Here is a 56015-nt window from a genome sequence, read left to right on the forward strand (position 1 = left end):
GGCCGGCCCCGCCGACCGCCTCGTCGGCGGCGACGGCGGCCACGGCGAACGGGCGCAGCGCCGCCGGGGCGGTGAGGTCGAGCCCGTCGACCTGGGCGGCACCGGAGCGCGCCAGGTCACGCGCGCGGGCCAGCCCGGGATCGGCCAGGGCGGCGGAGAAGAGTCCGGTGAGCATCAGTGATCACTTCCAGAGGAGTCGACGCGCACGACTGCTGCCCCTCGTCCGGCCGGACGGGGGGTGCACGTCGACCAGCCTATCCCCGCCCGCCCCGACGTGACCGGGCCCCGCTGCAAGATCATCACAATGTCGCGGATGTGGCGGCATCCCCGCTCGCAGACACCACTACATCCATGACATTGCGACGCCCCACCCGGGAGGTGTTCAGGCGGCGCGGGTCAGGCGCGGGTCGAGCTGGTTGATCAGGTGGTGGGACAGGCGGGCCAGGCGGCGGAACTGGGCGAGGCCGATCGGCCAGCGGTCGACCTCCTCGCCGGCCGAGCACTCCAACAGCAGCCCGGACGGCGGGGTCGGGCCGATATCCATGCGCCACAGGCCGAGCCGGACCTGGATCACCTCGTCGCCGTGTACGGCCGCGTCGAGGAGTCGGGACAGGTGCAGATCGTTCGGGCCGGCGCAGTCCGGACCACGCAGGCACCACGGCGGATGGCCAGAGCTCGACGGTCGGACGGGACTCACCAGGTGCGGGGGATTCGGTAGGTTGCCCATGGGCCAGGGTCCTTTCCTGGTCAAGGCCCGGGGAGCGGAGTGCCACCTCCACCCCGGGCCGCCCTGTTGGTGATGCTCAACCGGTTGCGAGCCAGGTCAGCGAGGTCAGCTTATAGCCGGACGTCGACATTGTCGACACTGTCGACGTTATAGACGCTGTCAACTTGTGGTGATCTACTTGGCCCTGCGAGCCAGGGAGACACCATGAACACACCCAAATATGAGCAGGTGGCATCAGCCATCCGCGATCAGATCCGCGCCGGAAAACTGATACCGGGTGATCAGCTACCCACGACCAAGGGCCTCATCGAGACGTACGGCGTCTCCTACGGCTCGGTCCGGACCGCCTTGCTCATCCTCAAGGCCGAAGGGCTGATCGAGGGAAGACAGGGCGAGGGCGTCTACGTCCGGGACCCGGCCGCTCAGTAGCGGACCATGATGCGGCGTTCGACCGCGTCGACCACGATCTCCCCGCCGTACGGGACGATCAACTGCGGGTCGGTGTGGCCGAGGTCGACGTCGAAGACCACCACCGCGTCCGGGTGGTAGTCCGCGAGCGCCCGGGTGATCGCGCCACGCTGGGCGGCGGCCCAGGCCAGCCGTTCCGGCACCGGCAGCTGCCGTTCGAAGTCCCACGCCTTGGGCCGGCCGACGACGATCGCCGGGAAGGCGGCGAGCAGCCCCCGCTCACCCATGTTCCGGACGATCCGGAACACCTCCTGCGCGTCGGGCAGCTCGTTGGAGGTCTCGATGACGAGCACCGACCCGGCCAGCTCGGCGGCCGACGGCACCCGGTCGGCGGCCATCAGCCAGTGCAGGATCTCCAGGCAGCCGCCCCAGGTGCGGCCCTCGACGACCGTCGACGGGCCCCGCCAGCGCCAGCCCTCACCGGGGAGCATCGGCGGTTCGACCGCGAGCGTGGCCGGGTTCCGCCAGTCGCCCGGTTCGTCACCCCACTGCGGCGCGGGGGTCAGCTCGTACCAGTCGGAGGTGAACAGGGCGGCACGCAGCGAGTCGAGGGTCAGCGGGTGCGGCGCGCCGGGCCGGCCGAGGTGCACCAGTACCGAGCCGCCGTGGTAGGCCACCATCCCCAGCCGGTGCAGGTGGTTGAGGACGTTGGTGTTGTCCGAGTAGCCGAAGTAGGGCTTCGGGTTGGCCCGCAGCACCGCGTCGTCCAGGTGCGGGGTGACGGTGATCAGGTCGTCCCCGCCGACGGTGGCGAGCACGGCGGTCACCGTAGGGTCGGCGAAGGCGGCGGTCAGGTCGCGTGCCCGGTCCCGGGGGTCGGCCCGGATCTGCCGGGTGGTCGGGTACTCCACCGGCTCCAGGTGGAGCTCCTCGCGCAGCCGGCGCAGGCCCAGCTCGTACACGTGGGGGAAGAGACCGGGCAGGCCGGCGGAGGGGGAGACCACGGCGACCCGGTCGCCCGGCTTCGGCTTGGCGGGGTACGCGGGAGGGGCCATGATCGGAACCTACCGCCCACTCCCACCGGTTTTCACCCGACAAAACTCCACAGATCATGCATTAACGGCCATAGGCTGAGCCGGTGGACGAGGAGCCGCGGACCCGGGACTGGCTGCCCCGCACGGCGGCGCTGCTGGTCGGCACGCTGGCGCTGGCCACCGCGTTCATCGCGGCCTACGTCGGCGCGCTGCACCAGCCGCACCCCCGGGACGTGCCGGTCGGCGTGGTGACCGGCGACCAACGCGCCGAGTCGCTGCTGACCGCCGTACGGGCCCGCACCGACACCATCGAACCCGTCCGGTACGCCGACCCCGGCGCGGCCGACGACGCCCTCACCGCCCGCCAGGTGTACGCCGTGCTCACCTCCGCCCCCGACGGCACGCTCACCCTCGCCACCGCCAGCGCCTCCGCGCCGGCCGCCACCGAACTGGTCACCGGGGTCCTCACCCCGGCCGCCCAGCAGGCCGGGGTGCCGCTCACCGTCACCGACCAGGTGCCCGTCTCCCCCGACGACCCGCGCGGCCTGGTGCCGTTCTACCTGGCCGTCGGGCTGGTGCTCGGCGGCTACCTCGCCTCGACCGCGCTCGGCGTCTCGCTCGGCACCGCCCCGCGCGGGCTGCGCCGGGCCGGACTGCGGATCGGCTCGCTGGCCGTCCACGCGCTGCTGCTCGGGATCATCGGCGCGGTGCTGGTCGGCCCGGTGCTCGACGTCTGGGACCACGACCTGGTCGCCGTGGCGGCGGTCGGCATGCTCACCGTCTTCACCGCCGCGATGGTCGCCGCCGCCGTACAGGGCTGGCTGGGGCTGCTCGGCACCGGACTGGTGATCCTGCTGCTGGTGGTGCTCGGCAACCCCGGCTCGGGCGGCATCTACGCCCCGGAGTTCCTGCCCGCCGCGCTGCGCGGCATGCATCGCTGGAACGTCCCCGGTCTCGCCACCGACCTACTCAAATCGGCCGTCTACTTCGACTGGCGCTCGGCCCGCTGGCCGCTTGCCGGGCTGCTGACCTGGGTCGCCCTCGGGGTGCTCGGCCTGCTCACCGCCGCCCTGTTCCGGGGACGCCGGGCCGGGGCCGGACGTGGCGCGCGGTGATCGTGGGGAAGGTGACACACCGAACCCCTTCCTCCCGGACCGGGCCACGCAGATACCATCCAGGGAGTCGGACAGCGCTGTCCTTCGTACTCACGTAAGGAGCGCACGGTGACCGACCAGCATGATCACGACGGGCCCGACGCCGCCCTGCGGGCCGACATCCGTCGGCTCGGCACCCTGCTCGGCCAGACCCTGGCCCGGCAGGAGGGTCGGCCCCTGCTCGACCTGGTCGAGGAGATCCGCGCCCAGGTCCGCTCCGACGCGCCGGCCGCCGCGCAGCGCCTCGGCGGGCTGGACGTGACCACCGGCACCAAGCTGGCCCGCGCCTTCTCCACCTACTTCCACCTGGCCAACATCACCGAGCAGGTGCACCGGGCCCGGGACCTGCGCCGCCGCCGGGCGATCCAGGGCGGCTGGCTGGACCAGGCGGCCAAGATGATCGCCGAGCGCGGGGTGCCGGCCGAGGAGATCGCCGCCGCCGCCCGCCGCCTCGCGGTACGCCCCGTCTTCACCGCCCACCCCACCGAGGCGGCCCGCCGGTCGATCCTGTCCAAGCTGCGCGCCATCGCCGACGAACTGGACGCCGAGACGGCCAACGCCATCCTCTACGGCGCCAGCGACGAGGGCCCGGCCAACCGCCGCCTCGCCGAACTGCTCGACCTGATGTGGCAGACCGACGAGCTGCGCCTCGACCGGCCCGACCCGACCGACGAGGCCCGCAACGCCATCTACTACCTGCGCGACCTGTACGCCGAGGCCGCCCCGCAGGTGCTCGACGACCTGGCCGACACGCTGCGCACCCTCGGCGTGGAGACCTCGCCGACGTCGCGCCCGCTGACCTTCGGCACCTGGATCGGCGGCGACCGGGACGGCAACCCGTTCGTCACCCCCGTGGTCACCCGGGAGGTGCTGCGCATCCAGCACGAGCACGGCATCACCGCCACCGAAGCGGCGATGGAACACCTGGTCAACGAGGTCTCCGTCTCCCGCCGGTTGCGCGCCGTGTCGCTGGACCTGTCGGCCAGCCTCGCCGCCGACCTGGACGCGCTGCCCGAGGTGGCCCCCCGGTTCCGCCGGGTCAACGCCGAGGAGCCCTACCGGCTCAAGGCCCGCTGCGTGAAGGCGAAGCTGGCCAACACCCGGGAGCGGCTGCGCGCCGGCACCCCGCACGTGCCGGGCCGGGACTACCAGGGCTCCGGCGAGCTGATCGCCGACCTGGAGCTGCTACGCGCCTCGCTGGCCCGCAACTCCGGGCAGCTCACCGCCGTCGGCCGGCTCGCCTCGACCATCCGTACCGTCTCCGCGTTCGGCCTGCACCTGGCCACCATGGACGTGCGGGAGCACGCCGAGAAGCACCACGAGGTGCTCACCCAGCTCTACGCGGCGGTCGGCGAGGTGTCGGACTACCCGTCGCTGACCCGGTTGGAGCGCACCAAGCTGCTCGCCGACGAGCTGACCGGCCGCCGGCCGCTGTCCGCCCTGGACACCCCGCTGACCGAGGGGGCGCGCAAGACGTTCGACGTGTTCGGGACCATCCGGGAGGCGCAGGACCGGTTCGGCGGCGAGGTCATCGAGTCGTACATCATCTCGATGACCCTCGGCGTGGACGACGTGCTCGCGGCGGTGGTGCTGGCCCGGGAGGCCGGCCTGGTCGACGTGCACACCGGGCGGGCCCGGATCGGCTTCGTCCCGCTGCTGGAGACCCCGGCCGAGCTGAACGCCGGCGGCGAGATGCTCAACGAACTGCTCTCCCTGCCGGCCTACCGGGCGCTGGTCGCGGCCCGGGGCGACGTGCAGGAGGTGATGCTGGGCTACTCCGACTCCAACAAGGAGGCCGGCATCACCACCAGCCAGTGGTCCATCCACCGGGCCCAGCGGGCGCTGCGGGACGTGGCCGCCCAGCACGGCGTACACCTGCGGTTGTTCCACGGCCGGGGCGGCACCGTCGGGCGCGGCGGCGGCCCCACCCACGAGGCGATCCTGGCCCAGCCGTACGGCACCCTGGACGGCGCGATCAAGGTGACCGAGCAGGGTGAGGTCATCTCCGACAAGTACACCCTGCCGGCGCTGGCCCGGGAGAACCTGGAGCTGACCGTGGCCGCGGTGCTCCAGGCGACGCTGCTGCACACCGCCCCCCGGCAGCCCGCCGAGCAGTTGGAACGCTGGGACGCGGCGATGGACGTGGTCTCCGAGTCGGCCTTCCGGTCGTACCGGGGCCTGGTGGAGGACCCGGACCTGCCGGCGTACTTCTGGGCGTCCACGCCCACCGAGCTGCTCGGCGCGCTGAACATCGGCTCCCGGCCGGCGAAGCGGCCGAACACCGGGGCCGGCCTGGGCGGCCTGCGGGCCATCCCGTGGGTGTTCGGCTGGACGCAGACCCGGCAGATCGTGCCCGGCTGGTTCGGGGTCGGCTCCGGCCTCGCCGCCGCCCGCGCGGCCGGCCTGGAGGACGTGCTGGCCGAGATGCACCGCAACTGGCACTTCTTCCGCACGTTCCTGTCGAACGTGGAGATGATGCTGACCAAGACCGACCTCAGCATCGCCCGCCGGTACGTGGAGACGCTGGTCCCCGAGGAACTGCACCCGATCTTCGACAAGATCGAGCAGGAGTACGAGCTGACCAAGCAGGAGGTGCTGGCGGTCACCTCGTCGCCGGCCCTGCTGGAGAACTCGCCGGTGCTCCAGCGCACCCTGGCGGTGCGCGACACCTACCTGGAGCCGCTGCACCACCTCCAGGTGGCGCTGCTGCGGCAGTACCGGGACTCCGGCGCCGCCGGCCGGGCGGTGGTCACCGCGCCGGGCGGCCGACGCGCCCCCAGCGACGGTACGGCGCTGGAACGCGCCCTGCTCACCACGGTCAACGGCATCGCCGCCGGGATGCGCAACACCGGCTGACGGACGCCCGCCCCTGCCGCCGCCACAGGCGGTGGCAGGGGCCGTTGCGGCGGGCCTTCGTGGCAGGGGCCTTCGTGGCGGTACCGGCCGGGACGGCGGCCGCGCCTGCGGGGCGGGCCGCCCACCGACCGACGGCGTCGGCTCAGAAGTCGCCGCCCCCGAAGTCCCCACCACCGAAGTCGCCCCCGCCGAACCCACCGCCACCGAAGTCACCGCCGCCGAAGTCACCGGCGGTGCCGAAGTCGCCGCCGGCATCCCCGGCGGTGCCGAAGTCGCCGCCGAAGTCCGCACCGTCGCCGAAGCCCTCCTGGTAGCCGGCGTCGTACCCCGGGTCGGCGAAGGCCGGCGAGAAGAGCGCGTCGGCGATCAGCATCCCGCCCACCACCCCGACGCCCGCCCCCAACGCGGTCTTCCACCACGGCGTCGAGTACCAGCCGGCCGGCACCGGCCGGCCCTGGTAACGCCCGCCCGGGTAGTAGTACGGGGTGTCCCGGCCGGGCTGCGGGCCGGCCCTGAACGTCTGCCCCTGCACGTCCACCTGGCGCTCCCGGGTGATCTCCCCGGCCCCCTGCGCGGCGGCCAGCGGGGGCAGCTCCGGGCCCGGGTCCAGGCCGAGCGCCACCCGGGCCGCCCGTGCGTAGGCGAGCCCCTCCAACGCGGTCTCCCGGGCCAGCCGGAACTGGTGCACCGTACGGGCCTGCTCCAACTGGCTGCCCGCCGCGTTGTACCGCTCACCCGCGTCGACCAGCGCCTGGCGTACCGCCGGGTCGTCGCCGTGCAGGTTCATCACCTGGCCGCCGAGGCGTTCGTACCAGCGTTGGGCGTCGGCGCGTACGTCGGCGAGGCTGCGCGCCTCCCGGGCCGCCTTCTCCCGCCGCCACCAGACGAAACCACCGGCCAGCATGGCGACCAGGATGAGCACGAGCAGAAATTCCATTCTCCGAACGTACCCGGGGGCGTCGAGTCGTACCTGTTTGGCAAGCTCTGGTGATGGACTTCTCGACGCTGGCCGTGGTGGTGGTCTGCCTCGCCGCCGGCGGGGCGGTCGGCTGGTACGCCGCCCGCTCCCGGTCGGCCACCGAGATCGCCCGGCTGGAGGCCACCCTCGCCGCCACCCGGGAGGGCGAGGGCCGGCTCGAACAGTCGATGCGGGCGCTGAGCTACGAGGCCACCGCCCAGTCCCAGGAGGCGGTGGCCCGCGCGGTGGCCCCGCTGCACGACACCCTGCGCCGCTACGAGCAACGGGTCGGCGAGCTGGAACGCGACCGCGTCGACGCCTACGCCGAGCTGCGCGAACAGGTCCGTTCGATGGGGGCCGTCTCCGGTGAGCTGCGCACCGAGACCAAGCAGCTGGTCGCCGCGCTGCGCGCCCCGCAGGTGCGCGGACGCTGGGGCGAGCACCAGCTCCGCCGGATCGTCGAGGCGGCCGGCATGCTGGAGCACTGCGACTTCAGTGAGCAGGTCACCGCCGCCACCGACCACCAGGGGGTCCGCCCCGACCTGGTGGTCCGGCTGCACGGCGGGCGGACGGTGGTGGTGGACGCCAAGGCGCCGTTCGACGCCTACCTGACGGCGATGGAGGCACGCGACGAACGCGGCCGGGACACCCACCTCGACCGGCACGCGAAGCACCTGCGCGGGCACGTCGACGCGCTGGCCGCGAAGACCTACTGGGCCGCGTTCGACGACAGCCCGGAGTTCGTGGTGCTGTTCGTGCCGGCCGACCCGTTCCTGGACGTGGCGTTGCAGCGTGACCCGACGCTGCTGGAGCACGCGTTCGCCCGCAACGTGGTGCTGGCCACCCCGGCGACCCTGGTCGCGCTGCTGCGGACGGTGGCGTACTCGTGGCGGCAGGAGGCGTTGGCCCGCAACGCGGTGGCGGTGCACGCGCTCGCCCGCGAGCTGTACGGCCGACTGTCCACCCTGGGCGACCACGTCGGCAAGCTCGGCAGCTCGCTCGGCGGCGCGGTGACGGCGTACAACCGGGCGGTCGGGTCGCTGGAGGCCCGGGTCCTGGTCAGCGCGCGCAAGCTGGCCGAGCTGGGCGTCTCCGACCAGGAGCTGACCGTCCCGGCCCAGGTGGAGCTGGCCCCCCGACAACCCCAGGCCCCCGAACTCCTCCCCACCGACGACCGCCCCTGACGCGGGCCGCCCCGGGCGGGCGCACTGTCGCCGGTGTAGCGGTATCGGAGCGACCGGATACCACCCTTCCGGTGACATCGCGGCGTCCGGACGGGCGTGGGCGGGCGGGTCAGGAGCGGCGGGCGGATTCCACCAGGAACGGGACGCCCTGCTGGCAGGTGCTCATCAGGTCGGGTTGGGCCCGGCCGGTGACGGTGACCCGGGCTCCCTTCACGAGCACGTCGGTGGGGCCGCCGACCAACTGGTGACCGTCGAGCAGCAGGCACCCCGGCTCGACCCCCGCCTCGACGGTGCCGGTCAGCTCCGTCGCGCCCGGACCGGGCGGCAGCCGCGGGCCGCCGGGTGGCGGCTTCACCCCGCCGGGCGGCACCGACCCGGCCGGTGGTGCGGACGGGGCCACCGATGCCGGCGGCACGGTGTCCGACGGGGTGACGGTGTCCGACGGGGTGGCCGTGGGGGTCGGGGAACCGGTCGGCGTGGCCGGCGGGCCGGTGACGTCGGCACCGTCACCACAGCCGGCGAGCGCCACACCGGCGGCCAGCAGCACGACGACCGCCATCCGAGGAGTTCTCATACCCACTGGGACGCGCCCCACCCGTGATCCGTTCCGTCCGTCGGGAACCCGCCGCCGACGGACACCGGTGCCGGCAGGCCACCGACGGACACGCCGACGCCGGCCCCGGTCGGCGCACCGCCCCGTGCCGGGTCAGCGCGACGAGGACGATCCCCGCCCGCCCCGGTCCAGGTCAGCCGCGGGCGGCGGCCTTCATGTCGCGCTTGAGTTCCTGCGGCAGCGAGAAGGTCAGCCGCTCGTTGGCGGTGACCACCTCGTCGACGTCGGTGAAGCCCCGCGCGGCCAGGTGGGCCAGCACCTCGTGGACCAGTTCGTCGGGCACGCTCGCGCCGGAGGTCAGCCCCACCGTCCGGGCGTCGGCCAGCCAGGCGTCGTCGATCTCGTGGGCGAAGTCGACCAGGTGCCCGGCGCGGGCCCCGGCGTCCACGGCCACCTCGACCAGGCGTACCGAGTTGGACGAGTTGCGCGAGCCGACCACGATCACCACGTCGCAGTCGGGGGCGATCTCCTTGACCACGTGCTGCCGGTTGGAGGTGGCGTAGCAGATGTCGTCGCTGGGCGGCGACTGGAGCAGCGGCAGCCGGGTCTTGAGCCGGGCCACCGTCTCCAGCGTCTCGTCCACCGACAGCGTGGTCTGGGAGAGCCAGACGACCTTGTTCGGGTCGCGCACGGTGATCCGGTCGACGTCGTCGGGGCCGTCGACGAGCTGGATGTGGGCGGGGGCCTCCCCGGCGGTGCCGATGACCTCCTCGTGCCCCTCGTGACCGATCAGCAGGATGTCGTAGTCCTCGGCGGCGAACCGCTTGGCCTCCTGGTGCACCTTGGTCACCAGCGGGCAGGTCGCGTCGATCGCCCGCAGCGACCGGGCCCTGGCCTGCTCGTACACCTCGGGGGCGACGCCGTGCGCGGAGAAGATGACGGTGGCGCCCTCGGGCACCTCCTCGTTCTCCTCCACGAAGATCGCGCCCCGCGCCTCCAGGGTCTGCACCACGTGCTTGTTGTGCACGATCTGCTTGCGGACGTAGATCGGCGCGCCGTAGAGCTTCAGCGCCTCCTCGACGGTCTGCACCGCCCGGTCCACCCCGGCGCAGTAGCCGCGGGGCTTGGCCAGGAGCACGCGCTTGCCGGTCTTGGGGGTCGCCTCAGCCTCGGTCACCCGCCCATCGTACGTGCCGGCATCTCCACCGGCAGGAGCTGCGACCCGTACCACAGCGGGGGTACGCCGGGACGCGCGGCACGGGCGGTCGGGGCTGCCCCGGGTCGTCGGAGGTGGACCGTAGGGTGGGCGGGTGACCGACGCCCCCCGCAGCACCCCCGAGGAACCCTGGCCGGTCCGGGTGGTCAGCCAGAAGGTCGGCGCCTGGATCGCCAAGCTCGGCTGGGTCTGGGTCGACGGGCAGGTGGCGCAGATCAGCCGCCGCCCCGGGGCGGGCACGGTCTTCCTCACCCTGCGCGACCCGTCGGCCGACCTCAGCCTCACCGTCACCACCAACCGGGACGTCCTCGACTCGGGCGCGCCGGAGCTGCGCGAGGGTGCCCGGGTGGTGCTGCACGCCAAGCCGGAGTTCTATGCCGCGCGGGGCACGCTGAGCCTGCGCGCCGACGAGATCCGCCAGGTGGGGCTGGGTGAGTTGCTGGCCCGGCTGGAGAAGCTCAAGAAGCTGCTCGCCGCCGAGGGGCTGTTCGACCGGGCCCGCAAGCGCCGGCCGCCGTTCCTGCCGCAGCGGATCGGTCTGATCACCGGTCGGGCGTCCGCCGCCGAGCGGGACGTGCTGACCAATGCCCGGCGGCGCTGGCCGGCGGTGGAGTTCCGCACGGTCAACGTGGCCGTGCAGGGGCCGGGCGCGGTGTCGCAGATCGTCGACGCGCTGCGGGTCCTCGACGCCGACGAGAGCATCGACGTGATCATCCTGGCCCGGGGCGGCGGCGGCATCGAGGATCTGCTGCCCTTCTCCGACGAGGCGCTGTGCCGGGCGGTCTTCGCCTGCCGTACCCCGGTGGTGAGCGCGATCGGCCACGAGACGGACGCCCCGCTGGTCGACTACGTGGCCGACGTCCGCGCCTCCACCCCGACGGACGCCGCCAAGCGGGTCGTGCCCGACCTGGCCGACGAGGTGCGGCTGATCGGCCAGGCCCGTTCCCGGCTGGAGCGGGCGGTCCGCAACCTGGTCGACCGGGAGTCGCACCGGCTGACCCTGCTGCGGTCCCGGCCTGTGCTGGCCCGGCCGCAGGTGATGGTCGAGCAGCGGGCGGCCGAGGTGTCCGCGTTGCGGGACCGGGCCGGCCGCAGCCTCGACCACCGGCTCGACGCGGCCACCGCCGACCTGCGGCACACCCTGGCCCGGCTGCGGGCGCTCTCCCCCGCCGCCACCCTCGACCGGGGCTACGCCATCGTGCAGCGGGCCGACGGGCACGTGGTCCGGGCGGCCGGCGAGGTGGCCGGCGGCGACCCGCTGCGGATACGCCTCGCCGAGGGCGAGCTGACCGCGACCGTCGAGCGATGAGGAGGACGAGATGAGCGATCGGAAACCCGACGAGCAGCTCAGCTACGAGCAGGCCCGGGCCGAGCTGGCCCAGGTGGTGGAGCGGTTGGAGGCCGGCGGCACGTCGCTGGAGGAGTCGCTGGCGCTGTGGGAGCGCGGCGAGCGGCTCGCCGCCGCCTGCCAACGCTCCCTCGACGGTGCCCGCGCCCGGATCGACGCCGCCCGACCGGCCGCCGAGGCCTGACCCGGGGTCAGCTGACCAGGCGGATGCGGACCCGGCGGTTCTGCTTGCCCTTGCTCTCCACCTTGACCACCTGGATCCGCCCGACCTGCCCGATGGACGCGACGTGGGTGCCGCCGTCGGCCTGCACGTCGAGACCCTCGATGTCGACGATCCGGACCTCCTGCTCGTCCGGCGGGATGAGGTTGGTCTGGGTGCGGACGATGTCGGGGATGGCCAGCGCCTCGTCGCGGGGCAGCACCCGCACGGAGACCCGCCGGTCGGTGGCGAGTTCCTTGTTGACCGCCTCTTCGAGCAGGCCCTTGAAGCCCTCGGGGGGCTGCGGCAGGTTGAAGTCCATCCGGGCCTCGCCCGGCTCCATGTTGCCGCCCGTCACCAGCGCGCCGAAGTCGCGGAACACCACGCCGCAGAGCACGTGCAGCCCGGAGTGGGTGCGCATCAGGGTGAACCGACGCTCGTCCTCGATCGCGCCCTGGACCTCGGCGCCGACCGGCGGCACCGGGTCGCCCTCGGCGGGGATCAGATAGAGGTCGTCACCCTTGTGGGTGCCGACGATCCGGGTCTGCACCCCCTGCCACAGCAGCACGCCGTGGTCCGGCGGCTGGCCGCCGCCACCGGGGTAGAAGGCGGAGCGGTCCAGCACGATGCCACGTTCGGGATCGACGTGCACCACTCGGCTGGTCCACTCGCGCAGGGACGGGTCGGCGAGGTCGAGACGCTCGGTGCGTCCGTGGTGGGAGATGCCCATGGGGGCGCAGCGTACTACCGATCGTCGCGCACGGTGAGACTAGCCACGCCCGGCCTCGGCCCAGTAGCCGGCCAGCCGCTTGACCACCTCGACCAGCTCCGCCTCGTCGAGGGTGAAGGGCAGGCGGACGTGGTCCAGGTAGGAGCGTGCCCCCACGGCGAAGTGCGAACCGAGCATCAACTGCATGCCGTGGTGCTGGGCGACGTGGTTGAGCTGTTGCAGCGGCCGGGGGGTGGCGCACCAGACGCTGAGCCCGCCGTGGGGTGACTCGTGCCGCCACTGCGGCAGGTGTTCGGCGAGGGCGGCGAGCAGGGCGTCGCGGCGGCCGAGCAGTTCCCGCTGCCGTTCGAGGCGGATCTGCGGCAGGTCGTCGAGGAGTTCGACGGCGAGCAGTTGGGTGGGCAGCGGGCAGCCCAGGTCGTACATGGCCCGCAGGTGCACGATCCGTTGCAGCTCGCGGCGGGGGCCGATCAGCCAGCCGATCCGCAGCCCCGGCCAGCAGACCTTGCTGAGGCTGCCGACCGTGTAGATCTGCGCGCCGGGGGCGTACGCGCCGATCGGCGGCGGCGGGAGCGGGCCGTCGATCCGGGTGTCGGCGAGGGTGAGGTCCTCCACCAGCGGCACCCCGTACCGGCGGGCGATGGAGGCCAGCGCCGCGCGCCGACGCTCGGTCATCGTCCACCCGGTCGGGTTGTGGTATGTCGGGATGACGTAGATGAAGGAGGGTTCGTACCGGCGGACGGCCGCCTCGACCGCCTGCGGGTCGGCGCCCTCCCGCTCGATCGGCACGACGACCAGCCGCAACCCGGCGGTCCGCAGCGATGCCAGCACCGTCGGGCAGGTCAGCTCCTCGACCAGCACGGTGTCGCCCCGCCGGGTCAGCACCCCCGCCAGCAGGGACAGCGCCTGGGTCGCGCCGTTGGTGACGATCACCTCCTCGGCGGCGGTCACCCGGCCGTCGGCGGTCAGCTTGCCGGCGATCCGGTCCCGCAGCGCGGGGTAGCCGGCCGGTTCGTACACCCGGCCGGGCAGCGCGGCGGCGGCCAGGGCGGGCAGCCGGGCCATCGCCGTCATCAGCCACGGGCCGGGCGGGGGCGACGGGACGGTCAGGTCGACGGTACGCACCCGGTCGCGGACGACGTCGGCGATGAAGCCGCTCGCCGCCGCGCCGTAGTCGGCGGGAGGCGCGACGGCGGGTTGGGCATGCGCCACCCGGGTCCCGCTGCCCTGGAGGCTGACCAGCCAGCCCTCGTCCTTGAGCAGGCTGTACGCCTGGGCGATGGTCGTCCGGCTGACGGCCAGCGCCACGGCGAGCCGGCGTTCCGGGGGCAGTTCACTGCCCGGGGGCAGCGATCCGAGCCGGATCAGCAGCCGCAGCTGCTCGGCCAGCCCGCGGTAGAGCCGGGTCTGGTCGTCCTTCCACGCACCGAGCTGAGCGGCCAACTCTTCCGCGTTCATGCTCTCCCCCCAATGGACTGAGGATTGGCTATTTCCCTCAGCCACTGACTTGAGCAATATTCCATCGTCACGTTAGCGGGGGGCTGTGACTACGATCTGGCACCGCACCTGCCCGCTCTGCGGCCAGGTCCGCTTCCGAGGCGTGACGCCGCACCGAGTGTCACCTCACTCGAGCCGCCGAAGGAGACGGTTCCAAGCAGAACGGGGAGCGGGAGCCGCATGGAGTCGTCGTTGCACGCAGCCGCGGGCTCGAACGGCACGGGGCAGCGCGTACCGGCCCCCCGCGCCGCGTCCGGACCGGCCACTCCCCCGGGCGGCACACCGCCGCCGGCCGACCCCGCGTCGACCGATGCCCTCGGGCCGCTGCTGCGCCAGGAGGTCGTCCGCCTCGTCGAGGCCGAGGCGTCCCCGGCGGTGACCCAGGCGCTGCTGACCCCGCAACGGCTGCGCGCCATCTGCGAACTCGCCACGGAGGACCTGCTCGCGCTGGCCCGCCGGGACCCGGCCGCCGGCGGATCGTGGCAGTACGTCTGGGACAGTTACGTCGCCTACCGGGCGACCCTCGCCTACCGGGTGGCGCACGCCGTCCACCGGGCCGGGGACACCCCGCTGGGCGGGGACGTCCGGCTCGCCGTGGCCCGCCGGGTCTCCGAGGCCGCGAAGGTCCGTACCGGCGTGGAGATCCACCCGGCCGCCGGCATCGGGCGACGACTGATCATCGACCACGGGCTCGGCACGGTGATCGGCGAGACCACCGAGATCGGCGACGACGCGTACATCCTCCAGGGGGTCGTGCTCGGCGCGCGGGGCATCGCCGACAACCCCAGCGGCCGGCGGCACCCCCGGCTCGGCGACCGGGTCGAGGTCGGCGCGTTCGCCCGCATCCTCGGCGCGGTGACGGTCGGCGACGACGTGCTGATCGGCCCCGGGATCATCGTCACCACCGACGTGCCGAGCCACCGCCGGGTCCGGCTGCTCAACCAGTACCAGGGCACCTCCGGCGAGTGCAACGTCCGGGTCTTCGGCGTCGTGCCGGTCTGCGAGGGTGTGGTCGAGGTGCACGGCACCGGCCTCGCCTCGATCGAGGTCGACCTGGTGACCAGCACCGGCCAGCACCGTCCGGTGGTGGTCCTGGAGCGCGACGACCGGCGGGTCCGGTGCGCGGTGAACCGCCCCGGCACCGACGAGCGGCTCCGGATCATCGACACCTGCGGGAACGAGACGGTCCTCTACAACCTCCAGCAACTCTGGCGGGCGCTCGACGAGTTCGGCTTCGCGTGACCAGGAGATGACATGACGAACCACACCGGCGCCCGCGCCGGCCGCTGGCAGCTCGGGCTGCTCTACCTGCTGGTGTGCCTGATCTGGGGCACCACCTGGTACGGCATGAAGATGAGTGTGGAGACGCTGCCGCCGATCACCGCGGCCGGGTTGCGCTTCCTGGTGGCCTTCCCGTTCCTGCTCGCCGTCTGCCTCGCCGCGCCGGGGGTGTCGCTGCTGCCGCCGCCGGGCCGGCGCTGGGTGGTGCCGTTCATCGCGGTGGTCTACATCGCCGTCCCGTACGCGCTGATCAACTACGGCGAGCAGCACATCAGCTCCGGCCTGGCGGCGTTGATCTTCTCGTCGGTCGTGGTCTTCCTGCTGCTCTTCTCGGTGCTGATCTCGCGGATCTCGGTGAGCTGGACGCAGTGGGCCGGCGTCGTGGTCGGGCTCGGCTGCCTGGTCGGCATCGTCCAGCTGACCGCCGGGATCAGCGCCCGGGGCGTGCTCGCCCCGGCCGCCGTGCTGCTCGCCGCGGTCATGCACGCCCTGACGTACGCGGTGATGGCCCGCTACGGCGGCACGGTGCACGTGCTCACCCAGGAGACCCTGCCGATCGGGCTCGGCGCGGTGGGGCTGGTGGTGCTCGGGGCGTTCGTCGAGCGGCCCGACCTGGGCGCGATCTCCGGCCGATCGCTGACCGGCGTGCTCTACCTCGGCCTGGTCGGCTCGGTGATCGGCTTCGCCGCCTACTTCTACCTGCTCCAGCACGTCGACGCGGTCCTGGTGTCGTACGTCTTCGTGCTCTTCCCGGTGGTGGCGCTGTTCGGGTCGGCGCTGCTGGAGAACGCCACGCTGCCGGCCCTGGCGGTGGTCCTCGCGGTGGTGATGCTGGCCGCGTTCGGGCTGACCAAGAAGGCCACCGGGGGCGGGTCGGCGGCGACGCCCGCGCCGGTGACCCCGGACGACGGGGCGACGCTCGACGGGTCCACCCTCGACACGATCTACGAGCACGCCCGGGTCGCCTACCCCGGCGAGGCGTGCGGTTTCGTGCACGCCAGCGGGCGGGTGCACGCGGCCCGCAACACGGCCGACGAGATGCACCGCCAGGACCCGGTCCGGTTCCCGCGCACCGCCACCACCGGCTACGTGCTGGCCCCGGCCGATCTGATGTACCTGGAGGACAACCTCGACGTGGACGATCCGGTGGTGGTGCTCTACCACTCGCACCCCAACGGGCGGGCCTACTTCAGCGACGAGGACCGGCGCAACGCCCTGGTCGACGGGGTGCCGCTCTATCCGACGCTGGAGCAGTTGGTGGTCGGCATCGACGACACCGGAGTCCGGGAGGCCCGGTTGTTCCGGTGCGTCGACGGCGAGTACACCGAGCTGCGTTTCCTGCCCGGCCCGGACCGGCGTACGGCGGAGGTAGGCTGAGATGGGCATCCGTGACTCGATCCTGGACACCGTGGGGGGCACCCCGCTGGTGCGGCTCAGCCGGCTCACCGCCGACCTGCCCGGGGAGATCCTGCTCAAGCTGGAGCTGAACAATCCGGGCGGCAGCCACAAGATGCGCATCGCGTTGAACATGATCCGGGCGGCGGAGCGGGAGGGCCTGCTCAAGCCGGGCTCCGGGCAGACCATCCTGGAGCCGACCGGCGGTAACACCGGGATGGGGATCGCGATCGCCGCCGCCGTGCTCGGCTACCGGGTGGTGCTGGTCATCCCGGACAACTACAGCGAGTCGAAGCGTCGCCTGCTGGCCAGTTTCGGGGTGGAGGTCCGGCTCTCGGACAGCACCCGGGGCAACAACTCGCACGGTGAGCTGGCCACCGAGATCCAGTTCGAGCACCCCGAGTACGTGATGCTCAACCAGGCGGCCAACCCGGCCAACCCGGAGATCCACCGGCTGACCACCGTCCGCGAGATCATCGCGGACCTGGACGGCACCCGGGTGGACTGCTACGTGGCCGGCATCGGCACCGGCGGTCACCTGACCGGCATCGGCGAGGTGCTCCGGCAGCACCAGGGCGGGCTGCGCATCCTCGGCGTGCAGCCGGAGGGGTGCGACATGTTCGCCGACGTGTTCGTCCCGCACCGCATCCAGGGGCTGTCCATCGGCATGATCCCGCCGGTGCTCAACACCGGGATCATCGACGAGATGGTCACGGTGAGCGAGGCGGACGCGATCGACGGGATGCGCCGGCTGATGGAGTCCGAGGGCATCGGCGCGGGGCCGTCGACCGGCGCGAACATCGCCGCGTGCCGCCGGCTGCTGGCCGCCTCGGACGAGCCGCTGACCCTGCTGACGGTGGCCTACGACCGGGTCAACGACTACCTGGAACTGCTCTGAGCCGGGGCTGACCGCAGCGCGCGGCGCGGGGCGGACACGACGACGGCGGGGCGGCCCCGGGGCCGCCCCGCCGTCGGTGCGCCGGCTCAGCTGAACAGGTTGTAGAACTCCTGCGGTGCCTCGACCACCTGGTCGGCGGCGGGCTTCTGGGCGGCGGTGGCGCTGCCGTAGTCCGAGTAGGTGATCTTGATGTCCTGCGCGGCGCTCTGGCCGGCGGCCGGGATCTGGAGCACCAGCTCGCTGAGCCGGCCCTGCGGGTCGAGCTTCGCGGTGAACGGCACCGACTGCGCCTGCGCGCCCAGGGCGCTGATCAGCGTCTGGTCGACGGAACCGGCCTCGGCGGCCTTCGACACGTCCAGGGTGCCGGCGTAGCTGCCCTCGCCGGTCTGCCGGACCTCGGTGATGCCCTGGGTCAGCACGGCGCTGCCGGCCGGGTCGAGCTTCTCGAAGTCGAACCCGAGCGACTTGTTGCCCTTGATCCGGGTCTGGTCGAGGTGCTGGTACTTGCCGAGGTTGAGCTTCTGCGCACCCGGGATGCTGCTGGCGGACTTGCCGCCCAGGTCGAGCTTGACCCAGCTGTCCGGCTTGGCGTGGATCAGATCCAGGTTCATCATCAGGTCCGACGACGCGTCACCGATGCTCAGCTTCATCTGGGCGCTCTGGCTGGGCTGGTGCACCTGCCCCTCGGCGGTCGACCCCACCCCGCTCATGGTGAACCGGAAGTTGCCGTTGCGGATCTCGTTGGTGGAGTTCAGCAGGGCCTGCTTGGCCTCGGAGGTGCCGGGCGAGGCGCTGCCCGGGGCGACGCTGCCGGAGACCGACGGGGACGCGGAGGTCCCCGCCTCGCCGGTGCCGGAGTTGTTGCAGGCGGCCAGGCCGGGGGTGAGCAGCGCTGCGGCGAAGACCGCCGTACTGAAACGTCGAATGGTCACGTCAGGTTCTCCAGTCGGGTCGTCCGACCCCCGGCGGGCACCGGGGGCGTGCCGTCGCGGGCGTGACACTTCCCGCGCGGCGCACGGTCCCCGCCCGGTCGGGCCGGCCCGGGGTCGTGTCCCTTCTGTTCCCGGACGTCGCCTTCCGCAATCCCCCCGGCACGGGTCACCGTGCCGCCGCCGGTCAGCGCAGCGCGCCGGCCAGCTCACGCAGCTCGTTGTCGCGGGCGTCCCCCACCACGATCACCGTACGGTCCGGTTCGAGGAGCACCAGGGCCTGCTCGTTGCCCCGCCCGGTGTACCGCTGCCAGTTCGCCCCGCCCAGGTCGGCCGGCCCCTGCGGCTGCCCCTCGGCGGTCAGCTCGGCGGGGATCAGCCGCTCCGGCGGCACGTTGCTCTGCACCAACTGGGCGCCCCGCCCCTCCGGGGTGAGATACCCCACCCGCAGGTTCGCACCGTCGTCGACGGTACGGAAGCTGGCGCTGACCGTACGCCAGCCGTCGCCGAGCCCGGACGGCTCGGCGACCGGGAAGACGTTCGCGGCGCGGGCCTGCTCGTAGGCGGGGGCGGCGTCGACCGTGGTGGGCTGCTCGCCGCCGAGGAAGCCCCGGTAGAAGGCGAGCAGCAGGGCGATCGGCACCAGCAGCACCAGCAGCGACAGGGCCATGTCCTTGGGCGAACGCTCGGAGCGGGGCCGCTCCGGGCGTCCGGGACGCGCCGTCGCGGCCCGGCCCGGCGACCCGTCCCCGGCGGCCGGCGCCGGCCCGGGGTCCCCGGCGACGAGCGCCGGCTCCGGGTCCCCGCCGGCCGTGGCACCCGCGCCGGGCGCGGACCCGGTGGGTGCGTCGTCGGCGGCCGGGGGCACCGGCGGCCGGCCGTCCGGCGGGGTCGGGTCGGCGGGTACGCGGTCGGCAGGCTGTGCGGCTTCCACCGGCCCATTCTCGCAGCCGCCCGGTGGGGCGATCCCGCCCACCATCGCCCCGCCCCGTCCCCGGACCTGGCATCGTGTGAGGATCAGCGACACAGCCGGCAGGGGGCGACCTGCGTCCCGCCGGCCCACCCCGCACCGTCGCGAGGAGGAAGCCGCCATGACGAACACCAGGACGCGGGTCCCGCAGGATCTCGACCGCAATCTCGCCCTCGACCTGGTCCGGGTCACCGAGGCCGCGGCGATGGCCGCCGGCCGGTGGGTCGGCCGGGGCGACAAGGAGGGTGGCGACGGGGCAGCAGTCGACGCCATGCGCAAGCTGATCAACTCGATCCAGATGCGTGGCATCGTGGTGATCGGCGAGGGCGAGAAGGACAACGCGCCGATGCTGTTCAACGGCGAGCAGGTGGGCGACGGCACCGGTCCCGAGGTGGACGTGGCGGTGGACCCGGTCGACGGCACCACGCTGATGAGCAAGGGCATGCCCAACGCGCTCGCCGTGCTGGCCGTCTCGGAGCGGGGGGCGATGTTCGACCCGAGCGCCGTCTTCTACATGGAGAAGCTGGCCGTCGGCCCGGAGTACGCCGACGTGGTGGACATCGAGGCCGGCCCGGCGGAGAACATCCGGCGGATCGCCAAGGTCAAGGGCACCGAGGTGGCCGAGGTCACCGTCTGCGTGCTGGACCGCTCCCGGCACGACGACCTGGTCGGGCAGATCCGGCGCACCGGGGCGGGCATCCGGTTCATCTCCGACGGCGACATCGCCGGGTCGATCGCCGCCGCCCGGGGCGAGTCGGGCGTCGACGTGCTGATGGGCATCGGCGGCACCCCGGAGGGGATCATCTCGGCGTGCGCGCTCAAGTGCATGGGCGGGGCGATGCAGGCGAAGCTCTGGCCGCAGGACGCGCAGGAGCGGGAGAAGGCGCTCGCCGCCGGGCACGACCTGGACCGGGTGCTCGGCACCGACGACCTGGTCACCGGGGACAACTGCTTCTTCGTGGCGACCGGGGTGACCTCCGGTGACCTGCTGCGCGGGGTGCGGTACCAGGCCGGTGGGGCGTACACCCAGTCGATCGTGATGCGGTCCAAGAGCGGCACGATCCGGGTGATCGACTCGTACCACCGGCTGGAGAAGCTGGCCCTCTACTCGGCGGTGGACTTCGACGGCAGGCCCCTGGCAGAGCAGGAGTGACCGTTTCCGGCACCGCCGCCCCTCCCGTCCTGCCCGCCGCCCGTCGGATCGCCGGCATCGGGTTGGCCACCGCCGCCGGCGTCGGCGTGGCCGTCCAGTCCCGGATCAACGGCGAGCTGGGCGTACGCCTGGCCGACGGCATCGCCGCCGCGGTGGTTTCCTTCGGCCTGGGGTTGCTGGTGCTGCTGGTGCTGGTCCCGGCCCTGCCCGGGGGGCGGCGTGGGCTGGCCGACCTGCGTGGGGCGCTGCGGTCCGGGGCGCTGCGCCCCTGGCAGTTGCTGGGCGGGGTGTGCGGGGCGTTCCTGGTCGCCACCCAGGGCCTCACCATCGGGGCGCTCGGCGTGGCGGTGTTCACCGTGGCGGTGGTGGCCGGGCAGTCGGCCAGCAGCCTGGCGGTGGACCGGGCGGGGATCGGGCCGGGCGGGCGGCAGCCGGTGACCGTCTCCCGGCTGGCCGGTGCGGTGCTGACCGTGCTGGCCGTGCTGCTGGCGGTCGGTGACCGGCTCGGCGACCCGGGCACCCTGGCGCTGGCCCTGCTGCCGTTGCTGGCCGGGTTGGGGCTGGCCTGGCAGCAGGCGGTCAACGGGCTGGTCCGGGCGGCTTCGGACAGTGCGCTCACCGCCACTCTGGTCAACTTCGCCGTCGGTACGGTGGCCCTGCTGATCACCTTCGGTGTGGACCTGGCGGTCCGGGGTGCTCCCAATGGCGCGCTGCCGACCGAGCCGTGGCTCTATCTGGGTGGCCCGATCGGCATCGTCTTCATCACGGTCGCGGCGGCGATCGTCCGGTTCACCGGGGTCCTGCTGCTGGGGCTGGCCACCATCGCCGGCCAGGTCGTGGGGGCCGTCGTGCTGGACGTGGTGCTGCCGACGTCGGCGTCGCACCCGGGCCCGGCCACCCTGGCCGGTGCGACGCTCACCCTGGTCGCGGTGCTGGTGGCGGCGCTGGGCCCGGCACCGCGCCGCTGACCCGCCCCGACCCGACCATGCGGGCGGGCGGACCGGCGGCGGTCAGTGGGCCGCGCCCGCCGGGGTGGGCGTCCCGAGGGCGTCGGTGAGGGTGCGGACGGCGGCGGTCAGCGCCTCGTCCAGCGGGGTCGGGGTGATGCCGAGGACGGTGGTGGCCCGGGTCGAGTCCATCACGAACGGCCGGGCGAACTGGTGCGCGGTCTCCCGCAGCTCGCGGGCGAACGGGTCGGTCAGGCCACCGAGCCAGAGCAGCGGGTAGGGCAGCCGGGTCAGCTTCGGCGGCGGGGCGTCGGCCAGTTCGGCCGCCCGGACGGCCACCTCGCGGACGCTGACGGGCGGGCCGCTCGGCACGTGCCAGGCGTGTCCCCAGGCCCGCTCGTCGGTCGCGGCGGCGACCAGGGTACGCACCACGTCCCCGACGTACGTCCAGGTGTGCGGGGCGTCCCAGTTCACCGGCAGGAGGACCCGCTGGCCGGCGAGCACCTTCGGCAGCACCAGCGGCAGTAGGGAGTTGCCCTCGGCGCCGAGGTAGTCCGAGCCGCGTACCTCGGTGGTCCGGGCCCGGCCGGCGCGGTGGGCGGCGAGCGCCTCGGTCCACATCCGGTTGCGGACCCGCCCCTTGGTGCCGGTGGCGGCGAGCGGGGTGTCCTCGGTCATCGGCGCGTCGACCGGGCCGTAGCCGTAGAGGCAGCCGACGGTGGCGAGCACCGCGCCGGTGCGCCCGGCGGTGGTGAGCAGCGCGCCGGCCAGCGGCGGCCAGTCGGTGGCCCACCGGTGGTAGGCGGGGTTGGCGCAGTTGTAGAGCGCGACCGCCCCGTCGGTGAGGGCGGTCAGCCGGTCGGTGTCGGCGGCGTCGGCGGCGATCCGTTCGATCGCCGGGTCGACGGGGCCGGTGCCCCGGCGGGTGACGAGCCGGACCTGCTCGCCCCGCTCGGCGAGGTGGTGGGCGGTGGCGGTGCCGACCGGGCCGGCACCGACGATCACGTGCAGCGACATGGGAGAACCTTTCGAAGCAGGAGACCGAATAGAGAGCACTGCTCTCGTCGAGCTGCGTCCAGCATCGCCGACCCGATCGACCAAGTCAAGAGCAGTGCTCTCTATTTTGATTGGCGCTCTGTTCCGTGGCAGAGTGCAGGCATGCCGGCTTCCTCGATCCGCGCCCGGGTCCGCGCCGAGATGATCGACGAGATCAAGGCGGTGGCCCGCCGCCACCTCGCCAGCGACGGCGCCGACCTCTCGCTGCGGGCGGTCGCCCGGGACATGGGGATGGTGTCGTCCGCGATCTACCGCTACTTCCCCAGCCGGGACGACCTGCTCACCGCGCTGATCATCGAGGCGTACCAGGCGCTCGGCGACGCGGTGGAGGCCGCCGACGCCGCCGTCGGCCGGGCCGACCTGCGCGGACGCTGGCACGCCGTCTGCCGGGCCGCCCGCACCTGGGCGCTGGCCCACCCCGCCGAGTACGCCCTGCTCTACGGCAGCCCGGTGCCCGGGTACGCCGCCCCCGTCGACACCGTGCTCCCCGCGCAGCGCCCACCGCTGACCCTGCTCGGCATCCTCCGCGACGGGGTGGCCGCCGGCCGGATCACCCCGCCCGACGACGACCTGCCCGAGCCGGTCCGGGCCGACCTGGCCGAGATCGCCGCCGGCCTCTTCCCCGGCCTGCCCGAAGCCCTGCTCGCCCGGGGCATGGCCGGCTGGACCCAGCTCTTCGGGCTGATCAGCTTCGACCTCTTCGGCCGCCTCGACCCGGTCGTCCCGCACCGGGACGCCTACTTCGACCACCAGACCGCCCTGATGGCCGACCTCGTCGGCCTGCCCTGACCCGGCCCGCCGGAACACCGCCCGGAGCGGCCCGCACCACGGTCGGGCCGGGTACGCCCGCCTTGTGGCACTGCCCCGGCGGCCGGCCACGAGCGGCGGATCGGCCGGCGCGACGCGCGGTGGGTCAGCCGGCGTCGGAGGAGTGGCCGGGGAAGAGGTGGGCCGCCGGGTCGATGGCGACGGCGGCGTTGTTGACGGCGGTCGCGGCCTCGCCGAAGCCGGTGGCGATCAGCCGTACCTTGCCCGGGTACTCGGTGATGTCACCGGCGGCGAAGACCCGGGGCAGGTTGGTCGCCATCGCGCTGTCCACCACGATGTGCCGGCGGTCCAGCCGCAACCCCCACTCGGCCAGCGGCCCCAGGTCGGCGGTGAAGCCGAGCGCCGCGACCACCGTGTCGACCGGCAGCGTCTCGGCCGCCCCGCCCCGGACGGTGATCTCGGCGGCGGTGACGGTGTCGTCGCCGTAAAGCCGGGTCACCTCGGCGTTGACCACGACCCGCACCGGCAGCGACAGCACCCGGGCGACGGTCGCGGCGTGCGCCCGGAACCGCTCCCGACGGTGCACCAGGGTCACCGAGCGGGCCAGCGGTTGCAGGGTGGCCGCCCAGTCGAACGCCGAGTCCCCGCCGCCCACGATCAGGACGTCCCGGTCGGCCAGCGCGGTCGGCTCCGGTACGAAGTAGACGATCCCGCCGCCGACGAAGCTGTCCGCGACCGGCAGCGGGCGCGGGGTGAAGCTGCCCAGCCCGCCGGTGACCAGCACCGCGCCGCAGCGCAACTGCTCGCCGCCGGCCAGGCCCAGCACCGGCCGGCCGTCGGTGTGGGCGAGCTTCTCGGCCCGGGTGCCCAGCAGGTATTCCGGGTGGTAGGGCGCGGCCTGGGCGAGCAGGTTGGCGACCAGGTCCCGGCCCTTGACGGCGGGGAAGCCGGCGACGTCGAGGATCAGCTTCTCCGGGTACATGGCGGTGATCTGCCCGCCCGGCTCGGGCAGCGCGTCGACGACCGCCACCGACAGCCCCCGGAAACCCGCGTAGTACGCGGCGAACAGCCCGGTCGGGCCGGCTCCGATCACGGCGACATCGACCTCGCGCATGGGCGTACCGTCGCTTTCCGCTGGCGATCAACGTGCGCCGCGCCGGTGGCGGGCGACGCGTGCTGCTGCCGACGGTAGGCCCGACGTGCGGCCCGGGCAAGCATGTCCCGCCCCCGCCACGCGGGCCGGGCGGGTCGCCCCGCTCAGGGCGTCAGGGTGGACTCCACCCGGTACTCCCGGTACGGGTCGTACGGGCGGCGACGCCGGAACAGGATCGCCGCGACCACCCCGCCGAGCAGCCCGAACAGGTGCCCCTGCCAGGAGATCCGCTCGTCGGTGGGGAGGATGCCGAGCAGTTGCCAGCCGTAGAGCAGGCCGACCAGCAGCACCACCCCGAAGTTCCACCAGCTCCGCTCGACGATGCCCCGGGTGAACAGCAGGCCCAGGTAGCCGAAGATGACCCCGCTCGCCCCGACGACCACCGAGTTGGGCGAGCCGGTGAACCAGACGCCGAGCCCGCTGACCAGGATGATGACCAGGGTGGACCAGAGGAACCGGCGGGTGCCGGCGGCCAGCACGAAGGTGCCCAGCAGGATCAGCGGGATGCTGTTGCTGTAGAGGTGGTCGAAGCCGTGGTGCAGGAACGGCGAGAAGAACACCCCGTCGAGCCCCTGGATGCGCTGCGGAATGATCCCGGCGGCCACGTCGAGCCCGAAGCCGAGCCCCTGGTCGAGGGCCTCGATGAGGAAGAGGAACGGCACCACCGCGCACATGGCGACGAAGGCCCGGCCGAGCGACGCGTAGAACGCCTCGGTGCCGAACCGGTCGGGGTCGCCGCCCGTCGGGTGCAGGGTCACCCCACCATGGCTATCAGCATTCTTCGCCGACCGCCACCCGGGTCCCGCGCCACCGGGGGGTACGACGACGGCGGGGCGGGTGGTCGCCCACCCGCCCCGCCGTTCCGGTCGTCGCTCAGTACCAGCCGGAACTCTGGCTCTTGGCCCAGGCGCCGCACGGGTTGTCGTACCGGCCCTCGATGTAGCCGAGGCCCCACTTGATCTGGGTGGCCGGGTTGGTCTTCCAGTCGCTGGCGACCGAGCTCATCTTGCTGCCCGGCACCGCCTGCGGGATGCCGTACGCGCCGGACGAGGAGTTGCTGGCCTTGGGGTTCCAGCCGCTCTCCTTGGTCCAGAGTCTGTCCAGGCAGGGCATCTGGTCGATCTTGAAGCCCTCCTTGAGGAGCATCGCGCAGCCGGTCTTGCGGTGCCCGCTGTACGAGTTGCACGAGGCGGGGATCGGGCCGGCGAAGGGCTTGATCTTCCCGTCCTCCTCCTTGGCCTTGGCCTCGGCCTCGCGCTCCTTCTTCCGCGACGCGGCGGCGGCCTCGGCGGCCTTGGCCCGCTGGGCGGCTTCCTTGGCCGCCGCGGCGGCCCGCAGCTTCGCCTGGTACTCGGCGGCCCGCTGCTTGGCGGACTCCCGCCGGTGGTCGGCCTGCCGGTCGCGCTGGTAGTCGTACTCGGCCTGGTCGACCTGGAGGCCGACCTGTGCGGTCAGGCCCTGTTGCTGGGTTTCCCGGTCTTCGCCCAGATAGAAGCCGCCGGCAACGCCCACGGAGAGCAGTGCGACGGCGGCCGTACGGGCACCGAACCGGCTCCACAGCCGACTCACGAAGTGTCCCTTCGTCGGGGGCAAGGACGCGGCGCGGACCGGCCCTCGACGGGCGCGGTCGTGCCGCGAGCGCCCCGACCTGAGCCGGTCGCTACCGACGCACCGACAGGGGGGTGACTACCCGTCCCCGGAAGGGGACGAACGGTCACCAACACCCCCGCCGGGACGTGGACGCTCGTGGGACACGATTGCGCACAGTGAGGCGCATGGGAAACGGACCGGCCGTTTTGTGACCTGCGCCACAAAGTGAATGCGGACGATGAGGGGCGGACCTCGCCCCCCGCGACGGTCAGCCCGGGATGTCCTCCAACAGATCGGTCACCATCGCCGCGATCGGGGAACGCTCGGACCGGTTCAACGTGACGTGCGCGAAGAGCGGATGACCCTTCAACGCCTCGATCACCGCCGTCACCCCGTCGTGCCGCCCCACCCGCAGGTTGTCCCGCTGGGCGACGTCGTGGGTGAGCACCACCCGCGAGCCCTGCCCGATCCGGGACAGCACGGTGAGCAGCACGCCCCGCTCCAACGACTGGGCCTCGTCGACGATGACGAAGGCGTCGTGCAGGCTCCGGCCCCGGATGTGGGTCAGCGGGAGGACCTCCAGGATGCCCCGCGAGGTGACCTCCTCCAGCACGTTCTCGTGCACCACCGCCCCGAGGGTGTCGAACACGGCCTGCGCCCAGGGCGACATCTTCTCCGACTCGGAACCGGGCAGGTAGCCCAGCTCCTGCCCGCCGACGGCGTAGAGCGGGCGGAAGACCACCACCTTCTTGTGCCGGCGGCGCTCCATCACCGCCTCCAGCCCGGCGCACAGCGCCAGCGCCGACTTGCCGGTGCCGGCCCGGCCGCCCAGCGACACGATGCCGATCGACTCGTCGAGCAGCAGGTCCAGCGCGATCCGCTGCTCGGCCGAGCGGCCGTGTACGCCGAACGCCTCCCGGTCGCCCCGTACCAGCCGGACGGTCTTGTCGGGCAGCACCCGGCCCAGGGCCGATCCCCGGGCGGAGTGCAGCACCAGGCCGGTGTGGCAGGACAGGCCGGCGGCGGCGTCCAGGTCGAGGCAGTCCCCGGCGTAGAGCCGGCCGATCTCGTCCTCGCCCAGCTCCAGCTCGGCCATCCCGGTCCAGGTCGGGTCGCTGGCCTGGCCGTGCCGGTACTCGTCGGCCCGCAGCCCGACCGAGGCGGCCTTGACCCGCAGCGGCATGTCCTTGCTGACCAGCGTCACCTCCCGCCCCTCGGCGGCCAGGTTCAGCGCCACCGACAGGATGCGCGCGTCGTTGGACTCGTTGCGGAACCCGGGGGGCAGGACGCCGTCGTCCGAGTGGTTCAGCTCCACGGTGAGCGTGCCGCCGGACTCGTTGGCGGGCACCGGACGGTCCAGTCGACCGTGCCGGACCCGCAGCTCGTCGAGCATGCGCAGGGACTGGCGGGCGAACCAGCCCAGCTCCGGGTGGTGTCGTTTGCCCTCCAACTCCGAGATCACCACGAGCGGCAGGACCACCTCGTGCTCGGCGAAGCGGTGGAAGGCCGCCGGGTCGGACAGGAGCACCGACGTGTCCAGAACGAACACCTGGCCGGCTGGGCCGGGCTCCTCGGGGCCGGGCGGGGCGGCGGCCGCCGGACGGCGGCTCCGGGTGGCTCGGCGGGTCGTGGCAGTCGCGGCCGGGATCTGGTCGACACCGGCGGGCGTACGGCGAGTCGTCACAGGCCTGCTCCGACGGACGGGCATCCGCCATCCGCGTTCCGCCTCCTCCGGTGCCCGGGGACACGGGGTCGGATGCGGAACCCCGTGCGCGAGGTCGCAGATCCGGGCGGCCGGCTGACCCGGGAAAACCCCGGGTCATGCCTAGACGCTAGCGGCGCCGGGCCGCCTCGGCTAGAGGGCGGACGAGGATCTCCCCCGCACCGGGCACGCCCCGCCCGGCGGGCGGCGCGGACCGGCCGGGATGCCTGCCCCCTGCGCGCATCCCGGCCGGTGCAACCGCGTCACCGGTCGACGCGGTCGGTGTCGGCACGCCGTACCGACGGCTCCCGGCCCCCGTGGGTTCAGCCGGGCCGGCGGACCAGGGTGCCGGTCGGGTGCCGATCGGCGACCGGGCCCGGCGGGCTGGCGAACGAGGAGCCGGTGTACGTGGTGCCCTGGCGGACCGCGGTGGTGGGACGCCGCGCGGCGTTGGCCGGCACGGCCGGGGCGGTGAGCGCCGAGGCGAGCACGGCCTGGGCGTCGCGCCGCCGACGGTTCCAGGCCCCCCGGTCCCCGTCGAAGTAGCCCTGCCGGTAGCCGAAGCGGTACCCGATCCGGTAGCTGAGCTGACCGTGCAACCGGCCGGCGGCGTAGCTGGTCGCCCCGAGGACGAGGACGAGGAACAGGGCGAGCAGGGGGCTCATCGGGCGGCTCCGGTGGGCCGCGCCGGCCGGGTCACCGGTCCTCCGGCTCGGCCGGGCTCGGGTCGACGACCAGCAGCCGTTCCAGGTCCTCGGTGCTGACCTCCTCGACCAGTTCGACGCTGATCCGGCAGCCGTCCAGGACGACCTCGGCCATCGAGGAGCGGCGGATCTCGCCACCGGCGTCGTAGACCCGGACGCTCATCTCCGGGCAGCCGAGATGGGTCCGCCAGGCGTTCCACTCATCGCGGTCGCCGACGCTCAGTGACAGGTAGCGGCAACCCCGGGCGAGGTAGAGCCGCCAGGGCGCGCTCAGGCCGGCGGCGACCCCCTCCGCGATCAGGCCGAAGGCCTGGGCACGGGTCGCGAGTTCGGTCACCGGGTCCCCCTCGCACCGGGAGCGTGACGCATGTGAGCACTGATCGTCTCAAGCACGTGACACACCGTAGATTGTCCCATGAGCGTGACAGTATCAGTTTTTCGTCCGGTTCCCGGTTGCCTCGCTTGGCGGTATTATGCCCAGGTGAGACCCCTTCGCACCGACTCCTGAGCGGGTACGGACGACTCGATGAGGTCGTCTCACATGCGTGACAAAGATCCGCCCCGGGCAGCCCGGAGGGGCGCTGCGGTCGTACGGTTTCGGGGTGACCGAGACCGCCCCCGCCCGGAAGATCGCATTCGCCACCTTCGTTCGTCGGGCCCTCGACGACGCCCGGGCGATGCGCGCCTGGACCGGCACCGAGGTCTCCCGCCGCACCGGCGTCTCCCGTCAGACGATCAACAGGTGGGTCCGCGGCGACTGGGCCAGCGACCCGGAGGCGGAACGGGTGGTGGCGTTCTGTGAGGGGCTGGGCCTCAACCCGGCCGCCGCCTTCGCCGCCCTCGGCTGGGACCGCGCCGCCACCCCCCGGGGCGCCCCCGGCACTCCCCCGATGGACCCGGACGTCGAGGCGCTGCTGCGCCGGCTGGTCGACCCCGCCGTGTCGGACGCGGAGAAGTTCCACATCCGGGAAACCATTCGTTACCTCGCATACCGCCCCACTCTCCCGCTCGATGTCCGAAAGGGCGGAGAGCAGGCCGGGTAGTTCCTCAGATGGCGAAAGAACGCCTGAGCAGACCCGATCGTTTCGCTCCGGGCCGGCAACGGGCACGCTAGCGTCCCTATTCGTACTGCTTGGGCTCGTCGTCGGCGGGGGGACGGGACAAGGCCGAACTCAGCCCTGCGGGACAGAAGGAGGGGTCTGTCCATGACCCTGAAGTGGTGGGCAGTCGTGGTCGCGGCAGTCTCCCTGACCGCGTGCGTGACCGCGAACCTGGTGGCCGGCGTGGGCGGGAGCGGGCAGATCCCGCTGGTGTTCAACCTCTTCGCGCTGACCGTCGCCGGCACCGCCGTCGTCCTGGCGGTGGTCGCCGAACTGCACGACCGGCTCGACGACCGGGTCAGCGCGCTCACTGAGTTCCTGGTGGCGCGGCTCAACGAGATCGAGACCCGCACCGGCGACCGGAACACCGGCTTCGTCGAGGGCTACCTGCTCAACCAGGGCCAGGAGGCCACCGTGGTGCCGTTGGGTCGGCGGGGGCGGGGAGCCGCCGAACGCTGAGGGGCACTCACGGACCACACACCCCGGCGGTGTCAAGAAGCCACTCCGAAGCCACGAATCAGCCACCGCCGCCGGGGTACGCTGTCGCGCGTGCCGCCGTTGAATCTGGGTAACCAGCAGCCGCAGACCCCGCTGGATGCTGAGCACGCCTGGCGTACCACCGCCGAGCGGGCCGCCGACACCGTCCTCTTCTTCGACTTCGACGGCACCCTCGCGCCGGTCGACGACGACCCCACCGCGGTACGCCCCGCCCCCAAGGTGCTCGCCGCACTGGAGGCGCTCGCCCCGGTGGTGCAGCGGGTGGCGATCGTCTCCGCCCGACCCGTCGACTTCCTCCGTGACCACCTCGGCGGCCTCACCGGGATCGACCTCTACGGACTGTACGGTCTGGAGCACAGCCACTCCGGCGGCGAGACCGTCACCGAACCCGCCGCGCTGCCGTGGGTGCCCACCATGGCCGAACTGGCCGACCGGGCCCGCGCCGAACTGCCCGCCGGGGCGCTGGTGGAGTTCAAGCGGCTGAGCGTGGCGCTGCACTGGCGTACCGCGCAGCAGCTCGGCCCGGCGGTCGAGCAGTGGGGGCGGGCGCAGGCCGAACAGCTCGGGCTGCGGGTGCAGGCCGGCCGGATGGTGCTGGAACTCAAGCCCCCCGTCGACCGGGACAAGGGGCTGGTCATCGGCGAGGTGGTCCGGGACGCCGGCGGCGCGTGGTATTTCGGCGACGACGTCTCCGACATCAAGGCGTTCGCGGCGCTGCGCGCCCGGTCGGCCGCCGACCCGGGGTTCCTCGGCATCTGCGTGGCGGTGGCCAACCCGGAGACCGGGCGGGAGGTCGCCGAGGCCGCCGACCTCACCATCGACTCCCCCGCCGCGCTTGGCGACTTCCTCACCCGGGCCGTGCACCACCTGACCTGAGCGTGCCCGCGCGGGCGTCGACCGGGGCGCCGGGTGGACGACCCGCCGGTCGCGTCGGCGGGTCAGGTGCCGTAGCGGCGTTGCCGGGTGCCGTAGGAACGCAGGGCGCGCAGGAAGTCGACCCGCCGGAAGTCGGGCCAGTTCAGCTCGCAGAAGTAGAACTCCGAGTGCGCCGACTGCCAGAGCATGAAACCGGACAGGCGCTGTTCGCCGCTGGTCCGGATGATCAGATCCGGATCGGGCAGGCCCCGGGTGTAGAGGTGCTCGGAGATGTGGTCGACGTCCAGTGTGCCGGCCAGTTCCTCGATGGTGCCGCCCTTGGCCGCGTGCTCCACCAGCAGCGACCGCACCGCGTCGGTGATCTCGCGCCGGCCGCCATACCCGACGGCGATGTTGACCTGCGCGCCTCCGGTGCGTTCCCGGGTGCGTTCCTCGGCGGCCTTGAGCGCCTGGGCGTGCTGGTTGGGCAGCACGTCGAGCGCGCCGACCATCCGCAGCCGCCAGGGGTTGCCCTCCTCGGCCAGCTCGGTGCTGAGATCCTCGATGATCTGGAGCAGCGGGTCCAGCTCCTCCGCCGGCCGGGACAGGTTGTCGGTGGAGAGCAGCCAGAGCGTGACGTGGCCGACGCCGGCCGCGTCGCACCAGCGCAGCAGTTCCTTGATCCGCTCGGCGCCCATCCGGTGCCCGTCGTTCGGGTCGACGAAGCCCATCTCCCGCGCCCACCGGCGGTTGCCGTCGCACATCACGCCGACGTGCCGGGGCACCGGTCGACCCGCGAGCCTGGCCGTCAGCCGGCGCTCGTAGACGGAGTAGAGAAGTTTCCGCAGAGTCATCACCTTGCAGCGTAGCGACCCACACCGAACATCAGTGCCTCGGTGGCGCACTCCGCGCGTGATCAAGAGAAATACGTCGTCGGCGGGTTCGTCCACTGACGGAAGTCTCTTGATCACCGGAGCGGGGGGCGTGTGATCACCGGGGCGGGGCGTCGGGGGCGGGGGCGCGGTGCAGGGCGTAGAGGGCCAGGGTGGCCGCCGCCAGCAGGGGTGCGCCGTCGCGGACCAGACCGTCCAGGCCGAGCAGCCACCAGCACAGCGGCAGGTTCACCGCGAGCACGCCCAGGGTGATCGTCACCAGCAGGCGGCGGGCCCACCGCCTGCCGCGCAGCAGGAACGCCGTACAGAACAGCACCAGGTAGCTGACCACGATGCCGGCAGCGAACCAGGCCAGCACCACCGGTACGACGGCGAGCCGGCCGTCCAGCACCGCGCCGCCGGCCACCAGCGCCGGCACCAGCATCAACGGGCTGTACGTGAACGCGGCCACCCGGCTGGTCAGCAGCCAGCCGGTCACCGCGGGGCGTTTCGGCGCGACCTCCCGCCAGCTGATGGTGCCGCCCTCGACGACCAGGCCCTTGCGGTGGCGCACCAGGTGCCCGGCGACCGCGTCGGAGCGGTAGAGCAGCACGACCACGGCCACGCAGAGCGCGGTGAGCACGGCGAAGCCGAGCAGGCCGGGCAGCGGCGGCACGCCCTGCCGGGGCACCACCAGCCGACCGACCGCGAAGACGGTGGTCACGGCGAGGATCAGCCCGAACGGCTTCGCCCCGGCCCGCCCCCGGTTCACCTGCCCGATCAGCACCAGGAAGCCCAGCGACCGCAGCATCGCCCAGCCGGTGCGCACCGCCAGGCCGAACTCCTGCTCCGGGGCGTACCACCAGTTGAGCAGCTCGACCGCGACGGTGGCGGCGGCGGTCGACGCGAGCAGGGTGGTCAGCGCCCGGACGGCGGACGGCCGCCGGACCGGTGGGGTCACGGCGGCCGTCCTCATGGTTTCCGGTCTTGCCCGGTACGGGCGGGCGGCACACCTGCTACCGGGGCTGCTCCGCGTCGAGCCGGGCGCGCAGGGCGTCCAGCTCCGACCAGAGGACGGCCGGCAGCTTGTCACCGAACTTCTCGAACCACTCGGTGACCAGCGGCAGCTCGTCGCGCCACTCCTGCGGGTCGACCTTCAAGGCGATCCGGACGTCCTCCGGGGTCATGTCGAGCCCCTCGACGTCGAGCGCGTCGGCGGTCGGGACCATGCCGATCGGGGTCTCGACCGCGTCGGCGCTGCCCTCGATCCGCTCGACGACCCACTTGAGCACCCGCGAGTTCTCGCCGAAGCCGGGCCAGAGGAAGTTGCCCTCGGCGTCCTTGCGGAACCAGTTCACGTAGTAGATCTTGGGCAGCTTGGCGGCGTCCCCGTCGACGCCCTTGCCCATCTCGATCCAGTGGTTGAAGTAGTCACCGGCGTGGTAGCCGATGAACGGCAGCATGGCCATCGGGTCGCGGCGCACCACGCCGACCGCGCCGGACGCGGCGGCGGTGGTCTCCGAGGACAGCGTCGCCCCCAGGTACACCCCGTGCACCCAGTCACGGGCCTCGGTGACCAGCGGGATGGTGTCCCGGCGACGACCGCCGAACAGGATCGCGTCGATCGGCACGCCGTTCGGGTCGAAGTAGTCGTCGGCCAGGATCGGGCACTGCGTGATCGGGGTGCAGAACCGGCTGTTCGCGTGGGAGGAGAGCTGCTCGCTCTCCGGCGTCCAGTCGTTGCCCTTCCAGTCGATCAGGTGGGCCGGCGGCTCGCCCATGCCCTCCCACCAGATGTCACCGTCGTCGGTGAGGGCCACGTTGGTGAAGATCGAGTTGCCCCGGTCCAGCGTCCGCATCGCGTTGGCGTTGGTCTTCCAGTCGGTGCCCGGCGCGACGCCGAACAGGCCGTACTCCGGGTTGACCGCGTAGAGGCGGCCGTCGGGGCCGAACCGCATCCAGGCGATGTCGTCGCCGATGGTCTCGACCTTCCAGCCGGGGATTGTCGGCTCCAGCATGGCCAGGTTGGTCTTGCCGCAGGCGGACGGGAACGCGCCCGCCACGTGGTAGACCTTCCCCTCCGGAGAGGTGATCTTGAGGATCAGCATGTGCTCGGCGAGCCAGCCCTCGTCCCGCCCCATCACGCTGGCGATCCGCAGCGAGTAGCACTTCTTGCCGAGCAGCGAGTTGCCGCCGTACCCGGAGCCGAAGGACCAGATCTCCCGGGTCTCCGGAAAGTGCGAGATGTACTTCGTCTCGTTGCACGGCCAGGCGACGTCGGACTGGCCGGGGGCGAGCGGGGCGCCGATGGAGTGCAGCGCGTGCACGAAGTCGGCGTCGTCGCCCATCGCGTCGAGCACGCTCGCGCCCATCCGGGTCATGATCCGCATCGAGGCGACCACGTACGGGCTGTCGGTGATCTCGACACCGAACATCGGGTTCTCGGCCTCGACCGGGCCCATGCAGAACGGGATGACGTACATCGTCCGGCCGCGCATCGCACCCCGGTACAGCTCGGTCATCGTCCGCTTCATCTCGGCCGGCGCCATCCAGTTGTTGGTGGGGCCGGCGTCCGCCTCGTCCACGGAACAGATGAAGGTGCGCTCCTCGACCCGGGCGACGTCCGTGGGGTCGGTGCGGGAGTAGAAGGAGTTCGGCTTCTTCTCCGGGTTCAACCGGACGAGGGTGCCGTTGTCGACGAGTTCGTCGGTGAGACGCCGCCACTCCTCGTCGGATCCGTCCACCCAGACCACCCGGTCGGGGGTGGTCAGTTCCGCGATCTCCCGGACCCAGGCGAGCAGCTTGGGGTGGGTCGTGGGGGCCTGATCGATCCCCCGCACAGTAGCCGGAGCAACCATGACTCATCTCCTTGTGGTCGACGCTGACCGATTTATGGGATGCACGAGTCTCGGCGGACGCGGGCCGCGTCGCCTTCGTGGAAACCTGGGATTGGCCTCAGCGTAAACCGGGCGGACCCGCGAGTCAGTGGGACTGGTTGTGAAGAACTGCACAAGGTACGGCCCGGCTGCGGTAACACGAGCTGATACCCGCTTTCACGCGCACTTTCACGCAAATCCTTCGACGAACTGTCGGCGGGCGCGGGAACGGCACCCGGACAACGGGGGAACCGGGTGCCGGCCCGGGTCGGCCCACCGCGCGCGGCGGGTCGCCGGTGGTGCCCCGTCCGCGACGCCGGTTACCGGTACGCTCGCGAGGTGGCCGCGACGATGACCGGGGACCAGCCGGGTGCCCCGCAGACCCGCCCGGGTCTGGTCCGTTCGTTGCTGGACCGGTTCGGCCACCTGCTGCGCGAGTTGAGCAAGTTCGCCACCGTGGGCGGGGTGGCCTTCCTGGTCGACTTCGCGCTGTTCAACTACCTCACGCTGGGGCGCGGAGTCGAACCGGTGACCGCACGGGTCATCTCCACGGTGATCGCGGCGACCGTCGCGTTCGTGGGCAACCGGTTCTGGACCTGGCGGCACCGGGTCCGCTCCAACCCGGCCCGCGAGTACGCGCTGTTCTTCTTCTTCAACGCGGTCGGCCTGGGCATCGCGGTGGCCTGCCTGGCGGGCAGCCGTTACGGGCTGGGCAGCATCTGGCCCGGCGTGTTCCGCACCCCGCTGGCCGACAACATCGCCAGCTACGTGGTGGGCACCGCGCTCGGCACGCTGTTCCGGTTCTGGTCGTACCGACGGTTCGTCTTCGTCGAAGCGGGAACTCCCGCCGTCACGGAGGCGACCAGCGACCCGTCGTCCGGGTCGTGACCGGTCGTCCACCCCGTCCAGCCGGAGTTCCCGGCACCCGTCCTCAGCCCTAAGGTGTTGCGCATGCGTCTTGTCCGTCTGCTGCCCGAGCGCTGGCAGAAGTTCATCCGCGAGGCGCTCAAATTCGGCATCGTCGGGGGCGTCAACACCGTCATCAATTACGCGGTGTTCAATGCTCTGGCACTCACCGTTTTTGTCGACGGTCAACTGAAGGCGACGGTCATCGCCACCATCGTGGCGACGATCACGTCGTATCTGATGAATCGTCACTGGACGTACCGGGACCGGCCGAAATCGGCCCTTCGGCGCGAGTACGCCCTGTTTTTCCTGTTCAACGGCGCCGGTCTGATCATCGAACTCGGTGTGCTCGCCGCCGCCAAGTACGGCCTGGGGTTCAACAGCCTGCTCGCGCTCAACGTGGCCAAGACCGGCGGTGTGCTGCTCGCCACCCTGTTCCGGTTCTGGTCCTACCGGACCTTCGTCTTCCAGCCGGTCCCCAAGCACGCCGAGGAGACCTGGCACTCCATCAAGCGGGACGAGTGGGACACCATGGCCGAGCTGGACCCGGTCGCCGAGCTGGCCGAATCGGTGAGCGAACTGGAAGAGGCCCAGGGCCAGGCCGAGGACCGCACCGCCCCGGTGACCGGGACGCCGGCCCCGACCGTCGAACCGGTGTTCAAGCAGGGCCGGGGCGGCACCCTCGGCCCGGCCGTCGCGGGCGGCGACCTGGACGCGGAGCTGGCCGCCGAGCTGCACGCCGGCAGCACCCGCCGCACGCCGCGCCCCTGACCGACCCCGGGGCCGGCGGGCCGGTTCCCGCGAGGATCAGCCGCTGGTGTCCCGCAACGGCTTGCCCTCCCGCATGTCGGCCAGGATGTCGCGCATCTCCCCGTCGCCCAACGTGTGCTTGTCGTGCTGCGCCTCCACCAGCTCGTAGAGGGTGGTCTGCACCCGGTCGACCCGGGGCACGTCGACCAGCACCGACTGGCCCCGTTCGCCGGCCGACTCGATGGTGAGCGTGCCGCAGCCCAGCAGCCGCTCGGTGAACCGCTGGGTCATCGAGTGGTCGTTGATCCGGGCCAGCGGCAGGTCCCGCCGGTGCCGGGAGAAGACACCCTCCTGGAGCAGTACCCGCTCGTTGGTGAACAGGTAGTGCGTGCTGCGCCAGACCAGGAACGGCCACAACCCCAGCCAGAGCACCGCGATCAGGAACAGTCCGGCGACCACGGCGAGCACGAGCGCGCCACCGTCGCCGTCGGGCAGCAGGAGCCAGCCCGCCACCACCGCCGCGACACCGAGGACCAGCACCAGGATCGGCCGCAGCAGCGCCTTCCAGTGCGGGTGCAGGTGCAGGACGACGTGCTCGTCCTCGGTGAGCACGTCTTCGGGGAACGCCACGGGAACCTCCTCGGCGACAATCGGACGCGCTGACCGTAACCGGTCGGGGCGACCCACCGGATCAGCCGGGCGGCCCGCCGTGCACCCCGCGCACGAACCGACCGCAGGGCCGTCCGGTCACCGCAGGTGCAACACGTCCCCGGCGGGCAGCCGGCGTTCCCCGTCGGCGGTGTCGACCAGCAGGTGCCCGTCGGGGTCCACCCCGGTGGCGAGGCCGGTCAGCGCGGTGCCGTCGGGCAGCAGCACCCGCACCTGACGGCCCACCGTGACGCAGGAGGCCAGGTACGCCTCCCGCAGGCCGCACGCGTCGGCGTCCCCGCCGGCCAGCCGCCACCGGTCGTACCAGTCGGCGAGGGCGCGCAGCAGCGCCCGCAGCAGCGGGTCCCGGTCGGTGGCGGTGGCCCCGGCCAGTTGCAGCGAGGTCGCCGGCAGCCCGGTCGGGTTCTCCGGCAGCTCGTCGGCGCGCAGCGTCACGTTCAGCCCGATGCCGAGCACGATCGCGGGGGGCTCCGCCGCGCCGGTGGCCGGCACCGCCTCGGCCAGGATGCCGGCGCACTTGGCGTCCCCGATCAGCAGGTCGTTGGGCCACTTCAGACCGGCGTCCAGTTCGGCCAGCCGGGAGACCGCCTCGACCAGCGCGACACCGGCGAGCAGTGGCAGCCAGCCGTACCCGGTGGGGGCGGCCGGCGGCCAGTCGCGGGCGGTGACGGCCTCGCCGGGCCGCAGCAGCACGCTCGTCGCGAGACCCGCCCGGGGCGGGGACTGCCAGGCCCGGCCGCGTCGGCCCCGGCCGGCGGTCTGCCGCTCGGCGACCACGACCAGGCCCTCCGGCTCGCCGGCCCGCGCGGCGTCGACCGCGTCGGCGTTGGTCGAGCCGGTCTCCGGCCGCAGGTCCAGCCGACGCCAGGGGCCCGACGGCGCGGTCAACGCCCGGGACAGCCGCGCCGCCGACAGCGGCGGTCGGTCCAGATCGGTGTACGGCGAACCCGGCATCCCGCCAGCCTACGGCCCGGGTCGACACCGCCGCCCGGCCCGCCTCCGGCGCAGGCCACTGAGGCGTACTGCACAGCGGCGTCGGCCTGAACCATCGTTATATTCCCAGGGTGACTACCGATACCGGGACCAACATCCACAGCACCGCGGGCAAGCTGGCGGACCTGGAGCGCCGGGTCGACGAGGCGGTGCACGCGGGCGCACGCGGCGTCGAGAAGCAGCACGCACGGGGCAAGAAGACCGCCCGCGAGCGGATCGACATGCTCCTCGACGAGGGCTCCTTCGTCGAGCTGGACGAGTTCGCCAGGCACCGGTCCACCAACTTCGGGCTGGACCGCACCCGCCCGTACGGCGACGGGGTGGTCACCGGCTACGGCACCGTCGACGGCCGGCAGGTCTGCGTCTTCGCACAGGACTTCACGGTCTTCGGCGGCTCCCTCGGCGAGGTCTTCGGCGAAAAGATCGTCAAGGTGATGGACCTGGCCATGAAGATCGGCTGCCCGGTGGTCGGGATCAACGACTCCGGTGGGGCACGCATCCAGGAGGGCGTCGTCTCACTCGGCCTCTACGGCGAGATCTTCTTCCGTAACGTGCGGGCCAGCGGGGTCATCCCGCAGATCTCCCTGATCATGGGCCCGTGCGCGGGCGGCGCGGTCTACTCCCCGGCGGTCACCGACTTCACCGTGATGGTCGACCGCACCTCGCACATGTTCATCACCGGGCCGGACGTCATCAGGACGGTCACCGGCGAGGACGTGGCGATGGAGGAGCTGGGTGGCGCGCGTACCCACAACACGCGCAGCGGCAACGCGCACTACCTCGCCACCGACGAGGACGACGCGGTCGACTACGTCAAGGCGCTGCTGTCCTACCTGCCGTCGAACAACCTCGACGAGCCGGTCGTCCTCGACGCGCCCGCCGACCTCGACGTCACCGACGCCGACCGGGACCTGGACACGCTGATCCCCGACTCGGCCAACCAGCCGTACGACATGCACCGGGTCATCGAGCACGTCCTCGACGACGGCGAGTTCCTGGAGGTGCAGCCGCTCTACGCGCAGAACATGGTGGTCGGCTACGGCCGGGTGGAGGGCCGTCCCGTCGGGGTGGTCGCCAACCAGCCCATGCACTTCGCCGGCACCCTGGACATCGCCGCCTCCGAGAAGGCCGCCCGGTTCGTGCGCACCTGCGACGCGTTCAACATCCCGGTGCTGACCTTCGTGGACGTTCCCGGCTTCCTGCCCGGCACCGGCCAGGAGTGGGACGGCATCATCCGCCGGGGCGCGAAGCTCATCTACGCGTACGCGGAGGCGACCGTCCCGAAGGTCACCGTGATCACCCGCAAGGCGTACGGCGGGGCGTACGACGTGATGGGCTCCAAGCACCTCGGGGCGGACCTGAACTTCGCCTGGCCGACGGCGCAGATCGCGGTGATGGGCGCGCAGGGCGCGGTGAACATCCTCTACCGGCAGGAACTGGCCGCCGCCGAGGACCCGGCCGCCGTCCGCGCCGAGCGGATCGCCGAGTACGAGGACACCCTGGCCAACCCGTACGTCGCCGCCGAACGCGGGTACGTCGACGCGGTGATCCCGCCGCACGAGACCCGGACCCAGATCGTCCGGGCGCTGCGGGTGCTCCGGACCAAGCGGGAGACGTTGCCGCCGAAGAAACACGGCAACATCCCGCTGTAGCCGCGCTGCTCCGGCCGGCCCCTTCCGCGTGACCCGCAGCGGCCGGCGGGGCGCGCGGGCGTGGCCGGCGTGGCCACGCCCGTCAGCAGGGGGCGTCGGCGGCCGGGCAGAGGCGTTTCGCGGCGGTCCCGCCCAGCGCGAGCAGGTCGGCCTGGCTCATCCCCGACCCGGTGCCGTCGACCCGGTCGGCGACCGTGTCCGGGGCGGGCACCACCACGGTGACCAGGTCACCGACCCGGACCACCAGGGTGGTCTCGACGGTCGCCGCCGCGCCGACCGGTTTCCCGCCGGTCTGCGCCAGGGGCTGCGACGCGACGTGCCGCAGCAGCACCGACTGGTCACCGGCGAAGTCCCGCGCCGTCGGCTCCCAGCGGTGCTCCTGCCCGGTGGCCACCGGCTGCTGGTCGGCGGCGAGCGTCGACGCGTTGAGGGTCCACTCGGCGCAGGCGTTGAGCAGCCGGTCGATCTCGCCGAACAGCCACCGCCCCCGGGGCAGTTCGATGCGGTAGACGTCCTGGCTGAGCACCGGAGTGGCCGGCCGGCCGGCCCGGGTCGTCGGGCGGAGCAGGGTCTGCGACCGGGAGGCGCGGGACACCGACAGTTGGGCCCTGACGTCGCGTTCCCGCCCGCACGATTCGAGCAGCGGATCGATCCGGACGATCTCCCCCAGGCCGGTGTCGCCGAGCCGTACGCCGGTCTTCGTGGGCAGGTCGGCGGGGGTCAGCAGGGCGTCGAGGGGGATCTCCGTCCGAACCGGGGCCGACGCGGGGGCGGACACGGGGGCCGCGACCGGGGCGGTGGGCGTCGCCGGCCCGGTGGGCCGCTCCCGTACCGCCACGGCGGCACCGGCCAGCACGACGAGCACCGTCGCCGCCGACAGCGCCGCCGTACGACGACTGCGGCGGCGGGCGCGGGCCCGCAGCTCCGCCGGCTCGGGCCAGCGGACCTCACGCAGGTCCCGGTGCAGCCGGTCGACGAAGGCCAGCTCCTCACTCATCGGACCTCCTCCAGGTCGCCACCGGCGAGCAGCCCGGCGAGCGCGGCACGCCCCCGGGAGAGCCGGGCCTTGACCGTGCCCACCGGGGCCGCGGTCTCCCGGGCCACCTCGGCCACGGGCATGCCGAGCAGGTAGTAGAGGGCGAGCGCGGTGCGCTGCTCCTCGGGCAGTTGCCGCAGGGCGGCGACCACCTCCAGGGTTTCGGTGCCGGGGCCGGGCACGCTCTCGGTCGTCACCCCGTGCCGCAGGTAGGCGCGGGCCCGGCTGCGCAGGCTGCGCCACCGGCTCACCGCGATCCGGGAGGCCACCACGCGTACCCAGGCTTCCGGGTCGTCGTAGCCGCTCACCGTCGACCAGCGTTGCCAGGCCCGGATGTACGCCTCCTGCACGGCGTCCTGCGCCTCGGCCAGGTTGCCGGTGAGCGCGTAGACGAAGCCGAGCAGCCGTTGCCGGCTGCCCCGGTAGAACTCGTCGAAGCCGTCGACGTCCGGCACCCTGGTTACCTCCCCCGTGGCGGTCAGAGGTGACACGCGTGCCGCGCCCCGGTGGGTTGCGTGGTCAGCCGGTCATTCTGCCCGGTCGAGCAGGTCGGTCAGCTCGGCGAGCGGGAAGGTGCCGGCGGGGAGGCGTTCCCGGGCCAGCCGCCGGACCGCCGTCTGCACGGCGGCGTTGGCCGGCGTGGGCACCCCGTACCGGCGGCCGAGCAGCACGATCTCGCCGTTGAGGTGGTCGACCTCGGTGGTACCGGCGGCCCGGGTGAGGCTCTGCCAGGTGGAGCTGCCGCTGCGCGGTTGCCCGTCGACCGGCCGGGTGCCTACCCGGTCCCCGCGTTCGGCGCGTTCCTCCTCGTCGGAGGGGTGGGCGATGCCCGCGGCGGCGAGCACGGCGACGCCCTCGGCCCGGACCCGGTCGAGCAGCCGGTCCGGCAGGCCGGCACCGAACAGGGCCTGCACCCCGTTGCCGAGGTTGTTGAGCAGTTTGCCGTACTTCCAGCGCATCACGTCGTCGCGGACGGGGGCGAGGAAACCGGCGGCGGTCAGGTCCGCCGACACCGCCGCGTCGACCTCGTCGGCACCGCCCGGGTAGCGCCCGAGGTGCAACATCCCCGGGTACGGGTGGCCGCTGGCGATCACCACGCCCGGGTCGAGGTGGGTGGCCGGCAGCCACACGCAGACCGGATGCACCTGCGCGAACAGGCGCAGCGCGGTGGGTTCGTTCGCCACCCCGTTCTGCGCGGTGAACAGGGGCAGCCGCTGGCCCGCCGTACCGCCCCCGGCGACCGGGGCGTCCGCCCAGGTGTCCAGGGCGGCCCAGGTGTGCTGCGACTTGACCGTCAGCACGAGGACGGTGTCGGCGGGCAACGGCTGCGGTCCCGGCCCGTCGGTGGCCGGCCCCCGCCAGGTCACCGCCCGCCCGGGGGTGCGCAGGGTGAGCCCGTCGCGCCGGATCGCCGCCAGGTGCGGCCCGCGCGCCACCAGCGTCACGTCCCGGCCGGCCTCCCCCAGCAGTACGCCGATGGTGCCGCCGACCGCGCCCGCTCCGATGATCAGGTATCGCACCCGACCGATTCTGCCCGCATCCGCCCAGGTCGGCGACCCGACGTCGGGGTGCCACCGGTCACCCCGGGCCCGATCGGACGCCCCCCGACCGGCGCGGGACGCCGTATCGGGTCAGCGCGGGACGCCCACCCCCGGCCCGACGCGGGACGCCCGCCCCGGGTCAGAGTGGGATGCCCGCCTCGGCGAGCAGCGGGCCGGCGAGCAGGACCGCGCCGACGGCGAGGGCGAACAGGTTGACCAGCCCGAAGACGAGCACCCAGAGCAGCGCCGGGAAGGGCGTCAGGTGGGCCAGTTGGTCGGCGTCGGACTCGGGCATCCGACCCCGGCTGCGCAGCCGTTGCAGCTCGAAGACCGGCCGGACGCCGCCGAACAGCAGGAACCAGACCGACGTCCAGGCGAACACGGCCTGCACCTGCGGGGTGGCGTACCAGGAGACGACGAGCACCACCCCGCCGGTGACCAGCAGGGACAGCACCCCGAAGACGTTGCGGACGAGCAGCAGCATGGCGAGCAGCAGCGCGACCGCGACCCAGAGCAGCAGGGTGATCCGGTTGCCGCCGAGCAGCCAGGCGCCGCCCAGGCCGACCAGGGACGGCGCGACGTACCCGGCGAGCAGGGTGAGGATCATGCCGGGGCCGGTGGGACGGCCGGCGCTGAGGGTGAGGCCGGAGGTGTCCGAGTGCAACCTGATGCCGTGCAGCCGTCGTCCGGTGAGCAGCGCCGCCAGGGCGTGACCGCCCTCGTGCGCGATGGTCACCGCGTTGCGGGCGACCCGCCAGGACGACCGGACCGCGACGACCACCAGCGCGGCCACGGCGGTGAGCACCACCAGCAGGGGCGGCGGGTCGGGTTGGGCGCTGAACAGCCGGTCCCAGAGGTCGCCCAGCCCGTCGATCGACACCATGGCCGGGGAGCCTACCCGGCCGGATCGTGTCACTCGACGGTCGTCGCCCCGTACCGTGTGAGACCTGACCGGGCGCCGAGCGGAGCGGTAGGTGAGGGCCGGTGGACCCGGCTCCCCTGGAACACCACGTCGGCCCCTGGACCGAGGCCGGCTACCTCGCCATGGGCGACACCCCGAACCGGATCGTCATTCCCGACGTGGTGGTCGCCGACACCGACGACGAGGGCACGGTGGTCGAGGCCGGCGAGGTGGCCCTGGTCTGCGAGATCGTCTCGCCGGGCAACGCCGTGGAGGACCGGGTCGCGAAGGCCGGCGAGACGCTGACCCTGGCCGAGCCGTTCCGTTGGCAGCTCGACCCGGCCACGCTGCGCTGAGCCGACCCGCTGCCTGATACCGCCTCCGGCCTGCCCTGACCGGTTCAGATCACCGCACGTCGAGTCGACCGTTGTCGATGAAAGTTTCCTTAAGCCCTCTTGCGATCAAGGGCAGGAATCTCCAAAGATTGGCGTCAATCGATTGGCGTCCCTGGAGGAATCCATGACCCGTACCAGATTCTCGATGCGCCGGCTGTTCGCCGCCGGTCTCACCGTGGCCGCCACCGCGGCCGCGGCCCTCGTCGTCACGGCCGGACCTGCGGCCGCCGCCACCACCGCCGGCGTCGACGTCTCCCGCTACCAGGGCTCCATCAACTGGACCAGCGTCCGCAACGCCGGCATCGAGTTCGCCTTCATCAAGGCCACCGAGGGTACGACCTACAAGGACCCGAACTTCAACACCAATTACGTCAACGCCTACAACGCCGGGGTGATCCGCGGGGCCTACCACTTCGCCCTGCCGAACGCCTCCTCCGGCGCCACCCAGGCCGGCTACCTGGCCAGCAACGGCGGAGCCTGGTCGGCGGACAGCCGCACCCTGCCGGCGGCGCTGGACATCGAGGCCAACCCGTACAGCGGCGGCACCTGCTACGGGCTGTCCACCACCGGGATGCGCAACTGGATCCAGGACTTCCTCAACACCTACCGCTCCCGCACCGGCCGGTACGCGGTGATCTACACCACCACCAGCTGGTGGAACCAGTGCACCGGCAGCTGGACGGGCCCGTGGGCCAACCACCCGCTCTGGCTGGCCCGCTGGGCGAGCGCGCCGGGGACCCTGCCGGCGGGCGCCCCGGTCTGGAGCTTCTGGCAGTACACCAGCACCGGCAGCGTCTCCGGGATCAGCGGCAACGTCGACCGCAACTACTGGAACGGCGACCGCTCCCGGCTGATCGCGCTGGCGAACAACACCTGACCGCCCCCGCAGACGGCTCGGCGGCAGCGGGACCAGCCATCACCGTACGGTCGATGGCTGGTCCCGCTGCCGCCGTCGCGGTCGACGACCAGAGTCGGGTCAGGCGCTCTTCCGGCTGGTCAACGGCATGGTCACGGCATCCGTGGCGGTGGTCGTCGCGGCCCGTCGGCTCAGCCGCCAGGCGGCGACCCCGGCGGCGGCGACCGTCACGACGGCGATCGACACGACCAGCGCGGCCACGCCGGCGCTGAGCAGCAGCAGGACGACATCGCCGAGAGCGACGAGCATCCACAGTGCCAGTCGCGGCCGGGCGTCCCTGCGTCGGTAACTCATCTCGCTACCTCCTTCCGTCGTCCCGGGTCAGATACCCCGGATGACGGAAAGTCATGCGAAACGATTTCACCCCCGGCGGGAATCCCCCGGGATCAGTTCTTCCGGTCCGGCACGAACCGGCTGGTGATCAGGGCGAAGTTGGCCAGGTTGGCGTTCCACTCCTTCGCCGCGACCTCCCACCGGATCGCGTAGCCCCGGTTCGTGGCGGTGACGAAGCCCCGGTTGCGGACGTGGATGCGGGTGTTGTCCCGGGTTTCCAGCCAGTCCCAGTCGGCGCAGGTGCGGTAGCCGCCGCACGCCTTGATGTCGAGGTACTGGTAGTTGTTGACGTAGTTGCTCCGGTTAGGTTCCTGCTCCTTCCAGTCGGCGACCGCGTCCTTCTTGGGACTGGACGTCCACTGGATGAACAGCTCCCGCACCCCGTTCGGCTCGGTGATGACCACCGAGTCGGAACGGACACTGCGCCGCCAGCCCTTCGGCACCGGGACCTTGAACGTCGGCCCCTGGTACATCTCCCAACCCTCGGGCAGCGCGTTCGGGTCGGTGGAGGGGGTGGCCGACGGCGTCGGGCTGGGCGCGGCGCTGGTCGGGGGCGGGGGTGCCGGAGCCGACGTGGGGGCGGCGGAGGAGGCGACGGCGCTCGTCGGGTCGGTGGCCTGCGGGGTGCCGTTCTCCGGGTCGTCGGAGCGGGTGAGCAGCGGGACGGCCAGCGCCAACCCCACCAGCAGCACCGCGACCAGCGCACCGATCAGCAGGTTACGGCGCTTGTGGTCCGGTGGCGTCCCGTCGTACACCGGGACGGAGGCGACCCCGGCGGACCCGGCGGGCGGGCTGACCGGCGCGTCCAGCACGGCGGTGGGGTTGGCCGGCGGGGGCTGGTCGGAACGACCGGCGCGGACCGGTGGGTCGATCTTGCTGGTCGGTGCGGCGTCCGCGTCGGCCGGTGCGACAGCCTCGCCGGTCGCGGGGGCGTCGGCCGAATCCCCCGGGCCGGTCGACGCGGCGTCGGCCCCGGTCGGCGGGGTGACCTTCGTGGTGGGTCCGGCGTCCACCCCGGCCGGCACCGTCGCGGTGGCGTCCGCACCCACCGTCGACGCGCCGGTGACGACCGTCGGTTCCGCCGCGCCACCCGTCGCGGTGGCACCGCCCGCCGTGACCCGCGTGGCGGCGCTGTCGTTCGCGGTGGCGCTGTCCGCCGCCGCCTTCGCGGCTGCGGCACCGGTGGCGGCTCCCGCTGCGGCGGCCAGGGACGACGAGGTCTTCGCGCCGGTCCCGCCCTGCGCCGGGCGGGGCGCCGGCACCACCGGGGTACGTGGCTCGCGCGGACCGTTCGGCCCCGGTCGGCGGACCCCGTCGAGCAGGGAGATGCCCCTGGCCCGCTTGCCGGCGGCGCGGCGCAGCATGCGCTCGGCGACCTCGGCGGTGATCCGCTCGGTCGGGTCCTTGCGGAGCAGGCCGGTCAGCACCGGCTTCAACGGGCCGGCGTTCCTGGCCGGCGGCAACGGCTCCGTGGCCAACGCGGCCAGGGTGCCGATCGCCGACGGCCGGGCGTACGGCGACTTGCCCTCCACCGCCGCGTAGAGCGTCGCCCCCAACGACCAGAGGTCCGCCTCCGGCCCGGCGGTGCCGTCCCGGGCCCGCTCCGGCGCGATGTACGCCGGTGAACCGAGCACCATGCCGGTGCGGGTGACGTTCGGGTCGCCCGGGATGGTGGCCAGTCCGAAATCGGTCAGCACCACCCGACCGTCGGTGCCGAGCAGCACGTTGCCCGGCTTGACGTCCCGGTGCATGACACCGGCCTTGTGGGCGGCCTTCAACGCGCCCAGCACGCCCAGCCCGATCTCCACCGCGCGGGACGCCGGAACCGGACCGTCCTCGGCGAGGGTGTCCTGCAACGACTTCGACGCCACGTACTCCATGACGATCCACGGGTCGCCGTCGGTGCGCAGCACGTCGAAGATGCGGACCACGTTGACGTGGTTGAGCCGGGCGATCGCCCGCGCCTCCCGCAACGACCGTTCCCGCATCTCGCGGCGCTCGTCGTCGGTCAGGCTGGGCGGCGGGACGAGTTCCTTGATGGCGACGTCCCGGTGCAGCACCTCGTCGCGGGCCTTCCAGACCCGGCCCATGCCGCCCTGACCGAGCGGCGAGAGCAGCCGGTACCGGTCAGCGACGAGTTGGGAAGGTACGTCAGACATCGGTGAGACGGTACCCGGCCCCACCAACGCGTACACCGCCGGCACGCCACTGTGCGACGTGGGTCAAGTTGTCGACGCGTACCCTGGCGTCATGTCTGCCGAAGAGCCGCTGTTCCGGATCGTCCGGGGGGTCCCGACCGCCGAGGAACTGGCCGCGCTGGTGGGCGCGCTCGCGCTCCGTTCCCGGCCGGCCGGCCCGCCCCCGCCGGTGGCGGGGTCCGCGTGGGCGCGCAGCGCCCGCCCGGCCGGCGCGACCCCCGCGCCCGGTCACGGTGCCTGGCGCGCCTCCGGCCTGCCCCGCTGACGCTCTCCCCCGCTGCGCGGCTCGGGTACGCGCAGTCGCCCCCGCCACTCGGCCCGGGGCTGCCGAGATCGACGCCTTACCACTAACCTCACTCTGGGAGACGGCGTCGTGACAGTCGGGAGGACCAGTGATCCCAGAGGAGGGCCGCCCAGCTTCCGGGTCGGGTGGCTACGGCGGCATCGAGGCCGACATCCGACAGATGCGGGAGTTCGCCGACCGGCTCCAGCACGAGGTCGACCGGAACTACACGCCGCACCTGCGGTACATCGCCGACGACATGACCGCCGCAGTGCCCAACCCGTGCGACGCCTTCATCGAACTGGTGCACTTCCTCCAGGCGCACTGGGAAACTCAGCAGGCCACCTCCGACCTGGTGCACGGGTTGGCCGGCAACACCGGCCGGCTGGCCGCCGCCGCCCACCGGATCGCCGCCGATTACCAGGGTTCCGACGCGTTCGCCGACGCCCGGGTGACCGACGTCGAACGCGCCCTGCACAACCCGCAGAGCACCGCGTCCACCCTGCTCACCGACCGTTCCTCGTGGACGGCCCCCGAACCCAACAGCCCGGAGAACCCGGGCCCGGTGGTGCTGCCGTGATCGAACGGGGCAGCGGCCGGACGTCCGGCCTCACCGACTGGCAACTGATGGACGTGCTCAGCATGTGGGCGTGCCTCCAGGACCAGGAGACGCCGGGGCACTGGAAGCACGTCGCCGGATGGCGCAAGGTCTGTGAACTCGCCCAGAACCACCTGCGGCAACTCCGGCAGTACCGCGCCGGCCTCGCCGAGGCGTGGCCGCCGGCCACGAACGCCGCCGCCAGGACGTACCTCGGGGAACTGGACGAGCTGATCAGCAAGGTGCAGCGCACCCACGACACGGCAGCCGCCAACCACGACGCCCTCGCCGCCGTCACCCGCGCCATCGACAGCACCAGGCCGGAACTCAAGCGGATACGCGACGACTACGCCGAAAAGCTCGCCCGCAAGCGCGGGTACGAGGCGACGCTGGCCGATCCCAAAGCGGCGGCCGGCAGCCGGGTGGTGGACCCGCCGGTGACCGACGCGGACCTGGAACGACTCAACGTGCAGGCACGGGGGTTGATGTTCGGGCTCAGCAGCGAACTCCAACAAGCCCAAGCCATGCTCCAAAAACCCCCACCTACACCGTCACGAATTCCCGTTAAAGATCATTCAAGCTCAGATGCCTACAATGGCGCAGGAACTATCGCAGCAATTCCACCGATTACCCCTGTCCCAATTTCAATAAGCGGCGACGTGGGCGCGCGTCAGTCATCGACCATAAACCGGAGAGCATCGACTCCGACACCACTTCAAAATGGGCCCATTCTAGGCAACGCAGGCACCGCCACTTCTCCACAAATTCCCACAGCAATAGGCGCAGCGCCTTCAGTTGGCGTACCTCCGGGCGGCATACAACAACCACCTTTTCCGTCCTCTATCCCCTCCCCGGGTCACACGGATTATGTCGGCGCCAACAAGCGGTTGGACACCAAGCCTGTTCGAGCACTGAACGAAGGGAAGCCCGAGACACCTCAGCGGACACCTCCCCGTCCAGCACCCCCGAACGGAACAATCGGCAGCACCCCCGCCATGGGCTTTTCCCAACAAGGAAACCCGGTGCCGCCGCGGAGAATCAATCCAATCGGCGGCGTAATCGGTGGCGGAGCTGCCGGAACAGCACCAGCCGGAGGGGCCGGCTCACGACCTGGCGGTCGACAACCGAGCGGGAGTCAGAATCTGCCCTTCGGGGCCACCCCAGCAGGGGCAATTCCGAAATGGAACGACGAAAGCGACAGACCCAGCAAAGCCGGCAAGCGCTGGGACCCCGACCATCCTTGGGAAGTTGAAGACGGGGTAACGCCTGTCGTTCGCCCGCCCGAAGACGGCGGGCCTATAGATCCAGGGCCGGCAATCGGCTTCAACCGGTGAAGCATATTTTTGTAATTGCGTTTACCGCACTTACAATTACCGCCACACTTCTGCCCAGCGCCGATCCTCTGGCAGACGACGCAGCTCGAATCCGGAGAGACCAGTGGCACCTCCGCTACCTGAAGACAGCGGAGGCGCAATCCATTAGCCAAGGGGAAGGAGTTGTGGTTGCACTTCCGGATACTGGCGTTTCACCACACCCGGACCTAGCCAGAAACCTTCTTCCAGGAACAGACTTGACAGCAGGGGAAGGCAACGGACAACGGGACCGCAACGGCCACGGAACTGGCATGGCCGGCCTAATTGCAGCTCACGGCAAGGGCCGCGAAGGAGCTTTAGGCATCGCCCCGAAAGCTAGAATCTTGCCCATTAACGTCTCGCCGCAAGGCGAGTCGACTGCAGACTTGATGGCCGCCGGTCTTGAGTTTGCCACTAAACGCGGCGCGCGAATAGTTTGCATTTCCAGCGGCGGACCCGCGAATGACCGCCTACGGGCAGCAGTCAAAACCGCACTCCAGGCAGATGTAGTTATCATTGCAGCCGCCGGCAATACGCCTGATGACAGCGGCGTCTTATACCCCGCTGCGGATAAGGGCGTACTAGCAGTTGCCGGCATCGGCCGAGACGGCGCACATGCACCGATTTCTGTGAGTGGGCCGGAGATTGATGTTGTTGCTCCGGCGGTGGACATCTACAGCACCAGCATCAATGGCAAGTACCGCAAGGGCACCGGGACGTCCGATGCCACCGCCATTGTGGCCGGGGCGGCGGCGTTGGTCCGCTCGAAGTACCCCCACCTCCCCGCCGCCGAGGTCGTCCACCGCCTCACCGCGACGGCTGTCGACAAGGGTCCGCCCGGCCGGGACGACCAGTACGGCTACGGCGTCATCGACCTGGTGGCCGCGCTCACCGCCGACGTACCACCGCTCGGTTTCGAGGGTGCGACGGTGACCCCGCCGGGCGGCGCGACGAGTGCCGCCGCGCAGCCTGCCGGCGGTGACGGCGACGGCGATGCCGCCGTGCGGGGGTGGGTCACGTTGGGGGTGATCGTGGCGGCCGGCGGCGGGTTCCTGGTGTGGCGTCGACGTCGACGTGCCGACGACCCGCCGCCGAGAATCAGCCGGTAGCGTCGGTCCCGTGTCGAACTCCCTGCCGCTCCGTCTCGTGCTCGCCTCGCAGAGCCCCGCCCGCCGCAAGTTGCTCCAGGCTGCCGGGATCGAACCCGACGTGCTGGTCAGCGGCGTCGACGAATCCCTGGTGGTCGCGGAACGGGCCGAGGATCTGTGCCTGGAGTTGGCCCGGCGCAAGGCGCAGGCCGTCGCCGACCGGCTACGTTCCACTCCGGACGAGCGGACGCTCGTGTTGGGCTGTGATTCGGTGCTCGCGTTCGACGGTGAGATCCTCGGTAAGCCGGCGGACGCGGCCGACGCGACCCGCCGGTGGGAGCGGATGCGCGGACGCAGCGGGGTGCTGCACACCGGCCACTACCTCGTCGACGTGGGGCACGAATCGCGGGTCGGGGCGGTGGCCTCGACGGTCGTGCACTTCGCCGACGTCACCGATGCGGAGATCGCGGCGTACGTGGCCACGGGCGAGCCGTTGGCGGTGGCCGGCGCGTTCACCATCGACGGGTTGGGTGGGGCGTTCCTGACCGGGATCGAGGGCGATCCGGGCACGGTGGTCGGGTTGTCGTTGCCGCTGCTCCGTCAGCTCCTGCACGATCTGGGGCTGAGCATCACGGACCTGTGGACGAAGGTCGCGCCGGGAGCCCAGGAGGTCGAGCCGCTCGGCTAACGTCCGGTCATGACCACGAAGCCGTTGCCGCTGACGCCGGAACTACAGGCCTACATCGTCGCCCATGGTTCTCCGCCGGACGAGATCATCCGTGACCTGGCGGAGGAGACCCGGGCGGTGCTGCCGGCGCACGCCGAGATGCAGGTGGCGCCGGAGCAGGCGGCGTTCCTCACCTTCCTGACCCGGTTGCTGGGCGTACGGCAGGCCGTCGAGGTGGGCACGTTCACCGGGCTGTCGTCGCTGGCGATCGCCCGGGGGCTGCCCGAGGACGGCCGGTTGACCTGCTTCGACATCTCGGAGGAGTTCACCGGCATCGCGCGGTCGTACTGGCAGCGGGCGGGGGTGGCCGACCGGATCGAGTTGCGGATCGGTCCGGCCGCCGAGACGCTGCGGGAGTTGCCGCACGAGCGTCACCTGGACTTCGCCTTCATCGACGCCGACAAGGTCGGCTATCCGGTGTACTGGGCGGAGTTGGTGCCCCGGATGCGGGCGGGCGGGGTGATCGCGGTCGACAACACGCTGCGCGCCGGCCGGGTGCTCGCCCCGCGCGACGAGGCCGACCGGGCGATCGCCGCCTTCAACGACGAGGTGCTGGCCGACGTACGTGTCGACGCGGTACTGCTGCCTCTCGCCGACGGCGTCACCCTCGCCCGGGTGCGCTGACCGGCCGGTCGGGGGAGCCTGGCAAGATCGCCTCCCCTGGGCCGATGTTGTGGTGTCCACCTCGCACCGATACCGCTGAATTGGCGACATGAGGTCGATCACCTCCCCCACGGCGGGGCACCGGTCTGACGCGACGAGCGCGTGACCGGGCCCCGCCCGGGGTGGCGACGACCCTCAGCGGACGCTGCGGGCGAACTGGCGGGCCGCCCAGAAGACGCCGGCGGCGGCGAGCACCGCGATGATGGCCAGCCCCTGCCACACCTTGTCGTTGGCGAGGTCACCGGCGAACAACGCGCGGGTGCCGTCGACCGCCCAGGAGAACGGGTTCCACTCGGCGACCCCCTGGAGCCAGCCGGGGGCGAAGGTGAGCGGCAGCAGGATGCCGGAGAGCAGCAGCACCGGCTGGGCCACGGTGTTCATCAGCGGGGCGAGCGCGTCCTCGCTCTTGACCTTGAGCGCGACGCCGTACGAGACGGCCGAGGTCATCAGCGCGATCAGGGCCAGCATCAGGTACGCCAGCAGCAGGTCCCCGATGAAGACCCGCAGGTCGAACAGGAGCGCCAGCAGGGTGATGATGACCGCCTGCACGATCAGCGAGACGACGTCGCGCAGAGAGCGGCCGAGCAGCAGGGCGAGCCGGCTGATCGGGGTGACCCGGGACCGCTCGATGACCCCGGCGCGCAGCTCGGCGATCAGGCCGAAGCCCTGGAACAGCCCGCCGAAGATGGCCAGCAGCACCAGCAGGCCGGGTACGAAGATCTTGTACGCGGCAGCCTGGGTGGGCGCGTTCAGCGCCGGCTTGAGCAGCGGGGCGAAGAGCAGCAGGTACATCACCGGCTGGAAGACGCCGACGAAGACCCAGACCGGGTTGCGCAGCAGCAGTTGGAGTTGGCGTTGGAAGATCAGCCAGGTGTCGCGGGCGAATTTCATCCGTGGTCTCCGGTGTCTCAGGACTCGCGCAGCGAGCGGCCGGTCTTGGTGAGGAAGACGTCGTCGAGGCTGGGGCGGTGCAGCTCGATGGAGCTCATGACCAGCCCGGCGTGGTCGAGCCGGCGCAGGATCTGCGGGATGGCGGTGGCACCCTCGTCGACGTAGAGGCGCAGCCCGCCCTCGTCGACGGTCTCCAGCTTGTTGAGGTACTCCTCGCCGTCGAGGAGTTCGGCGGCCTGCGGGGTGCTCGCCACGTCCAGGCCGACCAGCACGACGTCGCCGGAGATCTCCCGCTTCAGCTCGGCCGGGGTGCCCTCGGCGACCACCTCGCCGTGGTCCATGATCGCGATCCGGTCGCAGAGCGCGTCGGCCTCGTCGAGGTAGTGGGTGGTGATGAAGACGGTCATCCCCTCGGTACGCAGCCGGCGGATCTCGTCCCACATGTGCGCGCGGCTCTGCGGGTCGAGGCCGGTGGTCGGCTCGTCCAGGAAGACGATCTTCGGCTCGTGGATGATGCCGAGGGCGATCTCCACCCGTCGCCGCTGGCCGCCGGAGTAGGTCTTGCACTTGCGGTCGGCGTACTCGGTGAGCTGGAAGGCCTCCAGGGCGCGGACGGCGCGGCGGTGCGCGTCGGCCTTGCCGATGCCGTACATCCGGGCGTGCAGGACGAGTTCCTCGCGGGCGGTGCACTCGTCCCAGGTGCTGCCGCCCTGGGCCACGTAGCCGATCCGGCGGCGCACCTCGGCCGGGTCCTTGCGCAGGTCGGCGCCCGCGATGGTGGCCTCACCGCCGTCCGGCTCGATGAGCGTGGCGAGCATCCGCAGGGTGGTGGTCTTGCCGGCGCCGTTGGGGCCGAGGAAGCCGAAGATCTCCCCCGCCGGGACCTGGAGGTTCACCCCCCGGACGGCGTCGACCGTTTTCGTCTCCCGACCCTGCCGGGAGCGGAACGACTTCCGCAGCCCCCTGGTCTCGATCATCTCTGCTCCTGGTCGTCCGGGCCGGGTGGTGCCGGCCGTCGTCTGCCCCCGTGACGCCATGCGGCGTGCTCCCGCCAACGGGCCGGAAGCAGGCTAACGCGATATAGCTCTTATGGTCAACGTTGATTATTGCTTTTTTTGTCGCGCGGCGGACCGCCGTCGGTCCAGCCGGACCAGCCCTCCGTCCCCGTCAGCCCAGCAGGCAGGTACGACACCCCCGAGTCGATCCGCTCGGCGATCCGCCCGCACCAGGCCATCTCCGCCTCGGCCCGGGCCAGCCACAGCTCGAACATCCAGCTCACGTGCACCGGCTTGCTGGTGCGCACCCAGTCCGAGTCCAACGAGGCACGCATCGACTCGACACCGGCGCGCAGCAGGTTCGCCCGGTTGCGCAGCGCCGCCGCCGCCTCCTCGCGGGGCATCGCCGGCAGGAACGAGAAGGCCGCCACGAACGGGTCGGCCACCTCGTGCAGCTGCCACCACTGCGCCCGCAGCAGCGTCTCGAACTCGTCGTCCCCCTTCGGCGTCACCTCGTACGTGGTGCGCGCCGGTCGGGCACCGACCTGCTCGGTGGCGACCGTCCGCAACAGTCCCTCCTCGGCCAGCTTGCGCAGCGCGTGATAGATCGAGCCGGGCTGCACGTTCGCCCACTTGTCGGCACTCCAGCTCAACAGCTCGCGGCGTACGTCGTAGCCGTGCACGGGCTGCATCCACCGGACCAGCCCCAGGATCATCAACCGAGTCGCAGACACCGTACAAGCGTAATAACCAAGTTTGACTAGTCGACCGGGCCCACAGTGCGACATCCCACACTGAGTGATCGTTAGGGGGCCTCCGGGCTGCCGATACACTCCCCAGGCAACGACCCCGGGAGGAGCACCAGGTGCGCAAGGTACTCATCGCGAACCGTGGCGAGATCGCCGTCCGTGTCATCCGGGCCTGTCGCGACGCCGGTCTGGGCAGCGTCGCCGTCTACGCCGACTCCGACCGGGACGCCCTGCACGCCACCCTCGCCGACGAGGCGTACGCCCTCGGTGGTGACACCGCCGCCGACAGCTACCTGCGCATCGACAAGCTGATCGAGGTGGCCCGGCGGGCCGGCGCGGACGCCGTACACCCCGGTTACGGCTTCCTCTCCGAGAACGCCGACTTCGCCCAGGCCGTGCTGGACGCGGGCCTGACCTGGATCGGCCCGACCCCGCAGGCGATCCGCGACCTCGGCGACAAGGTCACCGCCCGGCACATCGCCCAGCGGGCCGGCGCGCCCCTGGTCCCGGGCACCGCCGATCCGGTCGCCGACGCCGACGAGGTGACCGCCTTCGCCGTCGAACACGGCCTGCCGGTCGCCATCAAGGCCGCCTTCGGCGGCGGCGGGCGCGGCCTCAAGGTGGCCCGCACCCTGGAGGAGATCCCGCACCTGTTCGAGTCGGCCACCCGGGAGGCGGTCGCCGCGTTCGGTCGCGGCGAGTGCTTCGTCGAGCGTTACCTCGACCAGCCCCGGCACGTCGAGGCGCAGGTGCTGGCCGACCGGCACGGCAACGTGATCGTGGTCGGCACCCGGGACTGCTCCCTGCAACGACGGCACCAGAAGCTGGTCGAGGAGGCCCCCGCGCCGTTCCTCACCGACGCGCAGCGCAGCCAGATCCACGACAGCGCCAAGGCGATCTGCCGGGAGGCCGGCTACCACGGCGCGGGCACGGTGGAATACCTGGTCGGCGCGGACGGCACCATCTCCTTCCTGGAGGTCAATACCCGACTCCAGGTGGAGCACCCGGTCACCGAGGAGACCGCCGGCGTCGACCTGGTCCGCGAGCAGTTCCGGATCGCCGACGGTGAGAAACTGCGGTTCACCGGGGACCCGGTCCCGCGCGGGCACGCCATCGAGTTCCGGATCAACGGCGAGGACCCGGGCCGCAACTTCCTCCCCGCGCCCGGCACCATCACCGCGCTGCGCCTGCCCACCGGCCCCGGCGTCCGGGTCGACACCGGGGTGAGCGCGGGCGACGTGATCGGCGGCAACTTCGACTCGCTGCTGGCCAAGGTGATCGTCACCGGCGAGACCCGCGCCGAGGCGATCGAGCGGGCCCGCCGGGTGCTCGACGAGATGGTCGTCGAGGGGATGGCCACCGCGCTGCCGTTCCACCGCCTCGTCGTACGCGACCCGGCGTTCACCACCGAGCCGTTCACCGTGCACACCCGGTGGATCGAGACCGAGTTCGACAACACCGTCCCGGCGTTCACCCCGACCGCCGCCCCCGCCGAGACGGCGGCGGCGCGCGAGACCGTCGTGGTCGAGGTGGGCGGCAAGCGGCTGGAGGTCACCCTCCCCGCCGGCCTCACCGGGGGTACGACCACCGCCGCCCCCGCCGCCCGCAGGCCGGCCCGCCGGGGTGGCGGCACCGGCACGGGTACGGCGGTCAGCGGCGACGCGCTCACCTCCCCCATGCAGGGCACCATCGTCAAGATCGCCGTCGCGGACGGGGACACCGTCGCCGAGGGGGACCTCGTCGTCGTCCTGGAGGCGATGAAGATGGA

57 protein-coding genes (1 of these 57 running past the window's edge) are annotated in these 56015 nt (G+C 72.3%); 27 read left to right on the forward strand and 30 right to left on the reverse strand.

The window, feature by feature from the left end; translation table 11 throughout:
- Positions 1 to 382: 382 nt before the first annotated feature.
- Positions 383 to 727 (reverse strand): hypothetical protein, encoded by a 345-nt coding sequence (locus H1A17_RS09685; RefSeq protein ID WP_194821684.1) that lies wholly within the window; start codon positions 725 to 727, stop codon positions 383 to 385.
- Between the two features lie 204 nt (positions 728 to 931).
- Here H1A17_RS09685 and H1A17_RS09690 point away from each other — a divergent pair, with 204 nt between their 5' ends.
- Entirely contained in the window at positions 932 to 1156 is a 225-nt protein-coding gene (locus H1A17_RS09690; protein WP_145917936.1) for a FadR/GntR family transcriptional regulator, read from the forward strand.
- Here the strand turns inward: H1A17_RS09690 and H1A17_RS09695 are convergent.
- Complete coding sequence (locus H1A17_RS09695; protein WP_145917935.1) at positions 1150 to 2190, reverse strand: S66 peptidase family protein; 1041 nt, start codon at positions 2188 to 2190, stop codon at positions 1150 to 1152. The two genes, H1A17_RS09690 and H1A17_RS09695, sit on opposite strands and share 7 nt — an antisense overlap.
- 83 nt (positions 2191 to 2273) lie before the next feature.
- On the opposite strand from H1A17_RS09695, the gene H1A17_RS09700 reads away from it, so the two are divergent.
- Both H1A17_RS09700 and ppc read left to right on the forward strand, forming a co-directional pair.
- Positions 2274 to 3284, forward strand: coding sequence for a hypothetical protein (locus tag H1A17_RS09700; RefSeq protein WP_194821685.1), 1011 nt, complete (start codon positions 2274 to 2276; stop codon positions 3282 to 3284).
- Positions 3285 to 3392: 108 nt separating this feature from the next.
- A complete protein-coding gene (gene ppc / locus H1A17_RS09705) occupies positions 3393 to 6179 on the forward strand; it encodes a phosphoenolpyruvate carboxylase (RefSeq protein ID WP_145917933.1) in 2787 nt (928 codons plus the stop codon).
- Between the two features lie 142 nt (positions 6180 to 6321).
- Here ppc and H1A17_RS09710 read toward each other — a convergent pair whose 3' ends face one another.
- Positions 6322 to 7116 carry a hypothetical protein gene (locus tag H1A17_RS09710; protein ID WP_145917932.1) on the reverse strand — a complete coding sequence of 265 codons (795 nt, stop codon included), beginning with the start codon at positions 7114 to 7116 and terminating at the stop codon, positions 6322 to 6324.
- Positions 7117 to 7169: 53 nt separating this feature from the next.
- Between H1A17_RS09710 and H1A17_RS09715 the strand changes: the two genes are divergently transcribed.
- Entirely contained in the window at positions 7170 to 8321 is a 1152-nt protein-coding gene (locus H1A17_RS09715) for a DNA recombination protein RmuC (RefSeq protein WP_145917931.1), read from the forward strand.
- A gap of 109 nt (positions 8322 to 8430) precedes the next feature.
- Here the strand turns inward: H1A17_RS09715 and H1A17_RS09720 are convergent, their stop codons facing one another.
- Positions 8431 to 8895: a hypothetical protein gene (locus H1A17_RS09720; protein WP_145917930.1), complete on the reverse strand. Its 465-nt coding sequence runs from the start codon at positions 8893 to 8895 to the stop codon at positions 8431 to 8433.
- Positions 8896 to 9067: 172 nt separating this feature from the next.
- Entirely contained in the window at positions 9068 to 10051 is a 984-nt protein-coding gene (locus tag H1A17_RS09725) for a 4-hydroxy-3-methylbut-2-enyl diphosphate reductase (RefSeq protein WP_145917929.1), read from the reverse strand.
- Between the two features lie 133 nt (positions 10052 to 10184).
- Between H1A17_RS09725 and xseA the strand changes: the two genes are divergently transcribed.
- Both xseA and H1A17_RS09735 read left to right on the forward strand, forming a co-directional pair.
- Complete coding sequence (xseA, locus tag H1A17_RS09730) at positions 10185 to 11399, forward strand: exodeoxyribonuclease VII large subunit (protein ID WP_145917928.1); 1215 nt, start codon at positions 10185 to 10187, stop codon at positions 11397 to 11399.
- Between the two features lie 10 nt (positions 11400 to 11409).
- Positions 11410 to 11622 carry an exodeoxyribonuclease VII small subunit gene (locus tag H1A17_RS09735; RefSeq protein WP_145917927.1) on the forward strand — a complete coding sequence of 71 codons (213 nt, stop codon included), beginning with the start codon at positions 11410 to 11412 and terminating at the stop codon, positions 11620 to 11622.
- Between the two features lie 7 nt (positions 11623 to 11629).
- On the opposite strand, the gene H1A17_RS09740 is transcribed toward H1A17_RS09735, so the two are convergent.
- On the reverse strand, positions 11630 to 12367 hold the full coding sequence (locus H1A17_RS09740) for an alanyl-tRNA editing protein (RefSeq protein ID WP_145917926.1): 738 nt from the start codon (positions 12365 to 12367) through the stop codon (positions 11630 to 11632).
- A 39-nt stretch (positions 12368 to 12406) separates the two neighbouring features.
- On the reverse strand, positions 12407 to 13825 hold the full coding sequence (locus H1A17_RS09745) for a PLP-dependent aminotransferase family protein (protein ID WP_145917925.1): 1419 nt from the start codon (positions 13823 to 13825) through the stop codon (positions 12407 to 12409).
- Between the two features lie 231 nt (positions 13826 to 14056).
- Here H1A17_RS09745 and H1A17_RS09750 point away from each other — a divergent pair, with 231 nt between their 5' ends.
- Genes H1A17_RS09750 through H1A17_RS09760 form a run of 3 tightly spaced genes read left to right on the forward strand, consistent with a single transcriptional unit; the run spans position 14057 to position 17438 of the window.
- The gene (locus H1A17_RS09750) at positions 14057 to 15106 is read left to right on the forward strand and encodes a serine O-acetyltransferase (protein ID WP_145917924.1); all 1050 of its coding nucleotides are present in this window, start codon (positions 14057 to 14059) and stop codon (positions 15104 to 15106) included.
- A gap of 12 nt (positions 15107 to 15118) precedes the next feature.
- Positions 15119 to 16522, forward strand: a complete 1404-nt coding sequence (locus tag H1A17_RS09755; protein ID WP_145917923.1) for an EamA family transporter — start codon at positions 15119 to 15121, stop codon at positions 16520 to 16522.
- Position 16523: 1 nt separating this feature from the next.
- Complete coding sequence (locus H1A17_RS09760; protein ID WP_145917922.1) at positions 16524 to 17438, forward strand: PLP-dependent cysteine synthase family protein; 915 nt, start codon at positions 16524 to 16526, stop codon at positions 17436 to 17438.
- A gap of 86 nt (positions 17439 to 17524) precedes the next feature.
- Here the strand turns inward: H1A17_RS09760 and H1A17_RS09765 are convergent, their stop codons facing one another.
- Positions 17525 to 18370, reverse strand: coding sequence for a hypothetical protein (locus H1A17_RS09765; RefSeq protein ID WP_145917921.1), 846 nt, complete (start codon positions 18368 to 18370; stop codon positions 17525 to 17527).
- Between the two features lie 184 nt (positions 18371 to 18554).
- Entirely contained in the window at positions 18555 to 19301 is a 747-nt protein-coding gene (locus tag H1A17_RS09770; protein ID WP_145917920.1) for a DUF4245 domain-containing protein, read from the reverse strand.
- Positions 19302 to 19458: 157 nt separating this feature from the next.
- Between H1A17_RS09770 and glpX the strand changes: the two genes are divergently transcribed.
- Complete coding sequence (glpX, locus tag H1A17_RS09775) at positions 19459 to 20490, forward strand: class II fructose-bisphosphatase (RefSeq protein ID WP_145917919.1); 1032 nt, start codon at positions 19459 to 19461, stop codon at positions 20488 to 20490.
- A complete protein-coding gene (locus H1A17_RS09780) occupies positions 20487 to 21458 on the forward strand; it encodes a DMT family transporter (RefSeq protein WP_194821686.1) in 972 nt (323 codons plus the stop codon). Before glpX ends, H1A17_RS09780 begins: the two co-directional genes overlap by 4 nt.
- 42 nt (positions 21459 to 21500) lie before the next feature.
- On the opposite strand, the gene H1A17_RS09785 is transcribed toward H1A17_RS09780, so the two are convergent.
- Positions 21501 to 22454 (reverse strand): NAD-dependent epimerase/dehydratase family protein, encoded by a 954-nt coding sequence (locus H1A17_RS09785; RefSeq protein WP_194821687.1) that lies wholly within the window; start codon positions 22452 to 22454, stop codon positions 21501 to 21503.
- Positions 22455 to 22595: 141 nt separating this feature from the next.
- Here H1A17_RS09785 and H1A17_RS09790 point away from each other — a divergent pair, with 141 nt between their 5' ends.
- On the forward strand, positions 22596 to 23282 hold the full coding sequence (locus H1A17_RS09790) for a TetR/AcrR family transcriptional regulator (RefSeq protein WP_145917916.1): 687 nt from the start codon (positions 22596 to 22598) through the stop codon (positions 23280 to 23282).
- A 124-nt stretch (positions 23283 to 23406) separates the two neighbouring features.
- On the opposite strand, the gene H1A17_RS09795 is transcribed toward H1A17_RS09790, so the two are convergent.
- The 6 genes from H1A17_RS09795 to H1A17_RS09820 form a co-directional block, all read right to left on the reverse strand.
- Positions 23407 to 24375 (reverse strand): NAD(P)/FAD-dependent oxidoreductase, encoded by a 969-nt coding sequence (locus tag H1A17_RS09795; protein ID WP_088643981.1) that lies wholly within the window; start codon positions 24373 to 24375, stop codon positions 23407 to 23409.
- A 143-nt stretch (positions 24376 to 24518) separates the two neighbouring features.
- The gene (locus H1A17_RS09800; protein ID WP_145917915.1) at positions 24519 to 25172 is read right to left on the reverse strand and encodes a rhomboid family intramembrane serine protease; all 654 of its coding nucleotides are present in this window, start codon (positions 25170 to 25172) and stop codon (positions 24519 to 24521) included.
- A gap of 115 nt (positions 25173 to 25287) precedes the next feature.
- On the reverse strand, positions 25288 to 25983 hold the full coding sequence (locus H1A17_RS09805) for a transglycosylase SLT domain-containing protein (protein WP_145917914.1): 696 nt from the start codon (positions 25981 to 25983) through the stop codon (positions 25288 to 25290).
- A 289-nt stretch (positions 25984 to 26272) separates the two neighbouring features.
- Positions 26273 to 27688 (reverse strand): PhoH family protein, encoded by a 1416-nt coding sequence (locus tag H1A17_RS09810; protein WP_145917913.1) that lies wholly within the window; start codon positions 27686 to 27688, stop codon positions 26273 to 26275.
- A 341-nt stretch (positions 27689 to 28029) separates the two neighbouring features.
- Complete coding sequence (locus H1A17_RS09815; protein ID WP_194821688.1) at positions 28030 to 28371, reverse strand: hypothetical protein; 342 nt, start codon at positions 28369 to 28371, stop codon at positions 28030 to 28032.
- A 31-nt stretch (positions 28372 to 28402) separates the two neighbouring features.
- Entirely contained in the window at positions 28403 to 28747 is a 345-nt protein-coding gene (locus tag H1A17_RS09820) for a hypothetical protein (RefSeq protein WP_088643976.1), read from the reverse strand.
- A 265-nt stretch (positions 28748 to 29012) separates the two neighbouring features.
- Between H1A17_RS09820 and H1A17_RS09825 the strand changes: the two genes are divergently transcribed.
- The 3 genes from H1A17_RS09825 to otsB all read left to right on the forward strand — a co-directional run bounded on the left by H1A17_RS09825 (position 29013) and on the right by otsB (position 30884).
- Positions 29013 to 29453: an XRE family transcriptional regulator gene (locus H1A17_RS09825; RefSeq protein WP_145917911.1), complete on the forward strand. Its 441-nt coding sequence runs from the start codon at positions 29013 to 29015 to the stop codon at positions 29451 to 29453.
- 162 nt (positions 29454 to 29615) lie between these two features.
- Positions 29616 to 29969, forward strand: coding sequence for a hypothetical protein (locus tag H1A17_RS09830; RefSeq protein WP_145917910.1), 354 nt, complete (start codon positions 29616 to 29618; stop codon positions 29967 to 29969).
- A 90-nt stretch (positions 29970 to 30059) separates the two neighbouring features.
- Complete coding sequence (gene otsB / locus H1A17_RS09835) at positions 30060 to 30884, forward strand: trehalose-phosphatase (protein ID WP_145917909.1); 825 nt, start codon at positions 30060 to 30062, stop codon at positions 30882 to 30884.
- A gap of 62 nt (positions 30885 to 30946) precedes the next feature.
- Here otsB and H1A17_RS09840 read toward each other — a convergent pair whose 3' ends face one another.
- From H1A17_RS09840 to H1A17_RS09850, 3 genes are all read right to left on the reverse strand, one after another.
- Positions 30947 to 31717 (reverse strand): isoprenyl transferase, encoded by a 771-nt coding sequence (locus tag H1A17_RS09840; RefSeq protein ID WP_145917908.1) that lies wholly within the window; start codon positions 31715 to 31717, stop codon positions 30947 to 30949.
- Positions 31718 to 31853: 136 nt separating this feature from the next.
- Complete coding sequence (locus H1A17_RS09845; protein WP_145917907.1) at positions 31854 to 32711, reverse strand: hypothetical protein; 858 nt, start codon at positions 32709 to 32711, stop codon at positions 31854 to 31856.
- 40 nt (positions 32712 to 32751) lie between these two features.
- On the reverse strand, positions 32752 to 34593 hold the full coding sequence (locus H1A17_RS09850) for a phosphoenolpyruvate carboxykinase (GTP) (protein ID WP_194821689.1): 1842 nt from the start codon (positions 34591 to 34593) through the stop codon (positions 32752 to 32754).
- Positions 34594 to 34962: 369 nt separating this feature from the next.
- Here H1A17_RS09850 and H1A17_RS09855 point away from each other — a divergent pair, with 369 nt between their 5' ends.
- Together H1A17_RS09855 and H1A17_RS09860 are read left to right on the forward strand one after the other, a co-directional pair.
- Positions 34963 to 35499, forward strand: coding sequence for a GtrA family protein (locus H1A17_RS09855; RefSeq protein ID WP_145922567.1), 537 nt, complete (start codon positions 34963 to 34965; stop codon positions 35497 to 35499).
- 63 nt (positions 35500 to 35562) lie between these two features.
- Positions 35563 to 36288, forward strand: a complete 726-nt coding sequence (locus H1A17_RS09860; protein ID WP_145917905.1) for a GtrA family protein — start codon at positions 35563 to 35565, stop codon at positions 36286 to 36288.
- Positions 36289 to 36324: 36 nt separating this feature from the next.
- Here H1A17_RS09860 and H1A17_RS09865 read toward each other — a convergent pair whose 3' ends face one another.
- Positions 36325 to 36897: a PH domain-containing protein gene (locus tag H1A17_RS09865; RefSeq protein WP_145917904.1), complete on the reverse strand. Its 573-nt coding sequence runs from the start codon at positions 36895 to 36897 to the stop codon at positions 36325 to 36327.
- Between the two features lie 117 nt (positions 36898 to 37014).
- The gene (locus H1A17_RS09870) at positions 37015 to 37890 is read right to left on the reverse strand and encodes a biotin--[acetyl-CoA-carboxylase] ligase (protein WP_194821690.1); all 876 of its coding nucleotides are present in this window, start codon (positions 37888 to 37890) and stop codon (positions 37015 to 37017) included.
- A 110-nt stretch (positions 37891 to 38000) separates the two neighbouring features.
- Between H1A17_RS09870 and H1A17_RS09875 the strand changes: the two genes are divergently transcribed.
- Positions 38001 to 39581: an acyl-CoA carboxylase subunit beta gene (locus tag H1A17_RS09875; RefSeq protein WP_194821691.1), complete on the forward strand. Its 1581-nt coding sequence runs from the start codon at positions 38001 to 38003 to the stop codon at positions 39579 to 39581.
- An 82-nt stretch (positions 39582 to 39663) separates the two neighbouring features.
- On the opposite strand, the gene H1A17_RS09880 is transcribed toward H1A17_RS09875, so the two are convergent.
- The 4 genes from H1A17_RS09880 to H1A17_RS09895 form a co-directional block, all read right to left on the reverse strand.
- A complete protein-coding gene (locus H1A17_RS09880) occupies positions 39664 to 40578 on the reverse strand; it encodes a hypothetical protein (RefSeq protein ID WP_194821692.1) in 915 nt (304 codons plus the stop codon).
- Complete coding sequence (locus H1A17_RS09885; RefSeq protein WP_145917901.1) at positions 40575 to 41072, reverse strand: SigE family RNA polymerase sigma factor; 498 nt, start codon at positions 41070 to 41072, stop codon at positions 40575 to 40577. Before H1A17_RS09885 ends, H1A17_RS09880 begins: the two co-directional genes overlap by 4 nt.
- A gap of 72 nt (positions 41073 to 41144) precedes the next feature.
- Complete coding sequence (locus H1A17_RS09890; protein ID WP_194821693.1) at positions 41145 to 42137, reverse strand: ketopantoate reductase family protein; 993 nt, start codon at positions 42135 to 42137, stop codon at positions 41145 to 41147.
- 160 nt (positions 42138 to 42297) lie between these two features.
- Positions 42298 to 43041: a M50 family metallopeptidase gene (locus tag H1A17_RS09895; RefSeq protein WP_145917899.1), complete on the reverse strand. Its 744-nt coding sequence runs from the start codon at positions 43039 to 43041 to the stop codon at positions 42298 to 42300.
- Positions 43042 to 43142: 101 nt separating this feature from the next.
- On the opposite strand from H1A17_RS09895, the gene H1A17_RS09900 reads away from it, so the two are divergent.
- On the forward strand, positions 43143 to 43415 hold the full coding sequence (locus tag H1A17_RS09900) for a hypothetical protein (RefSeq protein WP_194821694.1): 273 nt from the start codon (positions 43143 to 43145) through the stop codon (positions 43413 to 43415).
- A gap of 163 nt (positions 43416 to 43578) precedes the next feature.
- Positions 43579 to 44331, forward strand: a complete 753-nt coding sequence (locus H1A17_RS09905) for a GH25 family lysozyme (protein WP_145917897.1) — start codon at positions 43579 to 43581, stop codon at positions 44329 to 44331.
- 99 nt (positions 44332 to 44430) lie between these two features.
- Here the strand turns inward: H1A17_RS09905 and H1A17_RS09910 are convergent, their stop codons facing one another.
- Positions 44431 to 44664 (reverse strand): hypothetical protein, encoded by a 234-nt coding sequence (locus H1A17_RS09910; protein ID WP_145917896.1) that lies wholly within the window; start codon positions 44662 to 44664, stop codon positions 44431 to 44433.
- Between the two features lie 92 nt (positions 44665 to 44756).
- Positions 44757 to 46862 carry a serine/threonine-protein kinase gene (locus H1A17_RS09915; protein ID WP_194821695.1) on the reverse strand — a complete coding sequence of 702 codons (2106 nt, stop codon included), beginning with the start codon at positions 46860 to 46862 and terminating at the stop codon, positions 44757 to 44759.
- 91 nt (positions 46863 to 46953) lie between these two features.
- Between H1A17_RS09915 and H1A17_RS09920 the strand changes: the two genes are divergently transcribed.
- From H1A17_RS09920 to H1A17_RS09945, 6 genes are all read left to right on the forward strand, one after another.
- Entirely contained in the window at positions 46954 to 47166 is a 213-nt protein-coding gene (locus H1A17_RS09920) for an acyl-CoA carboxylase epsilon subunit (protein WP_194821696.1), read from the forward strand.
- A gap of 127 nt (positions 47167 to 47293) precedes the next feature.
- A complete protein-coding gene (locus tag H1A17_RS09925; protein WP_145917893.1) occupies positions 47294 to 47764 on the forward strand; it encodes a hypothetical protein in 471 nt (156 codons plus the stop codon).
- Positions 47761 to 49116, forward strand: coding sequence for a hypothetical protein (locus H1A17_RS09930; protein WP_194821697.1), 1356 nt, complete (start codon positions 47761 to 47763; stop codon positions 49114 to 49116). The genes H1A17_RS09925 and H1A17_RS09930 overlap by 4 nt, the downstream gene beginning before the upstream one ends.
- A gap of 14 nt (positions 49117 to 49130) precedes the next feature.
- Positions 49131 to 50243: a S8 family serine peptidase gene (locus tag H1A17_RS09935; protein ID WP_375372802.1), complete on the forward strand. Its 1113-nt coding sequence runs from the start codon at positions 49131 to 49133 to the stop codon at positions 50241 to 50243.
- A gap of 10 nt (positions 50244 to 50253) precedes the next feature.
- A complete protein-coding gene (locus tag H1A17_RS09940) occupies positions 50254 to 50910 on the forward strand; it encodes a nucleoside triphosphate pyrophosphatase (protein WP_194821699.1) in 657 nt (218 codons plus the stop codon).
- 9 nt (positions 50911 to 50919) lie between these two features.
- On the forward strand, positions 50920 to 51573 hold the full coding sequence (locus H1A17_RS09945) for an O-methyltransferase (RefSeq protein ID WP_145917890.1): 654 nt from the start codon (positions 50920 to 50922) through the stop codon (positions 51571 to 51573).
- Between the two features lie 174 nt (positions 51574 to 51747).
- Here the strand turns inward: H1A17_RS09945 and H1A17_RS09950 are convergent, their stop codons facing one another.
- The 3 genes from H1A17_RS09950 to H1A17_RS09960 all read right to left on the reverse strand — a co-directional run bounded on the left by H1A17_RS09950 (position 51748) and on the right by H1A17_RS09960 (position 54217).
- Entirely contained in the window at positions 51748 to 52503 is a 756-nt protein-coding gene (locus H1A17_RS09950) for an ABC transporter permease (protein ID WP_145917889.1), read from the reverse strand.
- A gap of 17 nt (positions 52504 to 52520) precedes the next feature.
- Positions 52521 to 53480 carry an ATP-binding cassette domain-containing protein gene (locus H1A17_RS09955; protein ID WP_145917888.1) on the reverse strand — a complete coding sequence of 320 codons (960 nt, stop codon included), beginning with the start codon at positions 53478 to 53480 and terminating at the stop codon, positions 52521 to 52523.
- Positions 53481 to 53596: 116 nt separating this feature from the next.
- Positions 53597 to 54217 (reverse strand): PadR family transcriptional regulator, encoded by a 621-nt coding sequence (locus H1A17_RS09960; RefSeq protein ID WP_145922565.1) that lies wholly within the window; start codon positions 54215 to 54217, stop codon positions 53597 to 53599.
- A 146-nt stretch (positions 54218 to 54363) separates the two neighbouring features.
- Here H1A17_RS09960 and H1A17_RS09965 point away from each other — a divergent pair, with 146 nt between their 5' ends.
- Positions 54364 to 56015, forward strand: partial view of a biotin carboxylase N-terminal domain-containing protein gene (locus H1A17_RS09965; protein WP_194821700.1) — the 5' portion only. It continues 100 nt past the right edge of the window; 1652 of the gene's 1752 nt are visible here — the first part of the coding sequence; the start codon lies at positions 54364 to 54366; its stop codon lies off the right edge, out of view.

This window comes from Micromonospora sp. S-DT3-3-22, assembly GCF_015354745.1.
Lineage (GTDB): Bacteria > Actinomycetota > Actinomycetes > Mycobacteriales > Micromonosporaceae > Micromonospora > Micromonospora wenchangensis.

What these genes read in the sequence shown, in the direction of transcription:
- H1A17_RS09685 (WP_194821684.1), bottom strand. Translation starts at nt 727, where the DNA reads ATGGGCAACCTACCGAATCCCCCGCACCTGGTGAGTCCCGTCCGACCG.
- H1A17_RS09690 (WP_145917936.1), top strand. Translation starts at nt 932, where the DNA reads ATGAACACACCCAAATATGAGCAGGTGGCATCAGCCATCCGCGATCAG.
- H1A17_RS09695 (WP_145917935.1), bottom strand. Translation starts at nt 2,190, where the DNA reads ATGGCCCCTCCCGCGTACCCCGCCAAGCCGAAGCCGGGCGACCGGGTC.
- H1A17_RS09710 (WP_145917932.1), bottom strand. Translation starts at nt 7,116, where the DNA reads ATGGAATTTCTGCTCGTGCTCATCCTGGTCGCCATGCTGGCCGGTGGT.
- H1A17_RS09715 (WP_145917931.1), top strand. Translation starts at nt 7,170, where the DNA reads ATGGACTTCTCGACGCTGGCCGTGGTGGTGGTCTGCCTCGCCGCCGGC.
- H1A17_RS09720 (WP_145917930.1), bottom strand. Translation starts at nt 8,895, where the DNA reads ATGAGAACTCCTCGGATGGCGGTCGTCGTGCTGCTGGCCGCCGGTGTG.
- H1A17_RS09735 (WP_145917927.1), top strand. Translation starts at nt 11,410, where the DNA reads ATGAGCGATCGGAAACCCGACGAGCAGCTCAGCTACGAGCAGGCCCGG.
- H1A17_RS09740 (WP_145917926.1), bottom strand. Translation starts at nt 12,367, where the DNA reads ATGGGCATCTCCCACCACGGACGCACCGAGCGTCTCGACCTCGCCGAC.
- H1A17_RS09745 (WP_145917925.1), bottom strand. Translation starts at nt 13,825, where the DNA reads ATGAACGCGGAAGAGTTGGCCGCTCAGCTCGGTGCGTGGAAGGACGAC.
- H1A17_RS09755 (WP_145917923.1), top strand. Translation starts at nt 15,119, where the DNA reads ATGACGAACCACACCGGCGCCCGCGCCGGCCGCTGGCAGCTCGGGCTG.
- H1A17_RS09760 (WP_145917922.1), top strand. Translation starts at nt 16,524, where the DNA reads ATGGGCATCCGTGACTCGATCCTGGACACCGTGGGGGGCACCCCGCTG.
- glpX (WP_145917919.1), top strand. Translation starts at nt 19,459, where the DNA reads ATGACGAACACCAGGACGCGGGTCCCGCAGGATCTCGACCGCAATCTC.
- H1A17_RS09785 (WP_194821687.1), bottom strand. Translation starts at nt 22,454, where the DNA reads ATGTCGCTGCACGTGATCGTCGGTGCCGGCCCGGTCGGCACCGCCACC.
- H1A17_RS09790 (WP_145917916.1), top strand. Translation starts at nt 22,596, where the DNA reads ATGCCGGCTTCCTCGATCCGCGCCCGGGTCCGCGCCGAGATGATCGAC.
- H1A17_RS09795 (WP_088643981.1), bottom strand. Translation starts at nt 24,375, where the DNA reads ATGCGCGAGGTCGATGTCGCCGTGATCGGAGCCGGCCCGACCGGGCTG.
- H1A17_RS09815 (WP_194821688.1), bottom strand. Translation starts at nt 28,371, where the DNA reads ATGAGCCCCCTGCTCGCCCTGTTCCTCGTCCTCGTCCTCGGGGCGACC.
- H1A17_RS09830 (WP_145917910.1), top strand. Translation starts at nt 29,616, where the DNA reads ATGACCCTGAAGTGGTGGGCAGTCGTGGTCGCGGCAGTCTCCCTGACC.
- H1A17_RS09840 (WP_145917908.1), bottom strand. Translation starts at nt 31,717, where the DNA reads ATGACTCTGCGGAAACTTCTCTACTCCGTCTACGAGCGCCGGCTGACG.
- H1A17_RS09845 (WP_145917907.1), bottom strand. Translation starts at nt 32,711, where the DNA reads ATGAGGACGGCCGCCGTGACCCCACCGGTCCGGCGGCCGTCCGCCGTC.
- H1A17_RS09850 (WP_194821689.1), bottom strand. Translation starts at nt 34,593, where the DNA reads ATGGTTGCTCCGGCTACTGTGCGGGGGATCGATCAGGCCCCCACGACC.
- H1A17_RS09855 (WP_145922567.1), top strand. Translation starts at nt 34,963, where the DNA reads ATGACCGGGGACCAGCCGGGTGCCCCGCAGACCCGCCCGGGTCTGGTC.
- H1A17_RS09860 (WP_145917905.1), top strand. Translation starts at nt 35,563, where the DNA reads ATGCGTCTTGTCCGTCTGCTGCCCGAGCGCTGGCAGAAGTTCATCCGC.
- H1A17_RS09870 (WP_194821690.1), bottom strand. Translation starts at nt 37,890, where the DNA reads ATGCCGGGTTCGCCGTACACCGATCTGGACCGACCGCCGCTGTCGGCG.
- H1A17_RS09880 (WP_194821692.1), bottom strand. Translation starts at nt 40,578, where the DNA reads ATGAGTGAGGAGCTGGCCTTCGTCGACCGGCTGCACCGGGACCTGCGT.
- H1A17_RS09895 (WP_145917899.1), bottom strand. Translation starts at nt 43,041, where the DNA reads ATGGTGTCGATCGACGGGCTGGGCGACCTCTGGGACCGGCTGTTCAGC.
- H1A17_RS09905 (WP_145917897.1), top strand. Translation starts at nt 43,579, where the DNA reads ATGACCCGTACCAGATTCTCGATGCGCCGGCTGTTCGCCGCCGGTCTC.
- H1A17_RS09910 (WP_145917896.1), bottom strand. Translation starts at nt 44,664, where the DNA reads ATGAGTTACCGACGCAGGGACGCCCGGCCGCGACTGGCACTGTGGATG.
- H1A17_RS09915 (WP_194821695.1), bottom strand. Translation starts at nt 46,862, where the DNA reads ATGTCTGACGTACCTTCCCAACTCGTCGCTGACCGGTACCGGCTGCTC.
- H1A17_RS09920 (WP_194821696.1), top strand. Translation starts at nt 46,954, where the DNA reads ATGTCTGCCGAAGAGCCGCTGTTCCGGATCGTCCGGGGGGTCCCGACC.
- H1A17_RS09945 (WP_145917890.1), top strand. Translation starts at nt 50,920, where the DNA reads ATGACCACGAAGCCGTTGCCGCTGACGCCGGAACTACAGGCCTACATC.
- H1A17_RS09950 (WP_145917889.1), bottom strand. Translation starts at nt 52,503, where the DNA reads ATGAAATTCGCCCGCGACACCTGGCTGATCTTCCAACGCCAACTCCAA.
- H1A17_RS09955 (WP_145917888.1), bottom strand. Translation starts at nt 53,480, where the DNA reads ATGATCGAGACCAGGGGGCTGCGGAAGTCGTTCCGCTCCCGGCAGGGT.